The sequence below is a fragment of the Methanorbis rubei genome (genome assembly GCF_032714495.1).
GTDB classification, from domain to species: Archaea; Halobacteriota; Methanomicrobia; order Methanomicrobiales; family Methanocorpusculaceae; genus Methanocorpusculum; species Methanocorpusculum rubei.
The window spans coordinates 172,656-229,084 of record NZ_JAWDKB010000002.1; the positions used below are offsets into that span (position 1 = coordinate 172,656).

The following is a 56,429-nucleotide window of genomic DNA, read 5'->3' on the forward strand; positions in this document are numbered from 1 at the left end:
GCCAGAATCGGACACAGAATAATCGGCACTATCAGCAGAAACATCGCACTTGACAAAGACCCAAGCACATCAGCTGCCCATCCGATCAGTGCGGCCCCAATACCTCCGACCCCCATCGAAAACCCGAGAGTCAGCCCTGACGCGAACCCCACATTGCCGGGCAGCAGATCCTGCGTCATCGTCACCGACATCACATAACAGGACGATGCAAAGAACGCATACATCATCACGCCCAGATACATCAGCACCTCGTTCGTCGAAAATATCAGACAGAAGAACGGAATTGCACACGCAAGACCAAGCACCAGCATCTCCTTTCTCCCAAACCGGTCCGACATATACCCGCCCACAACCTGCCCTGCAACACCGAAGAACAGCATCACCGTAACAATCGCAGACGCAGTAAACATATCCATTCCATGATGACCAAGAATCAGTAGAGTCGGCAGGTACGTAATAACGCCGAGATATGCCCATGCACGAAGCGAACAAATCGAAACAACCAGCCCTGCCGGCACCCACCAGAACCGCTTGCGAAGAACCGTTTCACTCGCATTCGTCTGAGCAATCTTCGCCTTTGCACCGGCATCAGACTTATTGCGGGACCTGCGGTTGTTCCGGTACATCCATGTCGCCCCGAGAATCCCGGGGATCATCAGCCATGCAACCGCCGGAAGACCGCCGACCACAATCAGAATACCTGCAATCAGCGGCCCGACCGCATACCCGATGCTCCCGCTCGTCGTAAATATCGAATTATATAATCCCCGCTTTGCCGGAGGACTCAAGCGGTACATAATATCCATCGCCGCCGGATGAAACAGTGCGTGGCCGATAGCAGCTCCCGCTGCAAGAAACAGTATCAGAACATAATTTCCCGTAATCGCCGTCAGACTGACACCCACACTGCCAATCACCAGACACAGCGGCACACTTGCCCGCCATCCGGTCTTGTCCCCGTACCAGCCTACAAACGGCTGGGACACCGATGACGTCACATTAAACACCGTCACAATCATGCCTGCAAGGAAATAGCTCAGTCCCATCCCTGCAATCAGCAGCGGCAAAATCAGCGCCAGAATCGGTGTGTAAATATCGATCAGAAAATGCCCGAAAATAACTCCCCGGATCTTTTGGCCAGCACTCTCGTCCATAAAGCCTCTTACCAGATCTACATATTGGCTGTCTGAGATTAAAATCAAATCCGCAGAGGATGTTTTTCTGTGACATCTGAAATGTTCCTGACTTCACTGAGACGAAATTTTTCGTGTAAAAATATGATTTTTGTTTTTAGAGATACTTTGTAGGTGGCTTTCCGTGGTTACCCCAAGCGAGATCGCGCTCATCGCTCACCAACTTTCTTCTCTCCAGAAATATTTCCAGAAAACAAATCCGGCTAAATCTATTTGTGGTATCACTCAGCAGAATTTCCAACCTGCCATATCCCAACAAAATATAAATAATCATTCCCAATAGTAGTATGCCTTAATTATAAGGAAGGAAAGTTAAAAATGGACAAATACCGTTGCACAATCTGCGGATATGTATATGACCCGGAAAAAGGAGCAGGCATCATGTACCCTGCCGGAACTTCGTTTGAAAAACTTCCTGACACCTGGAAATGCCCGGTCTGCGGCGCACCCAAAACCCAGTTCAAAAAGGTGTAATACTCGATGGCAACGCGTGAGATTGCTGACCGGATCTACTCGGTTGGAACAATCGACTGGGATCTGCGGTACTTTGACGCAATCATGCCAACTCCACGGGGGAGCAGCTACAACGCCTACCTCGTAAAAGGCAGCGAAAAAACCGCATTGATCGACACCTGCAAACCCAACGACGAGGCAGACTTCATCACCAACCTCATGCGTCTGGACCAGCACTCGCTTGACTACATCGTCATCGACCATGCCGAGCAGGACCACTCAGGTCTCCTGCCTCTGCTGCTTGAAATTTTCCCCAGTGCAAAAGTTGTCACCAACGAAACCTGCAAGGGTCTCCTTTTGGCAATGCATCATCTCGAAGAAGTTGAGGAACGCTTCATCGTCATCGGCGACCGAGATACCCTCTCGCTCGGCGACAAAACCCTGAAGTTCTACCTCGCACCCTGGGTCCACTGGCCCGACACCATGTTCACCGAAGTCGTCGAAGACAAAGTACTCTTCACCACCGACTTCCTCGGCACGCACTATGCAGCGCCAACGCTCTATCAGGACGATGAAAGTCCTGACTATCTTGAAGCAGCAAAGCGCTACTATGCAGCAATCATGATGCCGTTCCGCTCTTCAGTGCAGGAACACCTCAAACTCATCGATGAAATTGCGCCAAAGATCATCGGTCCGAGCCATGGCCCAGTTCTCAGAATGTCGGCGAAAATTATCGACCTCTACCGCAACTGGTCAGGCGACTCCCCGAAGAACCTTGTCATCGTAGCTTACGTCTCCATGCATGGAAGCACCGAGCTCATGACAAAGTTCCTTGTCGACGACCTTGTTCAGCGCGGTATTCCAGTACAGCAGTACAATCTTCTGGAGACCGACACCGGCGTACTTGGCAGCGCCATTGTAGACGCTGCAACAATCGTCATTGCAACGCCCACCGTACTCTTCGGCCCGCACCCGGTAGCGGTCAACGCCGCCTACCTCATCCGTGCCCTCCGGCCCAAAGTACAACAGATCGCGTTCATCGGCTCTTACGGCTGGGGTACCAACGCAGTCAACTACCTTGGAGAGATGCTCTCACCCTTAAGCGCTAAAATGCTTGAGCCGGTATACATCAGAGGTCAGCCCGAGGAGACTGCAATTACCGCGCTCCATGAAATGGCAAATGCCATTCAAGAACACCATAAAACCCTCTAAAATCCCTTTTTTTCGAACATCTTACCCCGATACTCACGTATATATTGTTTTCTCGCAAACATAACAATCATGACAGAAGTAAGTGAGATCTACAAGTGCAACATCTGCGGAAACACCGTGAAAATCATCGGCAAAGGAGCAGGTCAGCTCATCTGCTGCGGTGAAGCAATGCACAAACTCGTTGAGAACACCACCGACGCAGCTCAGGAAAAGCACGTACCGGTCATCACCAAAACCGACGGCGGATACAAAGTAGCAGTAGGTTCTGTCCCCCACCCGATGGACGCAGACCACTACATCACCTGGGTAGCCCTCAAGACCGACGATGGCATCGTTCATGAAAAATTCCTTTTCCCGGGAGAGAACCCCGAGATCACCGTCAAGACCACCGCAAAGGCAGTCAAAGCCTGCGAATACTGCAACAAACACGGCCTCTGGGCAAAAACTGAATAACTTCCTATTTTTTTTGTTGCCTATTACGTCGTAGCTCCGCCCACGGAAAAACGAGACGCATGCCTTACACACGCCGTCCCGTCGTGTTTAACTCCTCCTTTCAGGAGTCGTTTCGGCCTGCTTACCGCTCCGTGTGTTCCGTTTTTCCGTGGGCTGGAACGCGAAACCGAATATATGAAAAAAACCGGAAAAGTACAGGGCACAATACCCTACCATTATATTTCCGCAGATTAGATCATCATATATCACATGGGTCTCATCCGCGAACTTGCCAGCGTCGGGCGCGATCTGGGAGCAGTATTTTTCCTACTGGGTGTTGCAACTCTCCTGCCGATCGTCATCGGAGTTTACTATCAGGAGTGGCATGCCCTTGGTGCAATTCTTCAGGCCACCCTCCTGTTCTTTGCAATAGGAATCTTTCTGCGTTTCCTCCCCAAAGGCAACAAACCCGCACGCAACAGTCTCTCCATTGCAGCGACCGCTCTCATATGGGTCTTTGTCAGTTCGATCGGATGCATACCGTTCATGATCACTGGCATGAGTTTTCTTGACGCCTCCTTTGAGTCCATGTCAGCATGGACCGGCACCGGATTCACCTTCGCCCCCCACATCGAGGAGTGGCCGAGAACACTGCTCGTCTGGCGCTCGTTCATGCAGTGGGTCGGAGGTCTCGGCATCATCGCATTCACCCTCACCGTTGCCAGCCGCTCCGGCCTCATCACCCGCGGCCTCTACCGCTCCGAAGGCCACTCGGAAGCCTTCATGCCGAGTGTAATTGCCACGGCCTTTCAGATGTGGAAGATTTATTTCGTCCTCACCATCATCTCCGTCCTTGCCATCATGGCCACAGGCCTTGATATGTGGGACGCAGTCAATGTAGGATTTTCTGCCATCTCAACCGGAGGTTTATCAATTTACGCGGACGGAATCTCCCACTTCAACAACATCGGTCTTGAGATGGTATTAATTCCGATCATGCTCGCCGGAGCCCTGCCGTTCCGACTTTATTATGTCCTCTACACCCAGGGCTCACTCAAAGACGTCCTTTCCGACCGCATCCTTCATCTCATGATTGCGGTGTTCCTGTTCGTCTCCACCGTCCTCACCCTTGACCTCTACTTCAGCGGATTCTCCCTCACCGAAGCCGCTCGCGAAGGACTCTTCATGGCAGGAAGCGGAATCAGTTCGACCGGATTCCAGAACACCACCATGGCAGGCTGGGGTGCTGCAACGATTCTGTTCTTGGCAGTCTTCGTCGTCATTGAAGGAGGAACCGGCAGTACCTCCGGAGGTATCAAGCTCGACCGCATTCAGGTCATGTTCGAAGCAATGATCTGGTGGTTCAGAAAAACCATCGTCAGCCCCAGGGCGTACATCCCCATGCGTCACAATGGCAGATCGATCGCAAGCAAAGAAGCTGACATGCTGATCGCAAAATCCCTGCTGCTTATTCTCCTCTACATCCTCATGATAGTGGTCGTGCTCATCATCCTTCTGCATGATCCCTACTTCTCTAAAGATGTCATTGGAACCATGTACGATGTGTTCAGCTGCGTCGGCAACAACGGCAGCACCAGCGGCGCTATCGGTCCTGATATGCCTGAGTATGCGAAAGTCATTCTCTATCTTGCGATGTGGATTGGCAGACTGGAAATTATTCCGGTGATCATTCTCATCTGGGGAATATTCCGCGGATTTGAGTGGCACAGCAGAAATGGTCCGTCCCGCAAGTAATCTTCTAAGAAAGGCAGATTGTCACAAGTCAAAATATATGTGGCATGCAGGCCAATAGAGTAACGAATGAGACAGATAGCCCTCTATGGCAAGGGAGGTATCGGAAAATCCACCACATCCGCAAACCTTTCGGCTGCGTTTGCGGAGAAGGGTCTGGACGTCATGCAGATCGGATGCGATCCCAAACATGACAGCACCAGAATGCTGATGCACGGCCGCTGGATTCCTACCGTACTCGAACAGATGTACGAGCGAAAGGATCTTGAGATGGACGACGTCATCTTCACCGGTTTTGGCGGAGTGCGGTGCGTGGAGGCAGGAGGGCCTGAGCCCGGTATCGGCTGTGCCGGCCGCGGCATCATTGCAACGTTTCAGCTGCTCGAAAAAATGAAAGCCCTGCACGGAGACGTGGTGGTCTACGATGTGCTGGGCGATGTCGTCTGCGGAGGATTTGCAATGCCGATGCGTGATGGCTATGCACAGGAGGTCTATCTGGTAACGAGCGGTGAACTAATGAGTCTGTATGCGGCAAACAATATCTGCAAGGCAATTGCCCGCCTTTCACAACGAAGCACCGCAAGATGCCGGCTTGGCGGCGTCATCTGCAACTCGAAAAATATGGATAATGAACGAGAGCTTGTCGCCGAATTTGCGAAGCGGATCGGATCAAAAATGGTTGAGTTTGTTCCCCGCGACAAAGCAGTTCAGGCTGCCGAAGTCAACCAGATGACCGTGATTGAACATGCCCCGACATCGCCGCAGGCAGATGTCTACCGCAGACTTGCCGGAACCATTCTCGCAAACGATGACTTACGTATCCCCACAGCCCTCGATCTTGATGAACTGGAAAAACTTGCCAGGGCATATCTATGAATCACGAATGGCAGGATGCACCTTAACCGGTGCCCTGTCTGTCGCCTGTTTTATTCCGGGAGCAGTAGCTGTCGTCCATGCTCCCGAGGGCTGCGTGCACCAGACCTTTTCGATGCTGCATGCGATGATGAATGACTGCGATGTGTCCCAAATTCCTGAGATCATCGTTTCAGGAATCGGGGACCGTGAGGTGATCTTCGGCGGCGAGGACTGCCTGACCGCAGCCCTCGACCGTGCGGCGGCACTGAACCCTGATCTGATTTTTGTTGTGACCTCCTGCGTGCCGGAGACGATCGGTGATGACTGCGGTGCGGTCTGCAGCCGCCATCCGTCTGCTGACAAAATAATTTATGTGCCGACATCCGGATTTCTTGGAGGAAGTGCCAAGGACGGGGAGAATGCTGTTCTCACTGCTCTTGCATCATGCGTTCCGCTCTCCCAAGCGGTTCCGGGAACGGTTGCCCTTATCGGCGAAAAAAATCTTGAGTCTGAAGCTGATCAGAATTATGCCGAGGTCGAACGCCTGCTTGCCCGTCTCGGCCTTCGGGTGACGGTCAGGTTCTGTCGGGGATGTGATGCTGCGACCCTTATGCATCTTGGAACTGCGGAGTGTTTTATTCTGCGTGATGACCGATGCCGGCCCGCGGCCGAAGCGATTGGTGAGCGGTTCAAACGACCGGTCATCCCTGAGTTTCCCGGCGGACTTTCCGGCTGCATTGATTTTTTGAAAAATGTTGGCCATGCATGCAGCATCCCTGAAGAAAAAATTGCGTCAGCAGTGCAGGATGAACTTCTGTATCAGGATCAGATGCTGAAAAAATTTTCAGGACTCACCAAAAAAACAATCTGTCTTGGTGCGGAACCGTTTGCCGGAACGTCTGCGGTTGCCCGCGAGGCGATGGAGAGGCTCTCGATGCAGGAGAGCGAGTCCGGGTTTCCCGTCAAACTGCCGTTTTATCTTCCGGTTGGTGCTGCTGGTGTTGAGAAGATGCTCTATCTCTGGCGTCGGGCGGTGAACAATGGCTGACGGAGGATGCACCAATCCGGTCTGGCCGTGTGCAATGACCGGTGCTGCGGCAACTCTTGCCGGTTTTCCTGATCTCTGCGTGATCATTCACGGCTCGTCCGGCTGCTACTACTATCCGAAGTCGCTGCTGAAGGTTCCCTTGTTCAGCACCTATCTGCTGGAGTCAGAGATTGTATTCGGCACCATTGACCGGCTGCATGAGGTGGTGTCTGAGGTCGCTGCAACCGGCAGGCCGGTTGCGGTGGTGAACACCTGTGTTCCGGCACTGACCGGTGAAGATCTGAAGACTGCATTCGCCAGCGGCTCGGCAATTTTTGTTGACGCCCCGGGCTTCTCAGGAAATGTTGAAGCAGGAGCTGCAAAAGCGTTCGCCGCTCTTGCTCCCTCCTGCTCTACAGAGCGGCCAGGCGTGAACATCGACGGCATCAATCTGCTGGATATTTTCTGGCGCGGCAATCTGCATGAGACCGAGCGTCTGCTTGGATTGCTGAAAATTCCAGTCACGGTGCGTTTCTGCCGTGACAGTTATGCAAATCTCCGTGCCGGAGCATCCCTCTTCACGGTCTCTGCCAACTCTTCGTACGCTTCCGGTGTCGGGGACAATCTTGGCAGCATGCTGTTTTTAGACATTCCGGATACTGTTGCAAAACTTCAGGAACAGTATCCTGATGCTGACACGGACGCAGTCCTCACTGAGTGGGCACGTGCTGAGGATCAGATATACTACTCCTGTGACAAGTATCTGCGAAAATACAATCCTCCGGTCGTGGCGGTTGCTGCGCAGGAAAGCTACGCGGCCTTTGCCAAGACTATGATGGAGCGCTACTTCGGATCCGACGTCCCGGTCGTGTTTGCACGTGACCAAGGTTTGGGCCGTGTTCCCTGTTCCGTGAACTCTGTAGAGATCAACACCGCTGTTGCGTCAGCTGAGCCTGATCTGATTCTCGGCTCAACGTTTGAAGCAGCCGCCTGCAGGACAGCGGCATTCTTCGGAATCACCCCGCCTGACCGCAGCCGCATCTCAATTGCGGCCCGCCCTCTTGCAGGAGTTGAGGGCGGTCTTAAACTGACGGAAGGGGCACTGAATGCCCTGATGAATATGCATGCGAATTTAAAACGCGAATCCCGCGAATAAAAAAATCGCCAATGGCGATTTTTGAGAAATTACTAAAATTGCTTATTTTTATGCACTCCTCTCAATCCAGAGAAACACTAAATATTTTTTAATTTCGCCATTCGCATTTACGAATATCATTATAAAAATATATTCATGTAATTTCTTATTTGCTCACATTCCGCGCGAAATAAGATCTTTCTATGATCTATATTCTCTATTTATAACGATTCATCATTTTCGACCGCCAGCAATTTATAGCTCTGAAATCAATGCATATTTCGACACATGACTGAAAGTATTTCCACGAATGTCGCAAAGACGATCAACCCGGCACCAATCGGTCTGTTCGGATTTGCATTTACCACGATTATGCTGAGCTTATGCAACATCGGCGTTTTCGAAATGAACACTGTGATCATCGGTCTTGCATTCCTCTTTGGCGGTCTGGCACAGTTTCTCGCAGGCCTTCTGGAATGGCGGGGCGGCAACATCTTCGGCATGGTTGTCTTCACCTCGTTCGGCATGTTCTGGCTGGTGTTCGCACTTTCAGCCGTCCTTCCTGCAATGGGTCTGGGAGAATCCGCGACACCAGTTGCCATGGGATGCCATCTTGTACTCTGGGCAATCTTTACCGCAACCGTTGCCTTGGCCGCAACCGGCAAAGGAATTGTTCTCCCTGTAACACTCTGGCTCGTCTGTGCCGTCTTCATCTGCCTCGCAGCTGCTGACTTCACCGGCCTTATGTCAGTGAAAGTGTTCGGCGGCTTCCTTGGCGTGGTTGCCGGAGCATGTGCCTACTACATCGGCACCGCGGATCTGATCAACGGCATCCATGGATGCAAAAAACTCAAACTCTAACTTTTTTTTGCGTTGTTCGTAGCTCCGCCCACGGAAAATCGGAACACACAGAGTTTCACAGAAAAAAAAACATCACGGAGAAGACGTGAACACCACGGAAATCTATCGAGATAAATCATGGGAGGGCATCTTGTGTTTTAAAAATTCAAAGTTCCGTGTTGTTCACGTCTGCTCCGTGATGTTTTTCTGTGTGCTCCGTTTTTCCGTGGGCGGAGCGATGTCAAACAAAAAAGTCTGCGGCAGTAAAAACCGCCGCGAAAATATCTTACATCACTGACTCGATTCTGTTCATTGCCTCTTCGAGCCGCTCCATCGAAGCTGCATACGAAATGCGGAGCCAGCCCGGAGCACCAAAAGCCGTTCCCGGTGTTGGAGCAACATGCGCCTTGTCAAGCCACAGGTTCGCAGTCGCCACATCATCGCCGCCGACATTGATGAACGCATAGAACGCTCCCTCAGCTGGAGCCGTCCTGAGACCCATTCCTGCAAGTCTGCCGATCACAAACTTCTTGCGGCGTTCAAACTCCTTTCTCATCTCCTCAACACAAGACTGATCGCCTTGCAGTGCGGCAACACCGCCCCACATCGCAAACGTGTTCACGCAGCCGACCGAGTGCTGCATGACCTTGTCCATTGCAGGGATCACATCAAGCGGAGCCGCAAGATAGCCGAGCCGCCATCCGGTCATCGCATAGGCCTTCGAAAATCCGTTGATCGTAATCGTTCTCTCATGCATGTCGCCCACTGTTGCGATCGAAACATGCTCTTTGCCGTAGACGAGTTTCTCATAAATCTCATCAGACAGACAGAACAGATCATGATCCATGCACGCATCTGCAATCAACCTCAGTGATGATCTGCCGAGAACCGATCCGGTCGGATTCGACGGAGAGTTTACAATGATCATCTTGGTCTTATCGGTTATAACCTCGTAGATCGACTCGTCCACCTGAAAATCAGCATTCAGCGAGTAGTGAACAGCGCGTCCGCCTGCAATCTGCACGCACGGCTCATACGAAACCCAGGACGGATCAATAACCACGACCTCGTCCCCTTTGTTCAGCATCGCCATCATCGTGATGCGGATAGCATCCTTTGCTCCCGCAGTCACCATGATCTGCTTCTGGGTTGCAGGGATATGGTTCTCGTTCTTCAGCTTGTCAGCGACTGCATTTGTCAGTTCGGGAATTCCCCGTGACGGCGCATAATGCGTCTCGCCGCGGTTCAGTGCATCAATTGCCGCCTGCGTGATATGTGCCGGCGTTGCAAAGTCAGGTTCTCCCACCGCAAGACCGATCACATCAATGCCTGATGCGATCATCTCCTTTGTCCGGTTGCTCATAGCCATCGTAGCCGACGGCGCAACTCCCGCTATCGTCTCCGAGAGCTGTCTCATTACGCAAGTCTCCGGACCATCTTCACCGCAGACTCAACAGCACGCTTGCCGTACTCAACTCTCTCCGTAGCCTCAAGTCTGGTCATGCCGGGTCCGGAGATTCCGAGGGCGACTGGCTTGTCAAACTCAAGGGAGAGATCGATGATCTTTCGTGCTGCATGCTGAACCACAATCTGATCATGATCGGTTGCGCCTTCAATCACACATCCGATTGTTATCACCGCGTCGATATCGGATTTTTTCAGGAGTTTGCGAATGGCAAGCGGCATGTCGTACACTCCCGGAACATAGAGCCGGTCGCTCACTGTTGCTCCGAGGAATTTTGCGTGTTCCTCTGCTTCCATCTCCATCATATAGGTAAGATCGCGGTTGAATTCTGCGACAACAAATCCGAGTCTGACTGATTGATCGATCATGAGTAATCTCTGTACAATTCTGTCGCAAAAGTATATAGTGGTTCACAAAAAAGTGTCAACCCAAAAATGAGTTGTGGTGATTTATATTTATTTTACTGCTTCTTTGCCACTGCCTGTTTTGATCTCTGGTAGCACCAGGAAAAAATCAGCACTGAGAGAGGAACCAGAATAAGAATACCGATGCCCGTCGGAGTTTCTGAGACAAGATACCAGCCGAAATTGTTTGGGGTGAGGAGGATGAGTAGTACGATGTGAACAATACTCAGCCCAACAGCAATCAGCGTTGCGATTACGACCGTGATCTTTTCACGGTAGAAGTACCAGATAATTCCGCTTACCACACCGGCGATGATAGTTGCGAGACAGCATGGAATAACCGTTGCACCACCGAGGCTGAATCGGTATACCGAGCCAATAATTGCTGCACCAATACCAATGATAGGTCCAAACCAGAGACCGCCATAGATAGGACCGCCGTCACGGACATTCAGCATCGCACCTTCATACTGAATACTCGCAATCGATCCTACGAGTGACATTATACCAAACAGCACAATACCGATCGAGTATCTAATCCAGTCGGTAAAATCCCCTTTCATATTATCCAGAAGTCCGCTTCTTCCAAGGGCAATACCTAATAGTGCTGCAAACCCGAGGTTGAAACCAATCAGAGTCATAAAATCCACCACAACATCCGTCATTGTACTTACTATCTATCCATCTATCAGTATTTGATGATGACGGTTATTTGTGTCATTTTTAGATAATCTAACACTCTCGCTCGAAAAATATCCGAGAACTCATGCGCAAATCGCCGCAAAAAAGAATAATTGTACTTTAATCACTCGCGCTCATGCCCGTGCCGGTGATGCAGGTCTGGTGTGTGGGGATGATCATGACTCTGATCCTCATGCGTGTGCGTGTGCGAATGCTCGTCAGCGACAGGGGGGTCGTGCGTGTGGGTATGATGTTCGTCGTCATGGCTGTGGCGGTGTTCATGCGTGACAACAGCATGTGTATGTCGGTGATGATGGCCGCCGGTCGCAGCAAAGTAGGCTCCAAGGATCATGATTACCGTCGCCACCGCAAACGAGAGTGTGAGATCAGTTCCGAATATGGCAAAGGAGAGGGCAACACCGATGAAGGGGGCGACCGCGTAAAATGCACTGGTCTGTGCAGCGCCGAGAGTTCTCTGGGCAAGAACATAGAAGTAGATCGACAGACCGTAGGCAAAAAATCCAAGCAGCAGTGCGGCAAGCACACTTCCCATGCTGCCAAAGATTGCTTCGCCCGCGAAGAACGCGAGGATCAGTGCTCCGGTTCCGGCACCAAATCCTTTGATAACCACAATCTCTACCGGATCTTTGAGCGAAAGCATTCGTGTGCAGTTGTTCTCAAATCCCCAGGCGACGCAGGCAAGCAGTACAAGAATTGATCCTTGCGAGAATGCAAGGCTTCCCGCATCCTCTACGGTGAGAAGGATGCTTGCAAAGACAATCAGAATGATCGCAATGCCAAGTCTCCGGTCGATAGACTCGCGGAAGACAAAAAATGCAACGAGAGCTGTTGTGACGATCTCAAAGTTGTTGAGAAGCGAGGCGTTTGCAGCAGTCGTCATGGTGAGTCCGAACATCAGAAGAACCGGCGCTGCAATGTCAAGCAGAATCATGCCGATAACATACGGCAGATCTTTTTTTCCGAGCGGTGCCTCCCGACGTGTCTTGTTTCGTGAGGACTGGAGAAGACTTACCGCGAACATGCCGATTCCTGCCCCGAGATACAGCAGTGATGCAAGAAGTGCCGGAGGAATGCTTTCGAGCAGCAGCTTTGCTGCGGGCGAGCTGATGCCGTAGAGCACTGCTGCGAGAACGGCAAAGCCGATCGCCGCATGTCGTGGGTTTATGGAGTTTCGCATATGTTTGAGAGTAGTAGTTTTCTTGGTAGGTCCATATAATTCTGTGTTAGAACCGGAATTTGTATTTTTGTCGTAGCTCCGCCCACGATTAGCATGCCTCCGGCCTGCTCACTGCTTCGCAGGAAAAACGGACCACACGGAACTTTACAAAAAAACATCACGGAGCAGACGTGAACAACACTGAAGGAGAATAATTATTTAGGAGTTACGCGGTATGAACTAGCATAAGGAAAAAGAATTTTTTGTAGGTGGTCTCGTTTGGAGTAACCACGGAACACACTGAACACACGGAATTTCACGGAAAAAACACAGAATACCGCTTCGCTTACGGAAAACACGGAAAGACTAAGGAAGTTGGCATCTCAAAACGGTGACATATACCAATACCCGTACACTTAGGCTTTCCGTGTTTTCCGTAAGCGAAGCGGTATTCTGTGTTTTTTCCGTGAAATTCCGTGTGTTCAGTGTGTTCCGTGGTTACTCCAAACGAGACCACCTACAGAAAAATCCCAAACAATGAAATTCATCACCGCGTAACTCCTATTATTTCAAAAACGATTCATTTCCGTGCTGTTCACGTCTGCTCCGTGATGTTTTTCCGCGATATTTCAGTGTGTTCCGCTTTTCCGTGGACGGAGCTACGACAAAAATACAAAGACCCTGAAAAAGAGAAACTTCTATACCGGTGAGGACTTAGTTAGATACAGCATTATGTCATCAAAGCCCTCGCTGTTGGAGAAGCTGAAGTCAGATGATCCGAAGATCAGTCTCGTTCGCGACATCTTGTCGGTCATCATCATTGTTGCCGTTATTGGCGCAGTATTATTTGGCGTATCAGGAACATGGCCGGCGATCGTTGCTGTTGAGTCAGGCAGCATGGTGCCGAACATGAATGTCGGCGATCTGATATTTGTCGTTGAAGAAAACCGGTTCGGCCCTTTGATGACCTCGGTTGAAGCACAGGCTGCAAATGTCACCTCCTTTGGCGGTTACGGCGACGTCATTATCTATCAGCCGAACGGCAACTCACAGGTGACGCCTATTATTCATCGTGCGCTCGGAGAGATCAATGAGTCAACAGCTCTTGAAGCAGGTCTTGCGAATGGTGGGTACATCACCAAAGGAGATAATAATTCGATAATCGATCAGAATGGAAGCTTTACTACAGTCGGGAGAATGCAGCCGGTGAAGGATGAGTGGGTTGTCGGCAAAGCATTGTTTGCCATTCCGCTGGTGGGATATCTGCCGCTGCACATCTGGGAGTTTGCTGTTGTTGTGATCATTCTTCTGATCGCGTGGGAACTTTACAGCCGCAGAAAAGAAAAAGTAAAGCAAGATGCAAAGAAGCCTCAGAAAAAGAGTAAGAAATGACCGCCTCACGACTGACCAACGCAGATCTGCACAGAATTCTTGACGATGCCAAAGCCGGTAGCCGCATAAGCGAGTCTGATGCCGCCGCTCTCTTCCGGCTTACCGGCCGCGATGTGTGGAAAGTGGCATCAGCCGCTGACGAACGCCGCGAGGAGATGGCCGGCGATGTCGTGACGTACGTCCGCAACATGAATCTGCATGTAACAAACATCTGCAAAAACCGGTGCGGCTTTTGTGCGTTCGGCAGAAAATCAACCGACCCTGATGCATTCTGTTTCACGGACGAAGAGTTCCGCGAGCATGCCCGCGACGCTGCGAGCAAAAATGTCACCGAGGTCTGCTATCTTGCAGGCGTTCATCCCTCGTTCACCATCGAAAGCTACGAGTCGATGATTCGTACGCTGTGCGAAGAGATCAAAGACGTGCATGTACATGGATGCAGTCCTGATGAGATTTCGTTCGCCGCACGGCAGAGCGGGCTTACAACCAAAGAGGCGCTGGCCCGTCTGAAGGCAGCAGGTCTCGGCTCAGTGCAGGGGACTGCTGCTGAAATTCTCGTGGACTCTGTTCGCGAGGTTATCTGTGAGAAAAAAATTTCGTCAGCCGAGTGGGTGAGAATTATTCGCGAGGCACATGATCTCGGCTTTCAGGCAACGTCCACGATCATGTACGGCTCGGTGGAAAACCCCACGGAACGTGCAGCTCATCTTTCGATCATTCGTTCTCTGCAGGATGAGACGAACGTGTTCACCGAACTTGTGCCGCTTTCATTCCTGCATCATAACACACCGCTCGCACGAAACGGCAAAGTTGTCTATGGTGCCACAGGTCGCGAGGACATTCTGCTTGTTGCGGTCTCGCGTCTGTTCCTGGATAATATGAGAAACATTCAGGTGCCCTGGTCAAAGATCGGACAGAAGATGACGCAGGTCGGTCTTATGGCAGGAGGTAATGATGTTGGCGGTACGATGTTTGTGGACTCTTTGTCAAGAACTGCGGGTGCAGGGGAGGAGTCTGATTTCTTTGATCCAAATGATATGCGGTATCTGTGCAGCGACATCGGCAGAACGCTTGCACGAAGGGATACGCTGTATCATATTCTCGAATAATTTTTTTCAAAACGCGAATAACGCGAATAAAAAATCGCCAATGGCGATTTTTCAAAATAAATAAATTATCCACGTTTCTCTGAACGAATAGATCTGTTCAAAAATAAATAACTTTAGTAATCCCTTAAAAATCGCCATTGGCGATTTTTTATTCGCCGTATTCCGCGAAGCGGTGAGCAGGCCGAAGGCATGCGATTCGTGTTTCCTTTTTTTCTGAAAAAATGAAAATTATCGTACGATGCCCACGTACGGCAGGTTCCGGTACTTCTGATCCCAGTCAAGCCCGTATCCCACAACAAAATCATCGCCGATAGTGAATCCGATGTAGTCTCCTTCGAAGGGAACAACCCGGCACTCATGCTTGTCCAAAAGAGAACAGACCGCAAGGGATGCAGGGTGCCGTGAAAGAATCAGCTGCTTTACATGGCTGAGTGTCCTGCCGGTATCAATCACATCCTCAACAATTATCACATGCTTTCCGGCTATTGCCTCTTCTGGCACATCCAGCTTCATCACCAGATTTCCGGTCGAGTTTTTTCCCTCATAACTTTTTGCCTGAATGAACTCCATAAACACCGGAAGAGTCATGCGTTTTGCAAGCTCGCAGGCAAAGAAGCAGGCACCTTTCAGAGTGCAGAGAAATATGATCTCTTTTCCTGCGTAATCGCAGTCGATTCTCTCTGCCAGTTCCTTGATGCGTGCATTGATTTTTTCCTCAGGAATCAAAACGTCGATAGTATCCGCCATACAACTCTGCTAATCTATTGCACAAATCCGCCAATAACTCTGCCGGTGAAAAAAATGTGTGATACCAAAAAAAGATTTAGTGAGTTTCGTCTTGGAAATTTTTTTCAATAGGACTTACGCGGTGATGAGTTTCATCGTTTGAGATTTTTCTGTCCTTGACCTCACTCGGAGTAACCACGGAATGCACGGAAATATCACAGAGTTTCACGGAAAAATAAAAATGCACGGAGAACGCCTGCGGCGCCGGAATGCACGGAATATATTTTTCATATTTTGAGAGAGTAAAAGGGAATAAATTGTCTCGGAAATCTTTCCGTGCATTCCGGCACCGCAGGTGTTCTCCGTGCATTCCCGCGAAGCTGCGAAGCAGTGAGCACGACGGAATGGCGTGCGAAGCGGTGAGTAGACCAAAGGTATGCGATTTTCCGTGAAGCTCCGTGATATTTCCGTGCTTTCCCGCGAAGCGGTGAGCAGGCCAAAGGCATGCGATACGTGGTTGTTCCAAGCAAAACCACACCGCGTAACTCCTATTCAAAAAAAATTGTCGCAGAAATATTTTCTGAGTGTTGCTGAAGTAGATTACACAAATTGCAGGCCGAAGGTATGCGACTCGTGTTTTTTTCTTCATCACGCAATTGATTTTTTTCCAATAGGAGTTCCGCGGTGTAATGCAGCATCCTATTGAAGAATTAGACTTATCACCAATTTCATGTTTCAGCCCTCTCACTACCTTGCAGAATTACACCGCGGAACTCCTATTTACAAAACTCATTTTCCCATTTTACCACTGCCATCGAGCGAAGCGAGTGAGTCCGAGTCGGTTTGATTCTGTGGGCTGTCCCGCCCGGTTTCCGGGTGGAAGCAGCCCACATTAGAATCGAAGCAGGGCGGTCATCACCCACCATTCTTGTCATCAGTATTGCCGCTCAAGGCATTGCCGGAGCCGTTCTCATCCTCGCAGGCCACATTTATGCATGGAATGGCGACTCACGAAGTGAGGAGCCGAGCACGACGGAACGGCGTGCGATGACAGATGGCTCGATCCAATTCATCGGACAACTGCTGATGAAGATAAGGAGTAAGACACCAAACAGGCCAAACGCCGATGAAGATCGGGAGTAAAAAACTCCCGAACTATTTCTTTCGCAAGCTCCGACTCCCATGATGAATAATCCACAACGTCGCCTTTGTTGGATTATTCCTCATCCAGGCATCCACAATAAACTGCGCCTTCTCAGAATCATACTTATACAGATCATTCAGATTATTCGCAACCGTCCGCTGAACATACGTATCCTCATCATAACGCAAATTGCTCAAAATCTCCACATAGAGATCAAACTGCTCCACCGCCGCCGTCATCTTCTTCGCCCACGGCAGACTCACCCGCATACACTCGCTCGATAACCGCCTCACAAACACATTCTTTTCCAGACTCCACCGTCTCAAAACCGTCATACTCTTTTTCGGATACGCCACAATCAGCGGCCGCATCGCAAACTCCCCGGTATGCCTTTTCGTAAGCTCCTTAACAAACATAACCGACGCAGTAAAATGTTCCGGATACTCAACGCAGTGAGCTTCTACATACTTCCCAATCGGAGCAAGCCACATCCCCTCAGAATACATATCTCCAATTGAGGACAGCTTCGGCCCTAACATCTCTCCAAACAATTTGATGGTTTCCGGATACTCAGGCAGGTAGCGGTCAAACACCTCCACAATAGCATACATCCGCTGGGTGTACTCCTTTCCCTCCACCGCCGCCGTAACATCAGCAACAAACCCGTCCCTATCCAGAGCCTCGTACCTTTCGGAGATTCTATCTGCCAGCATTTTGGCATAATCGTGATTATAGTAGTCTTTGATAAGCATAGACAACCTACTTATGAGCAGTCGACTGTTAGAAATACCGCTTCTAACACGAAAAATATAGAGGTTCAAAAATGATAACCAACACCCTGCTCATCAAACTCAAAGACCAGAAAAACATCGACCAGGCAAAATCAACACTTCTCAGCATGAAAGGAAATATCGACGTTCTGCGTGACGTTCAGGTCGAAAAAAACATCCGCCCAGGCCCGTCTGCATATGACATTCTCTTAGTCACGCACTTCTCCTCAATCGAAGACATGAACGCATACCTGATTCACCCTTTCCATGTCGAAGTATCCAAGTACATCGCAGGCGTAGTGGAAACATCAGCATCAGTATGCTATGAAAAATAGATGAAACTCTCTCTATTATACCAACTATTTTTTTATATTTTTTTCAAAATAGGAGTTCCGCGGTGTGAATCTGTGGTTGATTTTTCCAAGTAAAACCCACTTACCACTAACCCGTCTACATTTTTCAGAAAAAAATCACTAAAAATTTTTGTGAGAGTGCAGCCGGTGAAAAAATGTTCAGGCAGAGAGATTTCTGCCGAACTCTTTTGCCTCCGCAATTTTTTCCGGAAACTTTTCCAGATCCGTTATCGCATCAAGCTGATTCTGCCAGACAAGACCGCCATCAGAGCATCCGAAAAATCCGGCTATCATTTTGAGATATGCATTGATAGGGAGAATGGTCTCCTCGCCGCTTCCACGACAGGTCAGCACCAGTGAAATTTTTTTGCCGGAAAGGCAGTCTGTTCCTATTAGTGCGTACAACCGATCCAGCATCAGATATGACTGGGCATTCAACCGACCGAAATAGACGGGGGAACCAAACACAATGGCATCAGCCTTTTGGATTTTTTCATAAATCTCAGTCATTCCATCCTGCTGTACACAGGTTGTGCTGCCGTTCTTACAGCGGTCGCAGGCAAGACATGGACCAATTGTTCGATCACTCAGACAGATCAGCTCCGTATCCGCACCATTCTCCTCTGCGCCGGCAAGAATATACTCGACAAGTTTTTGGCTGTTTCCATTTTTTCGCGGACTCGCCGCAATCCCTATTACATTCATACCACATACTTTGCGAGTATATGAAATAAATTACATACCGCTGAAAATACTATATACTATCTAAAAGAATAGTTATTCCGTCTCTATGAAATCTGAGAAGAAAATCATCCCTTCTGTTACCTGTCCGATATTTCGTGCACAAAAGATCATCAGCGGAAAATGGAAGATATATCTTCTGTATCTGTTGAGCCAAGGCACCAAACGATTCAGCGACCTGTACCGCGAAACTCCCGGCATCACTCAGGCCATGCTCTCAAAACAGCTGCGGGAACTTGAAGCTGCGGGAATTATTTCCCGCTACGTCTATCCGGAAATTCCTCCAAAAGTTGAGTACTCTCTCACCGAACTGGGACAAAATTTCATGCCGGTACTGGATGAACTTGCAAAATGGAGCTGCACTCATCTTCATCCTGAAGAGGGCGAAGAAAAAATATCCGGCAGCGCGTAGCTGCACAAAAAAAATAAAAATAAAAAAAATATTTTTTTCTTACTCAGCGTGGTAGTGGCTGAGCGGTTCGATCGTGATCGTATTCGTCTTCATCGACTCGATCGCAAGTGCTGCTGCCTCTGCCCCGAAGATGGTTGTGATGTAGGGGATGCTGTAATCGATCGTCGCCCGCATGATATGGAAGTGATCAGCCCGTGCAATTTTGTCGCCCGGTGTATTAATGATCAGATCAATATCAGCCGCACGGATCATATCGATGATGTTCGGCGAACCCTCCTGCACTTTTCTGACCAGATTCATCTTGATGCCCTGCTGATCCATGAACTTGACCGTTCCATCAGTTCCGTAGAGCGAGAACCCGAGGTCGGCGAGCTTCTTCACGATCGGCAGAATCTCATTCTTCTGCTGATTGGTTACTGAGATGAACACCTTTCCTTTCAGAGGAAGTTTGTTGTCTGCTGCCTGACTTGCCTTGTAGAAAGCGCGGCCGAAGTCATAATCGATACCGATGACCTCACCCGTACTCTTCATCTCTGGACCGAGAATCGGATCAACACCCGGCAGTCGGGAGAACGGCAGGAGAACTTCTTTGACCGCAACATGCTTGATCTCTTTTTCCTGATACGGCATATCAGCAAGCTTCTTGCCAAGCATCACCTTTGCTGCAATCTTTGCAAGCGGAAGACCGGTTGCCTTTGCCACGAACGGAACCGTTCGGCTGGCACGCGGATTTGCCTCAAGAACATAGATCGTTCCCTTGTGCAGAGCGTACTGGATGTTGATAAGACCAACAACACCAAGCGAGAGTGCGATCTTTCTCGTGTAATCCTTCACGGTATCGATCTGTTCCTGCGTTAAGGTCTGGGTCGGAATCACACAAGCCGAGTCACCTGAGTGAACGCCGGCCTCTTCGATGTGTTCCATCAGCCCTCCAATCAGAACATCTGTTCCGTCACTGACCGCGTCCACATCAAGCTCGGTTGCATTGTCGAGGTATCTGTCGATCAGCACCGGATGGGTGTTTGACACTCTGACCGCTTCCTTGATGTAGGTCTGCAGCTCAAGCTCATCGTGGACGAGCTCCATTGCACGGCCGCCGAGAACATAGCTCGGGCGGACGAGAACCGGGTAGCCGATCCGCTTTGCAATTTCGTACGCTTCTTTCTCCGAGTATGCGGAACCGTTCGCAGGCGATGGGATGCCGTCTTTTTCGAGGAGAACACTGAACCGGTTTCTGTCCTCTGCAACATCCATGTTGTCAGGGCTGGTTCCAAGAATCTTTGTCTTCAGACCGAACAGCTTGATCTCTTCCTGAATCGGAATGGCAAGGTTCACCGAGTTCTGTCCGCCAAACTGCACCATCACGCCGTCGTAGTCTCCTTTCCTGAGAATGTTGACCACGTCTTCAAGCTGCATCGGTTCAAAGTAGAGCCGGTCAGAAGTGTCGAAGTCTGTTGAGACGGTCTCAGGATTATTGTTGAGAATGTGGACCTCGATGCCTTCTTCACGCAGCGACTTGACTGCATGCACTGTACAGTAATCGAACTCAATACCCTGACCGATACGAATCGCACCGGAACCAAGAATGAGCACCTTCTTCTTCGGCGAGTCACGCAGTTCGCACTCCTGCTCCCAGGTGGAGTAGTAGTACGGCGTCTTTGCCGGGAACTCTGCTGCGCAGGTGTCCACCATCTTGTAGGTCGGGAGACCGACGAGGCTTTCGATCTTATAGATGTTCCATCCGGTAAGTTCGCGAAGCTCGGCGTTCGAGAACCCGAATTTTTTCGCGGTCTTGACCAGCTCTTCGGTCGGGTGTTCGCGCAGTTCAAGTTCGATGTCAACGACATGCTGGATTTTTTCAAGGAAGAACGGTTCGATCTGGGTCAGCTGGTGAACCTCATCGATCGTCATGCCAAGCCGGAACGCATCGAACAGTGTCGGGAACCGTTCGTCGGTCGGGCGCGAGAGGATCATTTTGATCTCGTTGATGTCGGTGTGGTGGTAGATGTCGGTGTCAAGTGAGCGAAGCGCCTTCTTGAATCCTTCCTCAACCGTTCTGCCGATTGCCATGACCTCGCCCGTACTTTTCATCGCCGTGGTGAGAGTTCGGTCAGCAGTCTTGAACTTGTCAAACGGCCAGCGTGCAACTTTGACCACGACATAATCGACTGCCGGCTCAAAGCATGCAGGGGTTGTGCCGGTAACGGTGTTGGTGATCTCATCAAGCCGCATACCGATCGCAATTTTTGCGGCAACCCGCGCAATCGGGTAGCCGGTTGCTTTTGATGCGAGTGCTGAGGACCGCGAGACACGCGGGTTTACTTCGATGATCCGGTAGTCGCCGTTTCTGAATGCGAACTGGACGTTGCATCCTCCCTGAATGTTCAGGGATCTGATGATCTTGATCGCAGCTCTGCGCATGATGCCGAACTGATCAGCGGTCAGCGTGAGGATTGGTGCGACTACGACAGACTCGCCGGTGTGTACACCCATCGGGTCAACATTTTCCATTCCGCAGATGATGATACAGGTGTCGGCTGCGTCACGCATGACCTCGAACTCGATCTCGTTCCAGCCTTTGACCGACTCTTCGATCAAAACCTGGTGGACACGGGACTTGGTAAGGCCGTGTTCAACAATTTTTCTGAGCTCCTCTTTGGTCTCGGCAACTCCTCCGCCGCTGCCGCCAAGGGTGTATGCGGGACGGATGATTGCCGGAAGACCGACGACTGCGAATGCTTCTTCGAGCTGTTCCATCTTGGTTAAGATGAAACTTCGCGGGACCGGTTCACCGATCTCGACCATGAGGTTCTTGAACATCTCACGGTCTTCGCCGTGATAAATTGCTTCAAGCGGTGTTCCAAGAATCTGGACACCTTCGAGAGCCCCCATCTCGTAGAGCTCAGCGGTAAGGTTGAGACCGGTCTGGCCACCCATGCCGGAAAGAATTCCGTCCGGCTTTTCCTTCTTGATGATCTCGGCGATGATCTCGGCCTTCAGCGGCTCAACATATACTTTGTCCGCGGTTTCCGGGTCGGTCTGAATTGTTGCCGGGTTGGAGTTGACCAGTACGACCTCGATGCCTTCTTCGCGGACGGCTTTACATGCCTGGCTTCCTGCGTAGTCGAACTCTGCCGCCTGTCCGATCTGAATCGGTCCGGAACCAATTAAGAGGACTTTTTTGAGTGTTGGATTTTTAGGCATCTGGGATTCCTCTGTACATGATGTCGTAGATTGGTTTTTCCGCTCCGTCGTGAACAGCGTCGTGTTCGGGGTGGAACTGCACACAGTAGACGCCGAGGTCATTGTTGACAAAGCCCTCGACTGAGTTATCGTTTAAGTTGACGCAGGATACCTGGCATCCTTCCGGCAGGCTGTCGCCGAGTACTGCGTAGCCATGGCTCTGGAAGGTGACGGCAACTGAGCCGTCAGAAAATTTCACCGGCTGGCTTGCACCGCGGTGGCCGAGCTTGAGTTTCTCCACTTCGCCGCCAAGTGCGCAGGCAATGATCTCGGTTCCCATGCAGACGCCCTGCACCGGAATGGTTCCAAGAATATCTTTCACCGTTGCGATTGCTTTGGGTGCGGCGAACGGATAACCGGGGCCGTTTGTGACAAAGAGTGCCTGCGGTTTTCCGGCAAGGATTACGTCGGCCGGAGTTCCGTACGGGTAGACGGTGAGGTCTGCCCCGCGATTATTCAGGCTCTGGAGGATGGATCTTCTGCAGCCAAGGTCAAGCACAGCAATCTTTTTTCCAGGGCCAGGGATATGATATGTTTCTTTGCAGGTGACGTTTTGGATGAGCTCGCGGGTTTCCTGAACCGGCGCGTGTTGTGCGAGTCGGACCGCTTCGTGTCCGTCGTCAGAGCCGGTAAGGAGTGCGGCACGCATGACACCATGTTCTCTGAGTTTGATGGTGAGCATGCGTGTGTCGACTCCTTCGATTCCAATCAGCCCGTTCTCCTCAAAGTACTGCGCCAGGGTAGGTTCGTGCTTAGGGAACTCGCAAAGTTCGCGGACAACTGCGCCCGCTGCATGTACTTTGCTGCTCTGGAGCTGATCGGGGTTCGCACCATAGTTTCCGACAAGCGGGTAACCGAACATCAGGAGTTGTCCGGCAACGCTTGGGTCACTAAGGGCTTCCATGTATCCGTTGGATACGAGGGTGACTACCATTTCACCGGTTGTAACGCCTTCGACGCCGAATCCGCTGCCGGTAATGATAGTTCCGTCTTCAAGTCCTAAGACCGCCTTCATGATTTTGTACCATCTACATGTCGGTTGCGAGGGATAATAAGATTAATCTATGATTGCTATTGTGAATTTTTCACAATTTCTATTGTATTCTGAAAAATATATGTTTTTGATATTTTTCTCAATATTGATCTCTGAATTAATATATTTTCCCGGGCGCATTCTGCATGTAGTCGATAGATGTTTCTCTTTTGGCAGTCAAAATTACTTACACATGTCTGAATCACTGAAGCGGCGGTGTTGGTTGGTATGATTCCGCTTTCGGATCTGATCGATGACCTTCATGCACGAGATGCGAAGCGGGTAGCTGTTCAGTTACCGGAGGGTCTGAAGCCGGGAACCGCAATGCTTGCGGCAGCCCTCAGGTCCGAAGGGTTTGAGGTTGTTATCTCCGGCGATGCATGTTGGGGCGCGTGCGATCTCGCGCTTGATGCACTTGCCGATGCTGATGTACTGGTGCACATCGGTCACACGCCGGTTACGAATCAGGAAAATGTGATCTATATTCCCTTTCATCAGGACATCGATGTGGAAACTCTCGCCTCCGTAGTTCCGGCTCTCGCAAGTTTTGGAAAAGTTGGTGTCGTGACAACGATTCAGCACGCTCACCAGACCGAGGAGATCGTTCGATGGCTGAACGATCACGGTGTCTGTGCCACAACAGGCGCAGGCTCGTCCCGCACTCCACTCGCAGGACAGGTGCTTGGCTGCACGTATGCATCCGCAAAATCCGCAGACGCTGACGCATATCTGTTCATTGGAACCGGTGTGTTTCATGCAATCGGCGTCTCACTTGCAACCGCAAAGCCGACGTTCGCCCTCGACCCCTACGCTGAAGGCGGCGTGCAGGAGGTCTCTGCCGACAAACTGCTGCGCAAACGGTTTGTGCAGATTGAAAAAGCAAAGTCTGCACAAAACTTCGGCATCCTGCTCTCCGCCAAATCCGGCCAGTGCAGAAAAGATCTGGCAAAGTATCTTGAAAGCCTCACCGACAAAGCCTCGATCATTCTCATCCGCGAGGTCTCGGAGATGCAGCTGCGTAACCTCGGCTTTGACGCCTACGTAAACACGGCATGCCCGCGGCTTGCGCTTGATGATCAGAGCAGGTTTCCGGTACCTGTGCTCTCGCCTGCTGAGTTTGAAATTGTGCTCGGGCTCCGGTCCTGGGATGACTACGCAATTGACGAGATAGAATAAAAATATGAAACTCCGCCAACTTGAGATACAGCTTCAAAAGATCAAAGGCTTCGACCGACCTGACGCATCATTCGAGCAGTACATGACGCCCGCAACGCTTGCGGCACGCATGCTGTTTCATGCAAACATGAACGGCGACATCGACGGTGCCCGCGTCTGCGACCTTGGATGCGGAACCGGCATGCTTGCTGTCGGTGCAGCCCTTCTCGGGGCTGAAGTGACCGCCGTTGATTTTGATCCAGCAGCCCTTGCCATTGCCCGCGAAAATGCCGAGGTGTTCGATGTTGAGATCACATTCATCGAGCACCGTGTTGGGGGAGCCGCTCCGCTTGAAGTCACCGTCGACACTGTCGTGATGAACCCGCCATTTGGCGCACAAAAGGAACATGCCGACCGGCCGTTCATCGACACAGCTCTCGCGATCGCCCCAACCTGCTACGGCATATTCAATGCAGGGAGTATCCCGTTTCTCTCAGCCTACACAAAAGGCCGTGCCAGAATGGTGGAAAAAATTGCTGCAAGTCTTGTAATCCCCAAGCAATTTGCATTCCACACCAAAGACTCTCTGGAGATCCCTGTTGAAATTGTGCATCTGGAAAGGATAGAATGAACGAACTTGCAAAACGTATCTCCGTCCTTGCCGCAGGGCACGGAGCGGTTGACTTCTACCTGCCGGTTATTTCAGCGAGCCTGCCGGTACTGATCCCGATCTTTGCCTCGCAGGGAATCACCTCGTACGCGATGGCAGGATTTCTGGTAACTGTTATCACGCTCACGCTTGCAGTGGTCCAACCACTTGCCGGCTGGCTGCAGGACAACGGGAAGTGGACGATTGGTGCCAGCTGGTCAGTGCTGATGACCGCAGTTGCCATCAGCATGTTTGCATTCATCCAGAACTACTGGATTCTTCTGATTCTTGCGATCGTTGCGGGAGTCGGCAACTCGATGTTTCATCCGAATGCGTACCAGCAGATCTATCAGTTCTCAACCCCCGCAAACCGCGGAACTCTCCTGTCCCTGTTTTCGGTAGGCGGCAGTTTCGGGTACGGGGCAGCCCCGCTTGTTGCCGGAGCACTTCTGGTGTGGGCCGGTCTCCCCGGTCTCATCTATCTGATAATTCCTGGAATTCTTGTGGCAGCCCTCCTCCTCAAATTTCCGCAAAAGCCGGTTTTCGTAAAAAGAGAGATTGATGCAACAGCTTCGGGCACCAAATCAGGATGGAGGCGTGCAGGAATGATGCTTGGAATTAGTTCGATGCGGACATGGGTCTACTACGGTTTTCTGGCATTTGCAACGGTCTACCTCACCACGTATGCAGGCGTCCCCTACTTCTATGCAACGCTGCTCGTTACCGGTATGTTTTACGCAGGAATGATTGCGACTCTTGTCGCAGGATTTTCTTCAGACCGGTTCGGTCGAAAGGAAATTCTTCTGATCTCTTATGCCTGCTCGATCCCCGCCTACCTTGGAATTTTCCTGCTCCCTGCTCCCCTGTCCCTTGTGTCACTCCTCGCCGCAGGATTTTTCCTGATGGCTCCGGCAACGATTGAGATCGCGACCGTGCAGGAGATGATGCCGGGCAGCGTCGGGTTTGCGTCAGGTATTGTGATCGGCATTCCGCAGGCACTGAGTGCGGTGTCGATTGTGGTGATAGGTGCTCTTGCCGACAACGTCGGTATGCCGACCGCTTTGACATGGCAGGTTGCACTGATGGGACTCGCGGTTGTGTGCTGTCTTGCCCTGCCGTATCCGATGAAATATTTCCACAGAAAAGTTCTCTCGAAGTAGAGAATATTTTGTGGAAATTTTTTTTGAAAAATATTTTTTTCTTAATTGGAGTTACGCGGTGTGAAATAGCATAAGAAAAAAGAATTCTTTGACTGTGTTCCGTGTGTTCCGTGGTTACTCCAAACGAGACCACCTACAGAATAATCCTAAACAATGAAACTCATCACCGCGTAACTCCTCATGAGAAAAAATTCTCTTGAAAATATTTTTTGAAAAAAATTAATTTCTTCTCAGAAGAAGAGCAGCTGCCGCAAGACCGATCAGTACTCCTGCAAGCGGTACCGGAGCTTTGGTTGGTGCTGCCGGCGCAAAAGTTGTGGCCACCGTTGTCGGAACTGTTGTGACAACAACAGTCGGCACCTCAGTTGCTGCGGCTTTACCGAGCGTCGCACGAATGGTCTCCGTGTTTCCGGCACTCAGCACATAATTATTTTTCGTCACCGTGTTGTAGCCGCCCTTCTCAAACCTGAACGTATGGGTGCCCGGAGCATAACCGGCAAGCTGCAGTCCTCCGTCCTTGAGCGGCGGAACAGTTCCTGCATACACATCATCCACATACACTCTTGCTCCGTCAGGGTCGCTGTACACAATCACGCCTGCCGCTGAAGTGTTCTTCATCAGATTTGCCGTGACCGAACCAACCCCTGACCCCTGAGGTTTCACGTACAGATCAGGAACAATGTACTCATCGTACCCGGCAAGAACCACGCGAACCTCATAATGTCCCTCATAATAGTCAGGTGCACTCACCGGAGTTTTTCCTTTGTAGGCACCGTCAATATAGACATCCGCATACGGCGGGCTGGACTGCACCGTAATGAAGTTCGTGTTTTCTATTACCGAGGCATTTGCCGCTGCGACCGGAACGATCAGCAGGAAGGCAGCAATCAGACAAAATATACACAGATGTTTCAGCATGAGGCGTCTCCATCTCCCAAAAAGGAGTGATTACAAAAATAGTGGACGTGACCGCATAAGTAGTATTTGATCAAAAAAATTTAGCGCCTGAAAATTATCAGGCAGCAAGCAGCTGCAAGCACACCGGCAAATATCGGCACAACTCCTGTGGGAGACTGGGTCGGCGTTGGTGCAGCAGATGCAGGATTCAGATACGCAGTCTGTATAACCGTCTCTCCTGCTGCAACCGTCATCGTTGACTGCCAGGCCATATACCCGTCATGACTGATCAACACACTGTAGCTTCCGGGTGAAAGTCCTGAGAGCGTGAGCGGTGTGTAGCCGCGGAACTCATTGTTCAGGGAAACCGTTGAGCCGGACGGCGAAGAATCGAGTGACATCGAAGCAGTCGTTGCCGGTCCCGAAGACGTCGGTGTCGGCGTCGGGGTTGCGATGGGAACGAGTTTGACATTGGTCAGGGGAGTTCCGTAACCTGCGGGTGTATTATAATCAGTCACCGTGTAGGGTTTGTATCCGGCAAGCTCAAAGCGTATCGTATGAGTGCCTGGAATCAGATCCGCAATCTGCAGACCACCGTAGTGTGTCGTCCCGCAAAAGACCTCATCCACGTAGACTGAAGCGCCCATTGGAGTACTGTCAACGATGAGCCCTCCCATGTTCACGGACTTCTGCAAGTCTGCCGACATTGGAACCGTATTCGCACTGGACCCTCCGGGAATGTAGACATTTTCCACCACATACACATTATATCCTGCCTTTACCACACGAACCGTGTAGGTTCCCTGCAAAATATTTACAAACGCATTGTTGGTCTGACCAACGTAGGTGTCCCCCACATAGACATCAGCACCGGACGGTGATGATACCACGGAGAGTGCTCCTGTTTCTCCCTCTGCCGCAGACGCGGGGAGGACGAATACGAGGAGGATCAGCAGAAGAGTCAGAGCTGCAATCACGAATTTTCTCATAGCAGTCTATGCAGCGCGGTCACGCATATAAGTTATGCTGATGCCAAAATCAGATGGAAAGAAAATGCTATTTATCTTTGATGTCCTATTGGTATACTATCACTAAAACTGGTGAACATATGGAATTCAACGGTGTAATACTCGAAGACACATATGCAGAAGGCTTCCCGGTGTGGGTTGCCCGTGTCGTAATCACTGCAGTATCGAAGGAATGGGCATACAAGGCAGCAACGGAAGCAACCGGTTTTGCAACCTCCACCATCGGCTGTCCGTGCGAAGCAGGCATTGAGAAGTACCTCTCGGCATCCGAGACTCCGGACCACCGCCCGGGTTACTCAATCCTGATCTGCTGCGGCAAGAAGGCACTCAAGGAACAGGTTCTTGAACGCATCGCAGAGTGTGTCCTGACCGCTCCGACCACTGCAGTCTTCAACGGTAAAGCAGGATCTGAAGAGATCATTCCAGTCAAGCTCCACTTCTTCGGCGACGGCTATGAGTCCAAAGTCGAAGTCGGTGGTATCCAGTGCTGGTCCATTCCAATCATGGGTGGCGACTTCATCATTGAGGAAGAAGTCGGTGCAATCAAAGGTGTCGCAGGCGGCAACTTCCTGATCATGGGCGACTCCCAGATGTCTGCACTTGTTGCAGCAGAAGCAGCAGTCACCGCAATCGCTGACGTCCCCGGCTGTATCACTCCGTTCCCGGGAGGCGTTGTCTCTTCAGGTTCCAAGGTCGGCTCCAAGAAGTACAAGTTTATGGGCGCATCCACCAACGAAAAGTTCTGTCCATCCATCGCATCCAAGGTCGAGGACACCGAGATTCCGGCAGGAGTTAAGGCAGTCTACGAAATTGTCATTGACGGTGTCGATGTGGCAAGCGTAAATGCAGCAATGAAGGCAGGCGTTCAGGCAGCATGCAGAGTTCCGGGTGTCGTTAAGATCACCGCAGGAAACTATGGCGGCAACCTTGGCCCGTTCAAGTTCCAGCTCAAAGACTGCATCTAAATATTTTTTTCATTTTTTTTTGTGTACGGGATTTTCTGTAGGTGGCTTTGTTTGGAGTAACCACGGATCACACGGAAATTTTACAGAGTTTCACGGAAAAATGCACGGAGATTGCCTGCGGCGCCGGAATGCACTGAAAAATTTCCGAGGATGTTTATCTCTTTTTTATGTTCTCCAAAAACGAAATATATTTTCCGTGTGTTCCGTTTTTCCGTGGTTACTTCGAGAAGAAAACCACCCACAGACCAATATTTATCCCTTCTAAGCACCACTAGTACAATCACGTATGACCGCTGAAGTGCTCCTCCTATTAGGGTGCCCGCAGATTCCGGTCCAGTCGCCGATTGCTCTCTATATTGCTGATTTCATAAACGATCTCGGCAAAACTTTGGTACTCGCTGCAAACCCGTCGGCAAAACAGCTGATCGCGGCAAGTGATCCAAAAAAATACTACATCAAAGAGTACCGCGACGTTGACCGGACCATTAGTGATCTCGCGGACGGTAAAGTCAGCTACCCGCTGATAATCTCCCTGATTCACAACGATGCCGGGCTTACCTACACGGCAACCGCCGCAGCTCTTGCGCCAAAATCAGTTATGATAACCATCCTGTTTGGCGAACATGCTTACGATCTCTCTCAGGAGATTGAGTTTCCGGCAGAAAAAGTTGTAGCACCGGTTACACACAACACAAAACCGCTTCTTGCAAAAATCGACGAGGTTCTGGAATGGGCTGCCTTGAAAATATGAACTATGAGATTCTGGCGAAAAACTGCAGTTTCAAAGAAGCCAGAGACATCATCAAAAGCAACAGCACTGAAAAGTATGAAGTCCCGCCCGGATTCAAACTGCTCGAAAAACCCTTGATGGGAATTCCACCGGTCATTGTCGGCGTCAAGGACGAAAAACTGATCTACGGGTACACAAAACCCTGCCACGGAACCTTCGTTGTGGTCGTTGAAGACCCGGAAGGCGTGGACATGGTTCGTAAAAACGGCAAACCGGTCTGGTAAATTCATGCTGGAATATCTCATCCCCACTCTTTTGATCGCAGTCGGCCTTGCGATGGATGCATTTTCCGTCTCGCTTGCCGGTGGTGCCTCGCTGAAAAAAGATGTTGCCAAGACCGCTCTTACCGCAGGTCTTCTGTTTGGATTTTTCCAGTTTGCGATGCCTTTGATCGGCTACGTGATTGGTGTCCCGATCACCAACCTCATCGACCCGTACGGGTACTGGATCGTCTTCTTCCTCTTCTTATTTGTCGGAGGAAAGATGATCTATGACGCACTCTTCGGAGGCGAAGAGGACGGCATTGATCTCACCGGCTGGAAAGTTCTCGCTGTCCTCGCGATTGCGACAAGCATCGATGCACTTGCAGTCGGTGTGAGTTATGCACTGCTTGGCCAGGCAATTTTTCTCGCAGCGGTCATCATCGGCATTGTCACGTTTGTGTTTTCTGTTGTCGGAGTTTTTGTCGGCAGCAGACTTGCAGGAGTTTTCGGCAACAAGATGGAGATCTTCGGCGGAGTCATTCTGATTCTGATCGGCTGTATGTTTTTGCTGGAAAATATTCTGTAACTCAGCGGCGGCAGAGCATCGCCGCGACTCCTGCCGCAGCAAAAATTCCTGCAAACACAAATGATGCGGACTGCTGCGGAGGGGTTGGCACGCTCGCGGTTCTGGTCGGAACGGTTGTCGGCTGTGTGACAACTTCAGCTGTCGCGGTTGGTGTTGGCGTTCCAAAGACCTCACTCGGAAGTTTTGTCACATTCTCTGCAAAACCTACGGCATAATAGGAAAATCCCGGAGACTTTGCCGCATACCAGTCCATTCCCGCCTGCTGTCCTTCCCCTTCCCAGACATAGGAGGTCTCAAGTTTTTCCCATGCATTGGTGTAGCGGAGAAGTTCAATGTCATATCTTGGATCAAAACCTGCGTCAGTTACCACACCGACCGGTACACCGAAGAGGAAATCAACCTCTTCGATCGAAGAGGTTGGAATGTTCTCGACTTTCATGTCGTAGAGCGCGGTGTAGGGCTGGGCCGGAGTCGGTATCGGGTTTGCAGATTTCTGCGGGATCATTACAATTTCCGCGTTCTGGGGAATGACTGCACCGTTTGTGGTCACCGTGATGAGGCGGATGTAGGGTGCGTCGTAAGGATTTCCAAACGTGAACTGTGCTGTGGTTCCCCCATTGAGAATGATTGGATACGCGTCAGAGAAGAGGAGGGTGTACTGGTTTGGATGTTTTGCATAAATTGAGTCCTGATATGAGTCGCCGCCGACATCCCCTACATTCAGCTGGAGAGTGATTGTCTGCGGGGCTCCGTTTGTGTAGTAGACTGATGGAACATGATAGGTTATGCTGAACAGTCCCTGAACGTTACCGAAGTTCAGCTGGACGATCTCTTTTCCTGATGGTTTGATTAAGTAGAGGTTTGGAACGGTGGTGTCCCAGGTTCCTCCCGGGTACTGGATTGCCCCGATCCAGACCGTGCTGCCGTACGGGATGATGACGGTTGAGCCGTTCGGGTAGACCTGCACCGGAGACGAGTCGTCGTAGCCGGAAAAAGATACGGTGAGGGTGTTATCATATACTACTGCCGCCGCAGGACTTGCCAGAAGGAGGAGTATTACACAGAGGAGAGGAAGGTATCGATAATGCATACCAGTCCTTTTTCCGTCTGAGATTATTTAAGTATCTGATAGACCAGATTTGCATTGGTGTTTTTGAGCCGCCCAGGTGTTGTCTATTAATTCTTGCCTCCCACGGAGCAATGAACAATACCGAACACTGTTTGCCAATAAACGAATTTATGGGCAAAACCCGTGGGAGAAATACGAATAAAAAATGCAGTGTGTTACAGACCTAAGAGTGAACTGGTGCGGTTCATCGACTCCTGCATTCGAGCAAACGCCCCGTCCCAGTCGATGTCGTTGATGGTCTGATTTTTGTCCCTGTTGGTTAAGGGCATGTTGAAGATGTTGTCCATGAATGCGGTGAGGTTCTGGCTTTCGTCGTTGATCTCAGGCATTGTAAGTCCGGAGTCATTCACAAATGACATGTTGAGACTGCCTTCAGGATTCAGAATTCCTGCGGCAATGTCATCGGCCTCTGCTTTTGTTACGCCGTCCTTGGAGAACACCATGCCGAACAGTTCGAGCTTAACATTGAATTTATCCTGAATGGAACTGTTGGAAAACATGTTTTCGTAGACCGGCGTTATGGTAATTTTTCCAATCGACTGGTTGCCAAGCGTGATGTCGGTCGTCTGGTCCCCGATGCATCCTGCCGAAAGGACGGTAAGGACGAGGATTGCGATGACTCCTGCGGCAACCGAAATTTTCATAGAAGGATGGTTGCATGTGAGCAGGAATAAAGATTTGCTGGGAATCGGTTTTGTTCCAAAAAAATATCTGGAATAACCACGGAATGCACTGAGTTACACGGAGTTTCACAGAAAAATAAAATCACATGTATTGCAATTTCGCAAAAATGCACGGAGAACGCCTGCGGCGCCGGAATGCACGGGATATTTTTTGAAATAGGACTTACGCGGTGTAATTCTGCGAAGTAGTGAGACTGTCAAAAATGATTTTTCAACACAACTCCCATTATGATTTTTAAACACGAACCACACGAAAAAACACAAAACATAAACTCACAAAATAGTACGAAAAACACGAAATAGGAGTTTAAATACAGCAATTGTTGATTGATTTCAGCAAAAATATTTTCTGATCATCGTCTTTACTTTCAGATCTTAGGAGACATGCAGTGACTGAATCTGCATTCAATATCCTATTTCGTGTTTTTCGAAATATTTCGTGAGGTAAATAATTCGTGTTTTTTCGTGTGGTTCGTGTTTAAAAAATCACACCGCGTAAGTCCTATTGAAATAATGAAATAAATTTTCTCGGAAATCTTTCCGTGCATTCCGGCGCCGCAGGCGTTCTCCGTGCATTTTATTCCGTGAAGCTCTGTGATATTTCCGTGTGATCTGTGGTTATTCCAAGCGAGACCAAAACAAAAAATCTCACAAAAAAGAAAAAAAATATTTTTTTTATTTCGCCATGATATCCATCACAATCTTACCGTACGCCGGTCTTGTGATAAGGACACCGATCAGAATACCAAGGATGCTGATGATGGCAAAACCCTTGAGGGTCGAGAGGTCCATCAGGACAAGCGGGAACATGGCGATGATAACCGTTGCCGCAGACGTCGTGATGATAGTCAGAGCCCGCGTCAGCCGCTTCATGTACAAAGCCTGCGAGGGAACCTTTCCTTCATGCACCACTTCGTCCGTGATGATCACCAGCTGATCGATACCGGTTCCAAGAACCGCGATCAACGCAGCAATCGCCGCAATATCCAGCTGTTGGATGAAGACTGCAATACCGAGCAGGATAATAATCTCTGCCACGTTTGTTGCAATCATCGGCAGAACAATCTCAATGACCCGGTAGCGGAGATAGACCATAATTGCGACGGCCGCAAGGGCTGCAATACCTGCGATCAGACAGACGAGCTTGAAGTAGTCGCCAAGCGTCGCAGACGTTGATCCGGATCCTGCAATCTCCACCTGCACCGGCAGTGCGCCTGCACGTAAGTGAATCTCCAGTTCCTGAGCCTGTTTCTGTCCTGCCTCACCTGCACCGGTTCCGGCATACAGACTGTTTACCGCATGGGTTGCAATCTGCATCGCAAGATCATTCGAGAGCGGGGCACTGTAAACCTCCTCGCCGTCCAGATACATATTCAGATTATGTGCCTGCGGGTTGGTGGTAGCTCCGTACTGAATCGCTGCCTGCTGCAGAGCCTTTGCTCCGTCATTGTTGATGTTGAATCCGACACCCCAGTTGTTGGAACCTGCAGGATTCTGCGTCGGGTTCTGCACAGATGCGACCGCATCGCCGTAGAGAACATGAGCCGTCTCGTTACCAGAGGTAACGATTCTGATCTCAAAGAGACCCTGCTTGCCGACAAGCTGCTGGGCGGTCTGCATGTCAACGCCCGCCATCTCAATGCGGACATACTGGGAGACACCGTTGGTGTTTGCCAGAGTATTGACTTTGACGTCGCTCGTTCCAAGACTGTTGACCTTGGACTCAAGAATTCTCTTCACGGTATCCGCAGTCGCGGAGCTGACACCTTTTTCATAACCGATGAAGGTCGCGCCCGCCGCTTCAACTGCGGCACGAAGCTCTTCTTCGGTTGCTTTCTTCTGGACCTCCAGATGATACTGATCTATTGGTACCACTGTGCAGTCAAGCTCAGCTCCCATCTTTTCAGCAACTGCATTCACGTCTGCTCCCGAGCCGATCGTGACAACTTCTGCCTGGAACTCAAGCTGGATCCATGAACCTCCGTCGAGATCAAGACCGAACTGAAGGTTGGTCATTGCATCGCCGCGGTCGCCGAACGGAACAAAGATTGCAACAAGGGAGATGATGACAAGGATGATGACCAGAAGGACACGCAGATCCTTAACGGTTGAAAGCCATCCTGGAGTTTTCTTTTCGCTCATGATTTCGACCCCTTAATCTTTGGTTTATTATTTGTTTCAGGCTGTTTTTTCTCGTCCTCTTTTTCCAGATAGATGCGGAGAACTCCTGCGTTGAATGCCCAGGTGAAGATCATATCGCAGATCAGACCAATGATTAGAACCGCCGCAATATTGTAGAGCGTCGGGACCTGGCCGATCAGGGCCACAATAAACATGGCAACAATTGCCCCGAGCGTTGTGGTGGTCATGATGAATCCGGTGTGGAACGCGCCTGCCATTTTTTCGGCAAGTTTTCCCTGACGTTTGAGTACTTTACTCGTGAGGAGAATGTTACTGTCGACCGAGTAACCAATCAGCATCAGAAGTGCTGCGGTGGTTGCAAGGGAGAGTTCGATTCCGACAACATTCATGACGCCTGCGGTGATGGTGATGTCGGCGACTCCGGCAAACACGACTGTTGCTGCAGGGATGAGTTTGCGGAATGCAACAAAGACTACAATCGCCATGCCGATGAAGGCAAAGAGGATTGCAATCATTGCCTGAGACTGAAGGGTTGCTCCGAAGTTTGCACCGATCTGATCGATGCTTGCGTCAGGGTATTTGGCGAGTGTGTCTTCGTTGAACTGCATCATCTCTTCGTTGGACATGGGCCCGAACTTGAGATAGTATCCTCCGCTGCCGACTCCTCCGTCAATGGACTTTAAGGGGTAGTCTGCGTAGTATGCGGCGATCTGTTCTTTGGTATCGGTGGTGTGAATTGTCACGGCGGTACCGCCGGCAAAGTCGATGCCGGGGGTGACGGGCATGCCGGTGGTCACGAAGGTGAACCCGACGATGGCCGCGGCAACAAGGAAGATCAAAAGCGGGATGAGCATCATCCGCTTTGGATCATATTTGTTGATATCATACCGGGGTAGTTCCATAGCTTAGTACTATTGATTCTCAAAGGATAAAAGAAAGCCCTACTGTATTCATGATATCAGCAGGAAAAATAGGATGAATTAATGGTTATTGTTTTGATTCGTCGTCTTTCATGCCTTTTTGTGCTTTCATGTCGGCGACGGTTGCGTTGGGGTGGTGATATCTTGGGCGGTCGTCGCTTTTTCCTCCGCAGGAGATGGCTTCAACCGGGCAGAACTGCAGGCAGGCAAGACATCCTTCGCAGTGGTCGAGCCACTGTTTTTTGCCTTTCTGGAGTGCTTCGATGTTGTTGACCGGACAGACATCGCGGCAGATGAGGCAGCCGTTGCAGCTTGGGCTGACGACGAATTTTTTGCCGAATTTGGGAATTCTATTGATGAATGGTTTGTACATCACGAACTTGAGGAGCTTTCCCGGGATGGTGAGATCGATCGGTCTAGGTTGGCGTTTGCTAACTGCGTCGACGAGGACGGCAACTTTTCTGAGTGCGTCTTCGCGGATGGCTTTCTGCTCAGGTTTTGCTGGCGGTGCAGACATGGGGATGTAGTTGTCGGGCATCCGTATCCACCATGCTGCGTTGAGGTCGTGACCGCTTTGTTTGGCGAGGGCTGCTATTTGTTTGGTGGGCGAGCCGAATTTTCCTCCTTCGGTGACGATGGAGAAGACGTAGCCTGCTTCTTTGAGGTCAAGTATTTTGAAGAAGTTTACGACGATGTTCGGCAGGCCAAGTGCGTAGAGGGGATAGACGATGCCGATGTTTGCATCTTTTGGCGCATGTACTGTTTCTCCTTTGAGCATGAGCATAGGGATGGGGACGAGTTCGGTGTCCGCCAGCCGGTCGGCTATGGCTTTTGCAACCGCGAGGCTGTTGCCTGTGCCGGTAAAGTAGTAGAGTATTGTTTTCATGGTGGTGATCGGCCGGTCTTTTTGGTATAGGTATGAGGCCGGCGTTCCTCCTGTGAATATATTTGTCGGATGTGTGGTTATAGATTGTGCTGAGATTTGTGCTATGTTTATTTTATTTAGTTGCTCTCAGCAATCCTCGACGGAAATAGGGTGGTTTTGCGTCGATAGAGAGTAATGTATATCCATGTGATGGTACCGTGGCGAATCCATGGGAGCGTAGCAAAGCTCCTAATGTTTGCTCATCGTCCGCTTTATGATAGGTACAGGTAACAACTTTCTGGAGTTCTTCTGATTCTAATATTTTATCAGCCCCGAGGAGCACGCGTTCCTCATATCCCTCAACATCAAGTTTAAGGAAATTTGGATACTCTTTTTCCGCGAAAAAATCATCTAAGGTGATATTCATATCATCAGTAGTGTCTGATAGATATTTTTTCACGATGCTTACCCTCTCTTTCCAAGGGGCGAAGGTAGCATTAAGAGGTTCCATCCACACTTCATCTGGTTCAAACAGATAGAGTCTCTTACAGTTTTCCACGATGGCCAGACCAAAGTTTCCCTCAGCAACACCACAGTCCACAACGATACTTCCATCATCGATAGTGAACTTCTCGGAAAGGTATCGATGGGGACATAGTGGGTGTTGTTCAATTTCCTGGAGACCAAAGTAGTATTCTCTTATTTTATCAGTAGTCCATGTTTTGGGAAAATATAGGCGTCTATTGTCTAAAATGGTGTATTGAAGATCTAATTTTTCATCAGTGAACACTTGGGTATTTGTGAATTTGTGTTGATATGTCTCACTTCTATTGTCAGCCCATTCGTATGGGTAAATCATGAATCCTCGGTGTTTAATCCCCTCTAATGCTTCCAATAACTCGACATTATCTGGGCTATTGTTTGAATAGTGTCTTCGAATAAGAGACATTTCCTTTCTGTGCAAATAATTGCGAGCTATTGGATATAGTCGATTCGGCAATAATTTTTTAGCGATAGTTATTATTTTATTGTTCACTCATCCTCACCATCATGCGTATTAGGTAACTCAAATTACTGCGAAATGCAATTCATTGAAATACTTAATAGTATTTGGAATTACTATGTTTAATGATTTTCCTCAACCTATATTACATATATGACCTGTTCTCTTCGGTCTGATGAAAACCCGGACAGATCACCATGCGGATGCCTAAAGATCTGGTCACCAAAATCGATATTCTCAAAGAAAAAGAAGAAGTCGACCGCTCAATCATCAGTACTTTGAAGTACATTACATAGTAGTAGTAGTAGAGAAAATAATTTGAAAAAAAATTCGATGCGGCGTTTGATGCCTCGAGAGCATCTCATTCAATTTTTTTCTGAAAAATGTAGATGGTTGAGATATATAAATCGCATCCCTACAATGGCCTTGCACATAAAGTGATCATCCTGCACACAAAGTCAATTGATTGCACATAAAGTGGGGTGTTTGCGAGACTTTATGTGCAAGGCCCCCTACAATCTGCTCACTGATTCGTGGAACAACACAAATAAAATCGCCATTGGCGTTTTTTTTTAATTCGCGCTATTCGCGTTTCATATTCTCATCCTAACACCTTCTCCTTACTCCGGTACGCATACATCTCCCCTGCCATAGCTCCCCCTAAGATCAGAACCACTCCAAAGATCTGAACCGGCAGCATCCCCTCTCCAAGCAGCAGTACTGAGAACACAACAGCCGACAACGGCTCAAGATATCCGCAGATAGACACGGTCTGAATCGGTAGATGACCGATTGAAGAGAAGTACAGATAACAGCAGATGCCGGTATTGAACACACCAAGGATCAGAATCGGCAGCCAGTCACTTGCTGCAATCTCGAACGAAAAGCTCCCGCCGATACATATCATAAACGCAACGGTCGCCAGAAAGCTGAAGATCAGCTGCAATGTTGCGTTCTCCAATCCGCCGATTCGTACTGCTTTTTTTGTACAGATAACCATCGCCGCATGCATCACCGCAGACATCGCCCCGCAGAACAGTCCCCAGCCGTTTCCTCCTGCCAACAAAACATCGCCGTTCACAAAAAATGTTCCAAACAGCACAACAACAAAACTCGCAATGCCCACCCATGTCAGCTTCTCGCGGAACAAAATCGATGCAAACAGCATAACAATAACCGGCCCGCAGTAGTAGGCAAGTGAGGAAACGCTCACGCCAATCAGCTGGTACGCCTCATACAAAAATATCCAGCTTGCCCCCATCGCAACACCGGATGTTGCAATGTAAACAAAATCCCGCTTGTGCTGGAGAAAGGTAAACTTTTTTCGCAGACCAAGAAAGACCGAGAGCAGCACAACACTGCCGATGAGCGTCCGCAAGAATACAATCTGATCACTGGGAAGAGAGACGTAGCTCGCCACAACTCCATTCAACCCGAACAGGATCAGCGAAACGACGTACGCAGCGTAAGCTCCATTCATTCGCTACACATATCTCTCTTTAGCTATTTAAAAATTACAAAAACAAATGTTTTATTAGTTTTAAATTACAAAAACAGATGTATTGGTGGCAAAAACCGCATGGATATGAACATTCAAAAGTATCAGGCATTCATCAAAACCGTGGAGTCGGGCAGCTTCACCAAAGCAGCCGAGGCACTCGGCTGCTCTCAGTCAGGAATCAGCCGAATGATCCATGATCTCGAAACCGAATGGAAGGTGGCACTGCTTGAACGAAGCCGTGCCGGAGTGAAGCTCACCTCCGAAGGAGTCAAACTTCTGCCGCATGCTCAACGCGTCTGCGACGAGTTTCAAAAACTTCAGATGCAGGTGGACGAACTGAATGGATTGGAGACCGGCCTCATTCGGATTGGGACGTTCTCCAGCGTCGCAACCCACTGGCTGCCGAACATCATCAAAGAGTTCCAGAAGGATTACCCGAACATCGATTACGAGCTGCTGCTCGGCGACTACACCGAGATTGAGCGATGGATTCTGGAAGGCCGCGTGGACTGCGGTTTCCTCCGCCTCCCCACTCATCCTGACTTAGAAACAATTTTTCTCGAACAGGATCAGTTACGTGTGATCCTGCCTGAAAATCATCGTCTCGCCGACTGCGAAAAATTTCCGGTTCAGTCGCTCTGTGATGATCCGTTCATGCTTCTGGAAAAAGGAGCGAAGGCAGAGATCTCCGAGATCTTTGAGAGAAATCATCTGACGCCAAAAGTGCACTTCACGACATGGGATGACTATGCGATCATGTCGATGGTTGAGAGCGGGCTTGGCATCAGCATCCTACCGCAGCTGATTCTCCGGCGTGTCCCCTATAAAATTGTGGCAAAGGAGCTGGATGTTCCTGCGTTCCGCAACATCGGCATCGCCTTGCGGGATACCAAAACCGCATCGCTTGCGGTCAAGCGGTTTTTAGAGTACCTGAAGTATCGGTGATGTTCACTCATCGCTGAACTTCAGCAGTTCAAACAGTCTGGTGTTCACATAAATCCGTTCCTTTCCGATCCGTATTGATGCAAGAATGCCTATCTCCTCCAGAGCCTTGAGATATTTCATCGCCGTCTGCCGGTTTCCGATTCCTCTCTCAACCAGATAGGCAGGCTTGCAGTACGGCTGAAGAAATATTTCTTCAACCAAATCATACGAATAAATTTTCGGCAGCCGCTCTTTGCATGCCGTAATCGTTTCATCCATCAGGGATTTGATCGCCTGAATCCGGTCATAGGTCCAGTCAGCGGTTTCTCTGACTGCGTTCAACATGAAAATAATCCACTCTTCCCACTCTTCGTTCTCGGTAACTCTCCGAAGCCGCAGGTAATATTCGGATTTGTGCTGGATGATGTACCGACTGAGGTAGAGTGTCGGGATGTCAAGGAGATTTTGATTGATCAGATATAATATATTCAGAATTCGTCCGGTTCTTCCGTTTGCATCCCCGAATGGATGTATTGCTTCAAACTGATAATGAATCAGCGCAAGACGAATCAGCGGGTCGGGTTCTCTGCCTCCGTTCATGTAGTCTTCCAGCTGATGTATCAGTTCTTCAAGAATCATCGGATCATCCGGCGGGGTATACACGCGTCCTTCCGGGCCTTTGATGTAGGTGCCAGCACCCGCTCCCCTTCGGTCAACTTCATGATCCAACAGAACGGAACAGACACGGGTAAGCAGTATTTCTCCGAGTTTTTTTCCGGACTTCAACTCACCAACACCGACAGAGAGCGCTTCCCGGTACCGGAGAACTTCCTTTGTTGCCGGATCGATCTTCTCCTCGGGAGCCGAGAGTGCGGTATAGAGGGCGTTGCTGGTGGTGAAAATATTTTCAATTCTGGAGCTCGCAGTTGCTTCCAGCAGCGGAATGGAACTGATCAGAATCCTCTGGTTCGGAATGAGTCTGCCTGCCTCCCGCATCCGTGCGAGGGATGTTTTTGCTTCAGCGCAGGCTCTCCATATCCGAATCGTCTCAATGTCTGCTTTTGGGGGAAGGTGAGGCATCGTATTGTAGGGGATGTTTGGATCAGTATGAGCCATTCTCTTTTTGAGTAATTTGTTTACCATCCATATCTACCTGTCGAAGAAATTGAAAATTTTCGACACGAGTTGTCGGACGTGTTCACCGCGTATACAGATGTGTTTGCATCTGTCGAAAAAATTGAATATTTTCGACACGAGTTATTGGACGTGTTCACCACGTATACAGATGTGCGCACACGAAAAAGTGTACTGCCGCAGAAAAAAAGTGAACTATTTTTTTTAATAGGAGTTACGCGGTGATGAGTTTCATTGTTTGGGATTTTTCCGTGGAATTCCGTGTGTTCAGTGTGTTCCGTGGTTGCCCCAAATAAAATCAAGGACAAAGAATCCCTTTTCCTTATGCTATTTCGTACCACGTAAGTCCTATTAGAAAAAAAAGAACGAAAATGTTTCATGATATCGCCCACATACGATGAATGAGAAAAAATGGCGCATAAAGAAAAAATACAAAAAAACAATCGCATGAGAAAACCGGTAAACATCACATTGCCGGAGGAGTGCATTGCATTTGTTCGAGAAAATGGAATTAATCTTTCTCAATTCGTAGAAATGGCGGTCAAAAATTTCATCTCCGAGATTGGAATTCACTCAGAGAGAAATAACTGGCTTTGTATTGTTCTCACAAAAAAAATCACAAAATCGTTTGAAAAGTGCTGCGAGAGGGATCCGAACCCCCGACCTCGGGATTATGAGTCCCGCGCCCTAACCAGCTAGGCCACCGCAGCAAGAAGTGCATTACAAGAAGGATGTTTCCAAATATATACGTTACTGATTTTATTCCAAAAAAGAAGGGTTACTGTTTCCCCTTCGCATTCTTTGCGGCTGCTGCAGCCATATAGGCATTCACCGCAGCGGTCACGGCAATCGTCTTCTCCTTTCCGTGGCCGAGCGAGTCTGCAAGTTGGTGCATACGCGTCTCGCTTTCCCGCATATAGCGCGGCAGATACTTCTTCACCGCAGGCTCTTCAAGGAAGTTCGTGTGCGTATCTCCGGCAACGAACTGCGGATTATTCATAATCGCATAATGCAGGGGCAGTGTTGTCTTCACGCCAAGGATAACATACTCCATCAACGCGCGGCGCATTCTGGCAATTGTCTCCTCGCGGGTCATTGCGCGGGCACAGAGTTTTGCAATCATCGAATCGTACAGCGGGGGGATTGAGTATCCCACGTGAATGCAGCTGTCGATACGAATGCCAGGTCCTCCGGGGGAGCGGTAGCGGGTAATCTTTCCCGCGTCAGCCGCAAAATTGTTCGCAGGATCTTCGGCATTGATACGGCACTCGATCGCATGACCGCGGCAGATGATCTGATCCTGCGAGTACGGCAGAGGCTCTCCTGCCGCAACCTTGATCTGCATCCGCACCATGTCAAGACCGGTGATGAGTTCTGTCACCGTGTGTTCCACCTGCAGACGGGTGTTCATCTCCATGAAGTAGTAGTTCCCGTTATCATACAGGAACTCAACCGTTCCGGCATTCTCATAGTTGCAGGTCCTTGCGACCGTCATTGCCGACTGCGTCATCTTCTCGCGCAGCTCAGGCGTCATGATCGGACACGGTGCTTCTTCCACCAGTTTTTGGTGACGGCGCTGGATCGAACAGTCACGCTCGAACATGTGAACAACATCGCCCTTCGAATCTGCGAAAATCTGTACCTCAATGTGGCGAGGATTTTCCAGATACTTCTCGATGAACACGGTCGGGTCACCGAATGCGGACGCTGCGGTGCGCATCGACTTCTCGATCGCCTCATCCATCTCAGCAGCGCTGCGAACAATCGTCATACCGATACCGCCGCCGCCAGCAGATGCCTTCACAATTACCGGGTACCCGATCGAGTCTGCGAACGCCTTTGCTTCGTCATGCTCGGTACTCCGCGTCCACGGAAGTACAGGGACACCCGCATCAGCCATCGCCTGCTTTGATCCGATCTTTGATCCCATCATTGAGATCGTCTTTTCCGACGGACCGATAAAGGTCAGACCGGCTTTTTTCACCGCAGCGGAGAATGCAGCTTTTTCCGCAAGAAATCCGTATCCCGGATGAATCGCATCGGCTCCCGCCATCTGTGCGACCTCTAAGATGCGATCCATATTCAGGTAGCTCTTCGTTGGATGCGCAGACCCGATCATGAACGCCTCGTCCGCATACTTCACATGCAGGGCATTTGCATCCGCGTCCGAGTAGACGGCCACGGTCTCAATGCCCATCTCCCGGCATGCACGCATCACGCGAATTGCTATCTCGCCGCGGTTTGCGACCAGAACTTTGTCAAAGTACCGGTCTTTGTTCATTTCACCACCACGAGAACGTCGCCGCTCTGTACAACCGCACCGTTCTCCACGAAGATCTCCGTAACCGTTCCGTCAACCGGACTGACCACCGGGTTTTCCATCTTCATGGCTTCCAGCACAAGAAGGGTGTCGCCTGCCGAGACCTTCTGACCCATCTGCACTTTGATGTCGAGCACCATTCCCTGAATGCTGCTCTTCACGCCGCCGGGTAAGTCGCCGCGTGAGGTCTTGCGTTTCCCAGGCTCCGAGCTTCCGGCAGAGACCGACTCGCCTTCGACCGAGAGAATTCTGACCATGAACACCTCGCCGTCAACCTCAACCTCCATCGAGCGCGGGATGTCGATATCAACAGGCACTGCTGCGTCGCCTGCCGATGCTGCCGGGAGTACCTCTGCAGTCTTCTCACCTTTCAGGAACGCAGGGGCAATTGCCGGGTAGAGTATGTAGGTTAAAACATCCTCATCCTTTTTGATCAGACCCTGCGACTCGGTGTCGGCCCGCATCTTATCATAGATCGGACTGAGCATGTCTGCCGGACGGCAGCATACCCGCTCCTCCTCACCGATAATCGATGCGACCAGCGCATCATCGAGTGGAGCCGGAGATTTTCCGTACATTCCTTTCAGATAATCGCGGACTTCGTTTGTCACCGTCTTGTATCGGCCGCCCATCAGAACGTTGAGAACTGCCTGGGTTCCGACAATCTGTGAGGTCGGGGTAACCAGCGGAGGGTATCCGAGATCTTTTCTGACCACCGGAATCTCGAGCAGCACATCATCCATCCGGTCAAGTGCTCCCTGCTCTTTGAGCTGGGAAACAAGGTTTGAGATCATACCGCCCGGCAGCTGATAGATCAGAACATCGCTGTCGATTCTGACTGAGATCGGATTAATGAGGCAGTCGTATTTACCGCGAACAGCTGCTGCTGCATTTTTGACGTCGCGAAGTACGGCAAGGGAGATGCCGGTGTCGCGTTCTGTACCGGTCAGGGACGCAACGATACTTTCGGTTGCAGGCTGGGAGGTTCCGCCGGCGAACGGGGACATGGCGGTGTCAAGGATATCTACTCCTGCTTCGATTGCTGCCTGATAACTCATCGGAGCAATGCCGCTGGTGGAGTGAGTGTGCAGACAGACCGGAATATCGATTCTTTTCTTGATGCCAGTGATGAGGTCGCGTGCCGCATCCGGCATAATGAGTCCTGCCATATCTTTGATGCAGATGGAGTTGCAGCCAAGGCTGTACAGCTCCTCGGCCATATCGATGAACTTCTCGGTGCTGTGAACAGGACTTGTGGTATAACTGATAGTTCCCTGCAGATGCTTTCCTTCGTTCAGGACCGCAGTCATTGAGCGCGTCATATTGCGGATATCGTTGAGCGCGTCAAATACTCGGAAGACGTCAATACCATTGGATGCTGCAGCAGAAATGAACTTGTCAACTACGTCATCAGGGTAATGACGGTAGCCGACGAGGTTCTGGCCGCGAAGCAGCATCTGTATTGGTGTCTTCACGAAGATCTGTTTCAGATCCTGCAGCCGTTTCCATGGATCGTCATTCAGATATCTGATGCAGGTATCAAAGGTTGCCCCTCCCCATGCTTCAACTGACCAGAAGCCCGCCTTCTCCATCGCCTTTGCGAGATCGATCATGTCTTCGGTACGCATCCTCGTTGCAGCGAGCGATTGGTGTGCGTCCCGAAGGGTTGTGTCCGTAATGTAAAGCTTTGTCATGGTTGTCTCCCTTCTGCATCATGAGTGCAGCTTATCTAAACCTATACTGTTTTGGAATGAAAAGATAAAAAAGTAGTCCTGCTTGATTCGGTCTATTCTGCCTGTTGCCAAAGAGTATTATAGGTAGAATTACCACACCGGGATAATTTCTGCGAAGAAAACGATCAGGCCAATACCTGCGGCAAAGAGTATTCCTGCAATATCTGCGGTTGTTGTGACAAACACCGGAGTGTACGTGCCTCCCGAGGTGTATCCTCTTCGTGCGAGAAGAGATCCGACATTTTTTGCACGCGCAAGAGATAACAGAAGAAGTCCCAAGGCAAGCGAGGGAGCTGTCTTTCGGTTGAGCTTTTGTTCTTTGATCGCAAGAGCGGTTTTCATGTGAGAGAGATCGTCTGCGATGCCTGCAAGAAACTGCATGGAGAGTTCTGCGACGAGTCCGAGATCAAATCCGATTTTGTTGCCGAGGCTCCAGACTCCGAGGTCCAGAAACTCGCCGGACTTTCGTGCGGCCCCGAACCAGAATGCCAGAAGAAGGATCACGAGAATTTTTGCGGCGTACGTGACTCCGTCACTACTCCCCGTAAGCATCAGGACGAGTCCGGGAAATCCTGCGGCAATGATGCTTACCGGCAGTACAATTTTCCAGGATACTTTTGCAAATGTTTCGCGGGAACAGAAGATGAGCCACCAGAGAAATGCAAGAGCCGCACCAAAGATGCCGGAAAATGCGGCAAGTGAGAGGATGATGACTGATGCGAGACGAAGTCTTGCGTCACTCATGATGCACGCTCCCCAAAGAGAGTCTCCAGCGTTCGGCATTGGCTGGCAGATGATCCAACTCGTGGGAGAACACGAGCGTGATACCACTCCGCTCCTCCAGAAGTTTGGTGAGAACCGGTTTTGCAAACTGGTCCAAGGACGCGTAAGGTTCGTCGAGGATCAAAAGATCCGGATTCCGTGAAAGAACACAGGCAAGCTCAAGCCTTCGTAACTCTCCGCGGGAGAGTGTGATCGGGTCGCGGTCTGATGTTTCGACGCCGAGCAAGGCGAACGGTTCTTCGATGCCTGAGACTTTCCATGATGCTATCTCTTCCGAAACCGTTGCGCCAGTTACATGATACTCAGGAAACTGCATGAGAAAGATTGGTTTCCCCTCATACCGAACGACTCCGGCGTCGGGGGACAGAAGTCCTGCTGCTGCAAGGGCGAGTGTGGTTTTTCCTGAACCTATCCTTCCCGAAAAAAGATGCAGTCCTTCCTGAAAGGTTTCGTTCACAAAAAGTGTGAACGTTCCCCGCGATATCTGCACCGAGTCAAAAAAAAATTTCACGACTCATTCACCCTGCCCTGAGTGAGTTCGATGATCTGATCAGCATGCTGAATAATTTTTTTCGCATGCGTGCTCCAGAGTACGTGCGGGCAGCCTGATTCTCTGATGATTGTGAAAAGTTCTGCGGAAGTTTCCGGATCAAGATGCGAGTCAGGTTCATCCATCACTAAGAGAACCGGCTTTGCAACAAGTGCGGTCGCAACACCGATGAGCATTTTTTCTCCGCCGGAAAGTGTTTTGCAGTCGCGGTCCAGAAGGTGAGTGATGTTGAGTTTTTCGGCAACCGCAAGGACCGATGCAGAAACTTCATCAGAATTTTTTCGGCTAAATCTCAGGGGCGATGCAATTTCATCCTGCACAACAGAAAATATCATGTGCCGATCCGGGAACTCTGAGACGTAGCCGACTTCACACTCCCTTGGAGTCACTCCGTTGATTGTAACCGTTCCCGTCGGAAGATCCATTCCTGCACAGATGCGAAGAAACGTCGTCTTTCCTGCTCCGTTATCTCCGATGACTGCTGTTATTCCCGAAGGGATGGAGAGTTTTTCGATCTCAAGTATTCGGTATCTGATATTTTCGAGAATGATCATAGTAATTCGATCTCTGATTTTCGCAGTCGAAGTACGATCACTTCAATGACTACGGATTTGATCACGTCCCCGATTACAAACGGCAGAACACAGGCAACAACCGCCGCGATTACAGACGCACCGGTTGAGATCATGAACCATCCTGCACCAAAGATATAACTTCCAACTCCGAACACCACGAGTGCGAGAATGTCAAACCGGATGGATTTTTTCTCAAACAACAGTCCCGCAACTCCTGACATCAGGAAAAATCCAATGAGAAATCCTCCGGTTGGCCCGAACAAAACACCAATTCCCGCGGTACCGTTGTGAAAAATCGGCAGCCCGAGTGTTCCAAGCAAAACATACAGTCCGACAGGAATCATCGCGTACCGTTTCATGACGGCTGCTGCAAGCAGCATGAAAAAATTTTGCATCGTAAAAGGAATCATCATGATCGGAATGGATATCCATCCTCCTACCGCAATCAAAGCGACAAAGACCGCCGAGAAGGCGATCAGCTGTGCACGTTTTTCATTCCCGTACATTATTGTAAACTATTTATTTATTCTCGGTTTACAATAAAGATAGAGGTTGGCAGATGGGCATCATTGATGGGATGAAGGAAAAAGTTCTGAACGGCGGAGAGCTGACAAAAGAGGAGGCACTGCTTCTTGCAGAAGAGGATCATGCTCCTCTTGCGGCCGCGGCGAATGAGATACGCACTCATTTCTGCGGACAATCATTTGATCTCTGTGTCATCATCAATGCAAAAACCGGAGGGTGCAGTGAGGACTGTATCTACTGTGCCCAGTCAGCACATCATTCTGCGAACGCTTCGCCTTCTCACATCGAAGACATCGCGTCGTATCTTTCCAGGATTGCTGAAAATTATTCTCTGGGTACCCATCGCTGTGGGTTTGTCACCGCAGGAAAAACATTGAGTGATGATGAGCTGAATATTTTTCTGGACAATTACAGATATGTCCGCAGGACCTGCGGGATTTCTCTCTGTGCTTCGCATGGTCTTCTGACTGCGTCACAACTGCGGCTACTGAAAGAGGCCGGCGTCGTCAGGTATCATGCAAATCTTGAGACATCCAGAAATTATTTTCCAAAAATCTGTACGACGCATTCGTACGATGATAAGATAGCCGTGATCAAAGCAGCACAAGAGGCAGGCCTTGAGGTATGCAGCGGTGGCATCTTCGGGATCGGTGAAACCATGATTGATCGCATCGATATGGCGCTGGAGCTTCGGGGACTTGGCATAAAATCTGTTCCGATCAATATTCTGCATCCGATTCCGGGAACCCCGCTCGAACATGCGAAGTCTCTCGAACTTTCCGAAGTGAGAAAAATTGTTTCCCTCTACCGTTTCCTGATGCCTGATGCAAAAATCCGCATCGCGGGCGGTCGCGGACTTCTGCCGGATTCCGGGAGGGAATTGTTTACTGCCGGCGCAAATGCTGCAATCTCCGGAGACATGCTGACAATAGCGGGTGTTGGGCTTACCGAGGATGTGAAAATGATTGCTGAGCTCGGGTTTACTGCGGACGGTATGTGAATCTGTGAAACGCGAATCGCATGCCTTCCACACGCCGTTCCGTCGTGTTCAACTCCTCCTTTAAGGAGTCGTTTCGGCCTGCTCACCGCTTCGCGGAATAGCGCAAATAGCGCGAATAAAAAATCGCCAATGGCGATTTCCCAGAATTTATTGAAATTATTTATTTTTAGACAACTCTTTTTAATTTTGGGAAGTATTGTAATTTTTTCATCAAAAATCGTCATTGGCGATTTTTATTCGCGCTATTCGCGTTTAAAAAATCACTAAAAAAATAGTTAGAGCATGAAGCAGTCGCCCGCGATAACGCGTTCGACCTCGCCCCCGTCACGGTGGACAATCAAAGCTCCGTGCTCATCAATATCGATAGCCTCTCCATCAAAGCTCTCCCTCACCGTCCGGATGCGGACGCGACGATGCAGAGTGCAGGACAGACTCCGCCACTCGCGGTAGAGCGGCTCGGTCTCGCCCTTCAGCACCATATGATAGCGGCGCTCAAACTCCTTGAGGAATCTTGCAAAGAACTGTGCCCGTTCAACTTCGTGACCGAGTTCGTCAGAGATGGAAGTGACCAGATTGGAAATGTTCGGCATCGTCTTCTCTATCGAGACGTTTACATCGATGCCGACACCGACCAGACAGTACCGGAGAATATCATCGTTCGCGGTAAGTTCAATCGTCATGCCGGCGACTTTTTTGTCGCCGATAAACACATCGTTCGGCCACTTGATCAGTGCAGAAAGCCCGAACTCCTGACGAATCGCCCGCGCCAGTGCAAGGGAACCCGCCATCATAATCGTGAACGTCTGATCGACATTGAGTTTGGGCATCAGCACAATTGTTGCCCAGATGCCGCCCTCCGGACTCATCCAGACGCGGTTCATGCGTCCGATGCCGCCGGTCTGCTGTTCTGCGACGAGCACCGTTCCAGGGGCAACCTCGTCACCGACCTCGTGCAGCAGCTGGCGTGCAAGTGCGTCGGTGGATGGGACCTGTTCGAAATGGTGCATTTCCTGACCAATGACCTGGGTCTTGAGGTAGCGCTTGACCTCATAAGGAAGCAGAAGCCATGACCGTTTCTCCAGCGAGTAACCTGTCTTCGGCTGCGCATCTATCCGGTATCCGATCTCGCGAAGAAGATTCACATATTTCCACACGGCGGTACGGGTAATCCCAAGGCGTTCGCTGATAACCTCTCCCGGCACCGGCTGGCCAATACCGGCCTCATCAAGGATCCGCAGAACATCAAATAGTGTCTGTGTCATAACCGCTCCGCTCCGGGTTTTTGATCCGGAACATCTATAGTATCATTCTACGGGCTAGATCATGAAGAAGATTTCGCTCAGAACGCTGTTTCTTTCCGGTCTCTTGCGCATTTTCTCTCAAAAAAGTATGAGGATGTTTTTATCAGAATCTGACTGTCTGATCTCCTGCGCCGAATGTTTTGAGAAATGCGTCAGAAGGATACTCATGTGCGGTTGCGAGCAGCAGGGTTCCTTTGCCTACTTTGCACTCAACAAAGACCGGATGTCCGTTCTCGGCAACAGCGATCGGTTTGCCCGGGTATGTGGTAAACCAGCCGTCGGTTGGAAATGCATTTATGTCGTAGCCCTCGAAGAGAGATTTCCATGGCGATGACTCGTCGATGGTGAGCTGATGCTCGGCAAACTCGAAGTGATACTCCACTTCGACCGGCAGCCAGTTGTAGGGATTGCCGGTCTTTGCCGGGTCTGCCGCTCCGTAGACAAACAGGCGTCCGCCCTCTTCGAGATACTCCTCGACGCGGTCAGAGACCGCACGAAGGGCAGGAAGGAGTTTTGAGTACTGGAGATTGCCAAAGCCGGTCGGAATTATTACGCCGGTGTAGCCTCCTTTATAAAAAGGGGCCGCAAGCATCAGAGGAGTTACCGGCTCGCAGTATCCGCAGGCATCCTCGACAAGCCGGTGGAACATCATTTTACTGTCCCAGAATACGGCAACGTGATTGGAATCGGTCATCCTTTGATCACTCCAAGAGGCCGGAACCGTGCGACGATGCGGGAGATTCCTGCATCATGCACGACCTGTACGACCTCACTGCTTGGTTTGTAGACATCAGGCGCTTCTTCGGCAATAGTTGCTGCGTTTGGGGCCCGCACAATAATTCCGCGTCTGGCAAGATCACTTGCAACCATCTCTCCGGTGAGTTGTTTTTTGGCTGATGATCTGCTCTGGACGCGTCCTGCGCCATGGCAGGTACTGCCGAATGTTTTCTCCATTGCTCCAGCCGTTCCTGCAAGAAGATAGGAAGAGGTCCCCATGCTTCCCGGGATGATCACCGGCTGGCCGGCGTCGCGGAACTCCTGTACGATCTCTTTTCTTCCGGGGCCAAAGGCACGGGTCGCGCCTTTGCGGTGGACGCAGACACGGCGGCGTTGCCCGCCGTTGTGGCCGCAGGCAACATCATGCTCCTCCCACTTTGCTACATTGTGGGCAACATCATAGACGAGCGGCATCTCTTCATACGCGATTTTGAATTTTTTCACGAAAAGTTCGCGAACCAGATGCGTTATCACCTGACGGTTTGCCCATGCATAGTTTGCGGACGCTGCCATTGCGCCAAAGTATGCCTCGCCTTCGGGTGAGTGAAGCGGGGCGCAGGCAAGCTGGCGGTCCGGAAGAGTGATCCTGTATTTTTTCGTTGCCTCTTCGAGAACCTGCAGATGATCGGTGCAGACCTGATGGCCAAGACCGCGGGACCCGCAGTGAATCATCACACATATCTGGCCTTCGGCAACACCGAAAGTTTTCGCGGTTGCGGCATCCTCGATCTCATCAATAACCTGCACCTCGAGGAAGTGGTTGCCGGACCCAAGCGTTCCGCACTGGGGAACTCCTCGCTGCCGTGCCTTCTTGCTGACGAACTCGATATCAGCTCCCGGCATTGCCCCGTTTTCTTCACATCTGCTGATGTCGCTCTTCATGCCGTAGCCAAGCTCAACCGCATTTTTTGCGCCGTCGAGAAGCATTGAAGAGAGATCATTCTGCGAAAGCCGCACCGGACTCTTCGAGCCGACTCCTGTAGGCACCGTCTCGAAGAGGTCCTCTATGAGACCTTTCATATCAGGAATATCTGCAAGCGTCAGGGGCGTTGTGATCATCCGAACGCCGCAGTTGATGTCAAACCCGACGCCGCCCGGAGAGATGATGCCGGTCTTCTCATCAAATGCCGCGACCCCGCCGATGGGAAATCCGTATCCCCAGTGAATGTCAGGCATGCCGAGCGAGTTGCAGAGAATGCCAGGCAGTGTCGCAACGTTTGCAAGCTGGGTTAGCGCCCCTTCCTCAAGACCCTTCGCAAGGCTCTCGGACAGGAAAAATCTGCCCGGTACCCGCATGCCGGGAACAAAACCGGTGGGAATTTCCCACTCGGTTGCTGCGATGTGCTGAATTTTTTCGTTCATGGTTCAGATGTCAAAGATGATGATGAGTTCATAGCCGTGCGCGTTTTTTTCAAACGAGATGCCTGAGTAGGAGATGCCTTTTACCCCGATACCGCCTGCATGTTTTTTCCGGTCAAAGAGAATTCCCGAAACATTTCCACTGACCGTTGTGTTGCAAACGACGAGATCAAAGGATGTCGGCACCAGATACTCGACCTCGGTAAGAAACAAAAGTTCTGAGAGGAAATTGACGAATGTTTCCTCTGCATCTTTTCCTTCTGCCTCGATCGGGAAGGAAACCTCTGCCTTCTCGCGGGAGTACTCTCCGTAGAGTGTTGCCGCAAGAGCAAATCCGCTCTCTGCATACAGCTCTGCAAGTGTTGGTGCAGTGATTTTCATCCGCACGTCTGCGGTGTGTTCGAGCTCCTCAAAGGTCATCGTTTTCTGTGTAGAGAATGCGGGGCACGAGTCGCATGTTGATCTCACTAATCCACTGCACCTGATAGCGCGAGATATAGATCAGATGGTCTCCTGCTTTGATCGGAATATCACTGGGTTTTACCGGAGTAATTTTGATCGGCATGAGGGTAGGCCCGCTGCATGAGGTGCTGATGCGGAAATCGCCGCCGCGTTTGTCCATATAGGCGATCACCTCGTCGGTGACCGTGATATGGGAGAGTGGACGGGGTCCGTCCTGTTGTATATCCATTCTGTATTTATTGGGGTTTGCCCCACAAAAAAGTTGAGGGAGGCTAGACCGCGGTTGCGATCGCCTGCTCAATTACATCAACATACTGTTCTTTGACTTCGTAGACCCCGACGGTTCCGTCTGGGCCGCGGCGTGTAGAGAGAATTCCGAGTTTCGCGGCGATTGTGCCAACCATCGATGCGATCGAGTGGTAACTGACACTGAATCTTTCTGCCAGCGTCTCGTGAATCTGTGCGACCGTGAGCGATCGTGCGCGGATAAACAGGCTCAGCAACTCTTTTCTGATGCCGGATTTGTCGCGTGCAAGATATTTTCGAAGCCGTGTCTCTATCTCCTTTCGCAGGTCTGAACGAGATAGCATATTTCTTAATTTATTTTAAATATATAAATAAGTATCGTCAAAGGTGTTTTTCTGATAATGTTCGGTAAATGATTTCCGTTTTTTTTGGGATTTTTGTATGTGACTTCGCTTGGGGTAACCACGGAATGCACAGAAAAATATCGGAAGAAGAACGTATTCATATTCTTCCAAGTGCAAAAGATCTACTGAATGGTCTATCCGTTCTATGAATACCTCATCGAGAGAAAACTGGATGAGCATATGTTTCCCGGAGAAATCTGCTTCATGCTCAGCGAAGCGGATTTTCTTGCAAATCCCGGGCGGGTAGAAACGGTCTCTCGGTGGTGCATGGACTTCCCCAAAATCGAAAAAATTATTTTTCATATCAGCTCCAAAAATCCCGACTCCCTCAAAGAGATGGTCCCGTCTCTCGAAAATCTCGCGAAAGACGCAACGGTCCGCCTCAGCACACCGTCCGGCGAGGAGGTCTGCGGTTCAGGAAAACCGGAGATTCTTCTCGTGATCGGACGAAGCGGTCGAGAAGAGATAGCAGAAGCAATCGCCTGGATTGCGAGGGAAGACATCGGCCCTGAAAAGATCACCGAAGAGATGATCGAGTCGCATCTCCGGTATCAGGTGAATCCTGACTTTGTGATAAAAACCGGCGGGAGTCATCTGACGGACTTTCTGATCTGGCAGTCCGTCTACTCGGAACTGTTTTTTACTGACGTCAACTGGAACAGATTCCGGCGCATGGATTTCCTCAGAGCACTTCGCGACTATCAAACAAGAGTACGGCGATACGGCCAGTAGATATGATCATTTCCGCAAGCAGACGAACCGACATCCCTACCTGTTTTCCGGAATGGTTTTGCAGACGACTTTCCGAAGGATTCTGTTATGTGCGCAACCCGTACTCACAAAAAATCACGCATGTTTCTTTGAAGGCGGAACATGTTGACGCGATTGTTTTCTGGACAAAAAATGCCGGACCTCTGTTGCCGCATCTTTCCCGTCTCGACGCAACTGGAATTCCATACTACTTTCAGTACACCATAACGCCATACGGCCCTGACATCGAAACGAATCTGAACAAGGATCACTGCATCGAAAATTTTCTTGAGTTGTCTGACCGCATTGGAAAGGATCGCGTGTTGTGGCGGTATGATCCGATCCTTGTCACGAAAAAATATTCGACAGAGTTTCACGAGGAAGCGTTTGCAAAATTTTGCGAAAAATTTTCCAATGCAACCACTCGCTGCACGATAAGTTTCGTTGACGCATACTTTTCCTCGCCGTTTCGTGAATGTACTGTCTCTGAGATGAACACACTCGCAGAAAAATTTTCTGCGATAGCAGAAAATTTTGGGCTGCCGTTTTTCTCCTGTGCGGAGAGACACTGCCTCTCCGCCTTCGGTATAACCCCTTCATCCTGCACCGACAAAAATTTGTGTGAGGATATGTGCGGCCATACACTTTCCCTCAAAAAAGATCTCAACCAACGCCCCTCATGTAACTGCGTGGAAAGTGTTGACATTGGCGGCTATCATACCTGCCGGAACGGATGTCTCTACTGTTATGCCTCAGGAGGTAGCGTGCCCAAAGAACACGATTCGCTCTCGCCGCTTATCTTTGGAATTCCCGGTGAGAATGAAAAGATATATGATCAAAATACACTGAAATCGCATGATTATCAGACAAATCTGTTTTTTACATGATCAAAAACAATTGTGCTCAGAATTGATAATAATAAAAAATATTTTGTGACAATGTATTTAAATTATCGGTTTAAATCATAAAGTACTATGAATAAACAATGGTTACTCCTGTCTGGTATTCTTGCAGTAGGCATTGTTGCTTTAGGTGTTTTTGCAGCATACCACTGGTCAGACAGTCCTGCTCCGATAACGAACGTCTCTGATGAGATGAGGGAGGTGGCGAACACCCTTCATAACTTTATGGTGAACCGGACGGAAGGGTACAACTCTGATATGCACCGCACCGCATCAGCACTTACCGGCGTTACAGATAAAAAAAATATCACCGATATTTTGTACGAACTCTACTGGGAGCATCCTGACGGCCCCGGAGTTTATTTGGTGAACGCCTCAGGCGGAGTCGTCGCAACTGTACCGTACGCGAGCATGAATGATGTTCTTAATAATCCCGAGATTCAGGCGATCACAGAAAAGTCGTTTTCCAATGCCACTGATCTGAGACTTGAAGGACCTATCTACACCCAGTCTTACGGTGAGGTGCTCTGCTTCGTTCTTCCGGTATATACTGCGGACGGCGTCTACGACGGATACATCTGTCTTGGTCAAACCCCGGGAATTTTGGCTGATTATGTGTTCCCGTACTCAACAGGTTCCAACGAACGCTACGATGTATGGATAACCCGTCCTGACGGCACAATCCTCTGGCATCCCAACTCGGATCTTATCGGAAAAAACATCCGGACATCCCGTCTGTTTGATGAGTTCAGAAAAGAGATGCTGCCAATTCTGGAAAATCCCGAGGGAGAAACCTCATACAGGTACCGGGTGCTTGGCTATGACACCACCATTCTTGAAAAACAGGCTGTGTGGAAGACCGTGATGGTCAGTGACATGCCGTCCTGTGTGGTTCTGGTGAACTATCAGTATGCCGAACCAGACATTGTGTTTCCGGAAAATATGACGACTGTGTATCTGCAGAATGTTGTGAGGTCCATGTATCAGTATGCCGGATCCCACTCAAAAGAGCAGACCTTTGCCGCAATCAACGATCCGAACGGTCCGTTCACGGAGAAAGGAGTTCTCACGTTTGCCTATGACATGAATGGAACAGTGCTTGCCCACTCCACCCTTCCGCATATGATAGGTGAACAGCGGCTGAATTATCTGGGGGCATACGGCGCAACCCATCCGGTTGTCGGCATGATCAGCCGTGCGTCGCAGGGAGGCGGGTTTACGCATTACTATGCGTCTCTTCCGTACTCAGATAACATGGCAACCTTTGATCTCAGTTATGTTCTGCCGGTGGATGACACCTGGTTTGTCGGCGCCTCCATTCCGGTAACCGATACCCTGTTCACGTATAATTCTGAATTCAGAGCCGAACTGCATAAAAATTTGGAGTATGCGAGAAAGTATCTGAACGAGCATGGAAAGGAGCAGACACTTGAGGAGCTGATGGCCCCGTCCGGTGTCT

At 50.1% G+C, this 56,429-nt stretch carries 57 protein-coding genes, 1 tRNA gene and 1 pseudogene (2 of these 59 cut by a window edge); 26 read left to right on the plus strand and 33 right to left on the minus strand.

Features of this window, described 5'->3' with window-relative positions; translation table 11 throughout:
- Positions 1–1,154: the 5' portion of an MFS transporter gene (locus tag McpCs1_RS02800; protein WP_338095739.1), read on the minus strand. The gene continues 70 nt to the left of window position 1, outside the view; 1,154 of the gene's 1,224 nt are visible here — the first part of the coding sequence; it begins with the start codon at positions 1,152–1,154; its stop codon lies off the left edge, out of view.
- A gap of 357 nt (positions 1,155–1,511) precedes the next feature.
- On the opposite strand from McpCs1_RS02800, the gene McpCs1_RS02805 reads away from it, so the two are divergent.
- The 8 genes from McpCs1_RS02805 (at position 1,512) to McpCs1_RS02840 (ending at position 8,920) form a co-directional block, all read left to right on the plus strand.
- A complete protein-coding gene (locus McpCs1_RS02805) occupies positions 1,512–1,667 on the plus strand; it encodes a rubredoxin (protein WP_338093410.1) in 156 nt (51 codons plus the stop codon).
- 6 nt (positions 1,668–1,673) lie between these two features.
- Positions 1,674–2,858 carry an FprA family A-type flavoprotein gene (locus tag McpCs1_RS02810; RefSeq protein WP_338095740.1) on the plus strand — a complete coding sequence of 395 codons (1,185 nt, stop codon included), beginning with the start codon at positions 1,674–1,676 and terminating at the stop codon, positions 2,856–2,858.
- A gap of 69 nt (positions 2,859–2,927) precedes the next feature.
- The gene (locus McpCs1_RS02815; protein WP_338095741.1) at positions 2,928–3,311 is read left to right on the plus strand and encodes a desulfoferrodoxin; all 384 of its coding nucleotides are present in this window, start codon (positions 2,928–2,930) and stop codon (positions 3,309–3,311) included.
- Between the two features lie 249 nt (positions 3,312–3,560).
- Positions 3,561–5,045, plus strand: coding sequence for a TrkH family potassium uptake protein (locus tag McpCs1_RS02820; RefSeq protein WP_338095742.1), 1,485 nt, complete (start codon positions 3,561–3,563; stop codon positions 5,043–5,045).
- 66 nt (positions 5,046–5,111) lie between these two features.
- Entirely contained in the window at positions 5,112–5,918 is an 807-nt protein-coding gene (gene cfbC, locus McpCs1_RS02825) for a Ni-sirohydrochlorin a,c-diamide reductive cyclase ATP-dependent reductase subunit (protein WP_338095743.1), read from the plus strand.
- On the plus strand, positions 5,884–6,945 hold the full coding sequence (locus McpCs1_RS02830; protein WP_338095744.1) for a nitrogenase component 1: 1,062 nt from the start codon (positions 5,884–5,886) through the stop codon (positions 6,943–6,945). The genes cfbC and McpCs1_RS02830 overlap by 35 nt, the downstream gene beginning before the upstream one ends.
- A complete protein-coding gene (locus McpCs1_RS02835; protein WP_338095745.1) occupies positions 6,938–8,080 on the plus strand; it encodes a nitrogenase component 1 in 1,143 nt (380 codons plus the stop codon). The genes McpCs1_RS02830 and McpCs1_RS02835 overlap by 8 nt, the downstream gene beginning before the upstream one ends.
- 267 nt (positions 8,081–8,347) lie before the next feature.
- Positions 8,348–8,920: an acetate uptake transporter gene (locus tag McpCs1_RS02840; RefSeq protein WP_338095746.1), complete on the plus strand. Its 573-nt coding sequence runs from the start codon at positions 8,348–8,350 to the stop codon at positions 8,918–8,920.
- A gap of 265 nt (positions 8,921–9,185) precedes the next feature.
- Here McpCs1_RS02840 and McpCs1_RS02845 read toward each other — a convergent pair whose 3' ends face one another.
- The 4 genes from McpCs1_RS02845 to McpCs1_RS02860 form a co-directional block, all read right to left on the minus strand.
- A complete protein-coding gene (locus McpCs1_RS02845; protein WP_338095747.1) occupies positions 9,186–10,316 on the minus strand; it encodes a pyridoxal phosphate-dependent aminotransferase in 1,131 nt (376 codons plus the stop codon).
- Complete coding sequence (gene ribH, locus McpCs1_RS02850; RefSeq protein WP_338095748.1) at positions 10,316–10,732, minus strand: 6,7-dimethyl-8-ribityllumazine synthase; 417 nt, start codon at positions 10,730–10,732, stop codon at positions 10,316–10,318. Before ribH ends, McpCs1_RS02845 begins: the two co-directional genes overlap by 1 nt.
- Before the next feature lie 92 nt (positions 10,733–10,824).
- Entirely contained in the window at positions 10,825–11,409 is a 585-nt protein-coding gene (locus tag McpCs1_RS02855; RefSeq protein ID WP_338095749.1) for a LytS/YhcK type 5TM receptor domain-containing protein, read from the minus strand.
- 164 nt (positions 11,410–11,573) lie between these two features.
- Positions 11,574–12,647, minus strand: coding sequence for a DMT family transporter (locus tag McpCs1_RS02860; protein ID WP_338095750.1), 1,074 nt, complete (start codon positions 12,645–12,647; stop codon positions 11,574–11,576).
- A gap of 711 nt (positions 12,648–13,358) precedes the next feature.
- Between McpCs1_RS02860 and McpCs1_RS02865 the strand changes: the two genes are divergently transcribed.
- Both McpCs1_RS02865 and cofH read left to right on the plus strand, forming a co-directional pair.
- Positions 13,359–14,018 (plus strand): signal peptidase I, encoded by a 660-nt coding sequence (locus McpCs1_RS02865; RefSeq protein ID WP_338095751.1) that lies wholly within the window; start codon positions 13,359–13,361, stop codon positions 14,016–14,018.
- A complete protein-coding gene (gene cofH / locus McpCs1_RS02870; RefSeq protein WP_338095752.1) occupies positions 14,015–15,127 on the plus strand; it encodes a 5-amino-6-(D-ribitylamino)uracil--L-tyrosine 4-hydroxyphenyl transferase CofH in 1,113 nt (370 codons plus the stop codon). Before McpCs1_RS02865 ends, cofH begins: the two co-directional genes overlap by 4 nt.
- 228 nt (positions 15,128–15,355) lie before the next feature.
- Here the strand turns inward: cofH and hpt are convergent, their stop codons facing one another.
- Positions 15,356–15,874 (minus strand): hypoxanthine phosphoribosyltransferase, encoded by a 519-nt coding sequence (gene hpt / locus McpCs1_RS02875; protein ID WP_338095753.1) that lies wholly within the window; start codon positions 15,872–15,874, stop codon positions 15,356–15,358.
- An 822-nt stretch (positions 15,875–16,696) separates the two neighbouring features.
- Between hpt and McpCs1_RS02880 the strand changes: the two genes are divergently transcribed.
- Positions 16,697–16,996: a hypothetical protein gene (locus McpCs1_RS02880; RefSeq protein WP_338095754.1), complete on the plus strand. Its 300-nt coding sequence runs from the start codon at positions 16,697–16,699 to the stop codon at positions 16,994–16,996.
- Positions 16,997–17,008: 12 nt separating this feature from the next.
- Here McpCs1_RS02880 and McpCs1_RS02885 read toward each other — a convergent pair whose 3' ends face one another.
- Positions 17,009–17,749, minus strand: a complete 741-nt coding sequence (locus tag McpCs1_RS02885) for a hypothetical protein (RefSeq protein WP_338094657.1) — start codon at positions 17,747–17,749, stop codon at positions 17,009–17,011.
- Between the two features lie 71 nt (positions 17,750–17,820).
- Between McpCs1_RS02885 and McpCs1_RS02890 the strand changes: the two genes are divergently transcribed.
- Entirely contained in the window at positions 17,821–18,102 is a 282-nt protein-coding gene (locus McpCs1_RS02890; protein WP_338094658.1) for a Dabb family protein, read from the plus strand.
- Between the two features lie 177 nt (positions 18,103–18,279).
- Here the strand turns inward: McpCs1_RS02890 and McpCs1_RS02895 are convergent, their stop codons facing one another.
- On the minus strand, positions 18,280–18,825 hold the full coding sequence (locus McpCs1_RS02895; RefSeq protein ID WP_338095755.1) for a flavodoxin family protein: 546 nt from the start codon (positions 18,823–18,825) through the stop codon (positions 18,280–18,282).
- Between the two features lie 85 nt (positions 18,826–18,910).
- On the opposite strand from McpCs1_RS02895, the gene McpCs1_RS02900 reads away from it, so the two are divergent.
- On the plus strand, positions 18,911–19,273 hold the full coding sequence (locus McpCs1_RS02900) for a winged helix-turn-helix transcriptional regulator (RefSeq protein WP_338095756.1): 363 nt from the start codon (positions 18,911–18,913) through the stop codon (positions 19,271–19,273).
- Between the two features lie 39 nt (positions 19,274–19,312).
- Here the strand turns inward: McpCs1_RS02900 and carB are convergent, their stop codons facing one another.
- The gene (gene carB / locus McpCs1_RS02905; RefSeq protein ID WP_338095757.1) at positions 19,313–22,477 is read right to left on the minus strand and encodes a carbamoyl-phosphate synthase large subunit; all 3,165 of its coding nucleotides are present in this window, start codon (positions 22,475–22,477) and stop codon (positions 19,313–19,315) included.
- The gene (carA, locus tag McpCs1_RS02910) at positions 22,470–23,531 is read right to left on the minus strand and encodes a glutamine-hydrolyzing carbamoyl-phosphate synthase small subunit (RefSeq protein ID WP_338095758.1); all 1,062 of its coding nucleotides are present in this window, start codon (positions 23,529–23,531) and stop codon (positions 22,470–22,472) included. Before carA ends, carB begins: the two co-directional genes overlap by 8 nt.
- A 246-nt stretch (positions 23,532–23,777) precedes the next feature.
- Here carA and dph2 point away from each other — a divergent pair, with 246 nt between their 5' ends.
- Genes dph2 through McpCs1_RS02925 form a run of 3 tightly spaced genes read left to right on the plus strand, consistent with a single transcriptional unit; the run spans position 23,778 to position 26,513 of the window.
- Positions 23,778–24,725, plus strand: a complete 948-nt coding sequence (gene dph2 / locus McpCs1_RS02915; RefSeq protein WP_338095759.1) for a diphthamide biosynthesis enzyme Dph2 — start codon at positions 23,778–23,780, stop codon at positions 24,723–24,725.
- 4 nt (positions 24,726–24,729) lie between these two features.
- Positions 24,730–25,335: an METTL5 family protein gene (locus tag McpCs1_RS02920; protein ID WP_338095760.1), complete on the plus strand. Its 606-nt coding sequence runs from the start codon at positions 24,730–24,732 to the stop codon at positions 25,333–25,335.
- The gene (locus McpCs1_RS02925) at positions 25,332–26,513 is read left to right on the plus strand and encodes an MFS transporter (RefSeq protein WP_338095761.1); all 1,182 of its coding nucleotides are present in this window, start codon (positions 25,332–25,334) and stop codon (positions 26,511–26,513) included. Before McpCs1_RS02920 ends, McpCs1_RS02925 begins: the two co-directional genes overlap by 4 nt.
- A gap of 219 nt (positions 26,514–26,732) precedes the next feature.
- Here the strand turns inward: McpCs1_RS02925 and McpCs1_RS02930 are convergent, their stop codons facing one another.
- On the minus strand, positions 26,733–27,431 hold the full coding sequence (locus tag McpCs1_RS02930; protein WP_338095762.1) for a PEGA domain-containing protein: 699 nt from the start codon (positions 27,429–27,431) through the stop codon (positions 26,733–26,735).
- 80 nt (positions 27,432–27,511) lie between these two features.
- Positions 27,512–28,399, minus strand: coding sequence for a PEGA domain-containing protein (locus McpCs1_RS02935; RefSeq protein ID WP_338095763.1), 888 nt, complete (start codon positions 28,397–28,399; stop codon positions 27,512–27,514).
- A gap of 119 nt (positions 28,400–28,518) precedes the next feature.
- Between McpCs1_RS02935 and fhcD the strand changes: the two genes are divergently transcribed.
- The 4 genes from fhcD (at position 28,519) to McpCs1_RS02955 (ending at position 30,982) form a co-directional block, all read left to right on the plus strand.
- Positions 28,519–29,403 (plus strand): formylmethanofuran--tetrahydromethanopterin N-formyltransferase, encoded by an 885-nt coding sequence (gene fhcD, locus McpCs1_RS02940; protein WP_338095764.1) that lies wholly within the window; start codon positions 28,519–28,521, stop codon positions 29,401–29,403.
- 286 nt (positions 29,404–29,689) lie between these two features.
- Positions 29,690–30,154, plus strand: coding sequence for a DUF1890 family protein (locus McpCs1_RS02945; protein WP_338095765.1), 465 nt, complete (start codon positions 29,690–29,692; stop codon positions 30,152–30,154).
- Positions 30,133–30,417, plus strand: coding sequence for a DUF1894 domain-containing protein (locus McpCs1_RS02950; protein ID WP_338095766.1), 285 nt, complete (start codon positions 30,133–30,135; stop codon positions 30,415–30,417). The genes McpCs1_RS02945 and McpCs1_RS02950 overlap by 22 nt, the downstream gene beginning before the upstream one ends.
- A 4-nt stretch (positions 30,418–30,421) precedes the next feature.
- Positions 30,422–30,982, plus strand: coding sequence for a manganese efflux pump MntP (locus tag McpCs1_RS02955; RefSeq protein WP_338095767.1), 561 nt, complete (start codon positions 30,422–30,424; stop codon positions 30,980–30,982).
- Position 30,983: 1 nt separating this feature from the next.
- Here the strand turns inward: McpCs1_RS02955 and McpCs1_RS02960 are convergent, their stop codons facing one another.
- The 7 genes from McpCs1_RS02960 to McpCs1_RS02990 all read right to left on the minus strand — a co-directional run bounded on the left by McpCs1_RS02960 (position 30,984) and on the right by McpCs1_RS02990 (position 39,204).
- Positions 30,984–32,072 carry a hypothetical protein gene (locus McpCs1_RS02960; protein ID WP_338095768.1) on the minus strand — a complete coding sequence of 363 codons (1,089 nt, stop codon included), beginning with the start codon at positions 32,070–32,072 and terminating at the stop codon, positions 30,984–30,986.
- 194 nt (positions 32,073–32,266) lie between these two features.
- Positions 32,267–32,755 carry a hypothetical protein gene (locus tag McpCs1_RS02965; protein ID WP_338095769.1) on the minus strand — a complete coding sequence of 163 codons (489 nt, stop codon included), beginning with the start codon at positions 32,753–32,755 and terminating at the stop codon, positions 32,267–32,269.
- Between the two features lie 714 nt (positions 32,756–33,469).
- Positions 33,470–34,936 carry a preprotein translocase subunit SecD gene (locus McpCs1_RS02970; RefSeq protein ID WP_338095770.1) on the minus strand — a complete coding sequence of 489 codons (1,467 nt, stop codon included), beginning with the start codon at positions 34,934–34,936 and terminating at the stop codon, positions 33,470–33,472.
- Positions 34,933–35,838 carry a protein translocase subunit SecF gene (locus McpCs1_RS02975; RefSeq protein WP_338095771.1) on the minus strand — a complete coding sequence of 302 codons (906 nt, stop codon included), beginning with the start codon at positions 35,836–35,838 and terminating at the stop codon, positions 34,933–34,935. Before McpCs1_RS02975 ends, McpCs1_RS02970 begins: the two co-directional genes overlap by 4 nt.
- A gap of 85 nt (positions 35,839–35,923) precedes the next feature.
- On the minus strand, positions 35,924–36,742 hold the full coding sequence (locus tag McpCs1_RS02980; protein ID WP_338095772.1) for an EFR1 family ferrodoxin: 819 nt from the start codon (positions 36,740–36,742) through the stop codon (positions 35,924–35,926).
- A 112-nt stretch (positions 36,743–36,854) separates the two neighbouring features.
- A complete protein-coding gene (locus tag McpCs1_RS02985) occupies positions 36,855–37,580 on the minus strand; it encodes an FkbM family methyltransferase (protein WP_338095773.1) in 726 nt (241 codons plus the stop codon).
- 745 nt (positions 37,581–38,325) lie between these two features.
- Positions 38,326–39,204, minus strand: coding sequence for a DMT family transporter (locus McpCs1_RS02990; RefSeq protein ID WP_338095774.1), 879 nt, complete (start codon positions 39,202–39,204; stop codon positions 38,326–38,328).
- Positions 39,205–39,303: 99 nt separating this feature from the next.
- On the opposite strand from McpCs1_RS02990, the gene McpCs1_RS02995 reads away from it, so the two are divergent.
- Positions 39,304–40,170 (plus strand): LysR family transcriptional regulator, encoded by an 867-nt coding sequence (locus tag McpCs1_RS02995; protein ID WP_338095775.1) that lies wholly within the window; start codon positions 39,304–39,306, stop codon positions 40,168–40,170.
- 3 nt (positions 40,171–40,173) lie between these two features.
- On the opposite strand, the gene McpCs1_RS03000 is transcribed toward McpCs1_RS02995, so the two are convergent.
- The gene (locus McpCs1_RS03000; protein WP_338095776.1) at positions 40,174–41,292 is read right to left on the minus strand and encodes a Fic family protein; all 1,119 of its coding nucleotides are present in this window, start codon (positions 41,290–41,292) and stop codon (positions 40,174–40,176) included.
- 438 nt (positions 41,293–41,730) lie between these two features.
- Here McpCs1_RS03000 and McpCs1_RS09305 point away from each other — a divergent pair.
- Positions 41,731–41,832 (plus strand): annotated as a pseudogene (locus McpCs1_RS09305) (type II toxin-antitoxin system CcdA family antitoxin); the annotation flags it as partial.
- Positions 41,833–41,919: 87 nt separating this feature from the next.
- Here McpCs1_RS09305 and McpCs1_RS03005 read toward each other — a convergent pair.
- The 7 genes from McpCs1_RS03005 to McpCs1_RS03035 all read right to left on the minus strand — a co-directional run bounded on the left by McpCs1_RS03005 (position 41,920) and on the right by McpCs1_RS03035 (position 47,750).
- Positions 41,920–41,993 (minus strand) — tRNA-Met (locus McpCs1_RS03005).
- Positions 41,994–42,061: 68 nt separating this feature from the next.
- The gene (locus tag McpCs1_RS03010; RefSeq protein WP_338095778.1) at positions 42,062–43,564 is read right to left on the minus strand and encodes an acetyl-CoA carboxylase biotin carboxylase subunit; all 1,503 of its coding nucleotides are present in this window, start codon (positions 43,562–43,564) and stop codon (positions 42,062–42,064) included.
- A complete protein-coding gene (locus McpCs1_RS03015) occupies positions 43,561–45,297 on the minus strand; it encodes a pyruvate/oxaloacetate carboxyltransferase (protein WP_338095779.1) in 1,737 nt (578 codons plus the stop codon). Before McpCs1_RS03015 ends, McpCs1_RS03010 begins: the two co-directional genes overlap by 4 nt.
- A 129-nt stretch (positions 45,298–45,426) precedes the next feature.
- Positions 45,427–46,080, minus strand: coding sequence for a hypothetical protein (locus tag McpCs1_RS03020; protein WP_338095780.1), 654 nt, complete (start codon positions 46,078–46,080; stop codon positions 45,427–45,429).
- A complete protein-coding gene (locus McpCs1_RS03025) occupies positions 46,073–46,576 on the minus strand; it encodes an ATP-binding cassette domain-containing protein (protein WP_338095781.1) in 504 nt (167 codons plus the stop codon). The genes McpCs1_RS03020 and McpCs1_RS03025 overlap by 8 nt, the downstream gene beginning before the upstream one ends.
- A 50-nt stretch (positions 46,577–46,626) precedes the next feature.
- Positions 46,627–47,223, minus strand: coding sequence for an ABC transporter ATP-binding protein (locus McpCs1_RS03030; protein ID WP_338095782.1), 597 nt, complete (start codon positions 47,221–47,223; stop codon positions 46,627–46,629).
- Positions 47,220–47,750, minus strand: a complete 531-nt coding sequence (locus McpCs1_RS03035; RefSeq protein WP_338095783.1) for a biotin transporter BioY — start codon at positions 47,748–47,750, stop codon at positions 47,220–47,222. The genes McpCs1_RS03030 and McpCs1_RS03035 overlap by 4 nt, the downstream gene beginning before the upstream one ends.
- Positions 47,751–47,803: 53 nt before the next feature.
- Here McpCs1_RS03035 and bioB point away from each other — a divergent pair, with 53 nt between their 5' ends.
- Positions 47,804–48,769, plus strand: a complete 966-nt coding sequence (gene bioB, locus McpCs1_RS03040) for a biotin synthase BioB (RefSeq protein ID WP_338095784.1) — start codon at positions 47,804–47,806, stop codon at positions 48,767–48,769.
- 275 nt (positions 48,770–49,044) lie between these two features.
- Here the strand turns inward: bioB and McpCs1_RS03045 are convergent, their stop codons facing one another.
- The 6 genes from McpCs1_RS03045 to McpCs1_RS03070 all read right to left on the minus strand — a co-directional run bounded on the left by McpCs1_RS03045 (position 49,045) and on the right by McpCs1_RS03070 (position 53,258).
- A complete protein-coding gene (locus McpCs1_RS03045) occupies positions 49,045–50,031 on the minus strand; it encodes a biotin--[acetyl-CoA-carboxylase] ligase (RefSeq protein WP_338095785.1) in 987 nt (328 codons plus the stop codon).
- Between the two features lie 142 nt (positions 50,032–50,173).
- Entirely contained in the window at positions 50,174–50,764 is a 591-nt protein-coding gene (locus tag McpCs1_RS03050; RefSeq protein ID WP_338095786.1) for a hypothetical protein, read from the minus strand.
- Positions 50,761–52,209, minus strand: a complete 1,449-nt coding sequence (locus tag McpCs1_RS03055) for an RtcB family protein (RefSeq protein ID WP_338095787.1) — start codon at positions 52,207–52,209, stop codon at positions 50,761–50,763. The genes McpCs1_RS03050 and McpCs1_RS03055 overlap by 4 nt, the downstream gene beginning before the upstream one ends.
- Before the next feature lie 3 nt (positions 52,210–52,212).
- Positions 52,213–52,626, minus strand: a complete 414-nt coding sequence (locus McpCs1_RS03060; protein WP_338095788.1) for an archease — start codon at positions 52,624–52,626, stop codon at positions 52,213–52,215.
- Entirely contained in the window at positions 52,616–52,897 is a 282-nt protein-coding gene (locus McpCs1_RS03065; RefSeq protein WP_338093264.1) for a hypothetical protein, read from the minus strand. The genes McpCs1_RS03060 and McpCs1_RS03065 overlap by 11 nt, the downstream gene beginning before the upstream one ends.
- Positions 52,898–52,940: 43 nt before the next feature.
- On the minus strand, positions 52,941–53,258 hold the full coding sequence (locus tag McpCs1_RS03070) for a DUF2551 domain-containing protein (protein WP_338095789.1): 318 nt from the start codon (positions 53,256–53,258) through the stop codon (positions 52,941–52,943).
- Between the two features lie 189 nt (positions 53,259–53,447).
- Here McpCs1_RS03070 and McpCs1_RS03075 point away from each other — a divergent pair, with 189 nt between their 5' ends.
- From McpCs1_RS03075 to McpCs1_RS03085, 3 genes are all read left to right on the plus strand, one after another.
- The gene (locus McpCs1_RS03075) at positions 53,448–54,050 is read left to right on the plus strand and encodes an undecaprenyl diphosphate synthase family protein (protein ID WP_338095790.1); all 603 of its coding nucleotides are present in this window, start codon (positions 53,448–53,450) and stop codon (positions 54,048–54,050) included.
- A 2-nt stretch (positions 54,051–54,052) separates the two neighbouring features.
- The gene (locus McpCs1_RS03080; protein WP_338095791.1) at positions 54,053–54,955 is read left to right on the plus strand and encodes a DUF1848 domain-containing protein; all 903 of its coding nucleotides are present in this window, start codon (positions 54,053–54,055) and stop codon (positions 54,953–54,955) included.
- Between the two features lie 87 nt (positions 54,956–55,042).
- Positions 55,043–56,429 carry the 5' portion of a hypothetical protein gene (locus tag McpCs1_RS03085; protein WP_338095792.1) on the plus strand. It continues 281 nt past the right edge of the window, so only the first 1,387 of its 1,668 coding nucleotides appear in the window; the start codon lies at positions 55,043–55,045; its stop codon lies beyond the right edge, outside the window.

Coding starts and splice junctions, on each gene's coding strand:
- McpCs1_RS02990 (WP_338095774.1), bottom strand. CDS start 39,204: ATGAATGGAGCTTACGCTGCGTACGTCGTTTCGCTGATCCTGTTCGGG.
- McpCs1_RS02950 (WP_338095766.1), top strand. CDS start 30,133: ATGGGCTGCCTTGAAAATATGAACTATGAGATTCTGGCGAAAAACTGC.
- McpCs1_RS02900 (WP_338095756.1), top strand. CDS start 18,911: ATGAAATCTGAGAAGAAAATCATCCCTTCTGTTACCTGTCCGATATTT.
- McpCs1_RS02840 (WP_338095746.1), top strand. CDS start 8,348: ATGACTGAAAGTATTTCCACGAATGTCGCAAAGACGATCAACCCGGCA.
- McpCs1_RS02855 (WP_338095749.1), bottom strand. CDS start 11,409: ATGACTCTGATTGGTTTCAACCTCGGGTTTGCAGCACTATTAGGTATT.
- McpCs1_RS03035 (WP_338095783.1), bottom strand. CDS start 47,750: ATGTACGGGAATGAAAAACGTGCACAGCTGATCGCCTTCTCGGCGGTC.
- ribH (WP_338095748.1), bottom strand. CDS start 10,732: ATGATCGATCAATCAGTCAGACTCGGATTTGTTGTCGCAGAATTCAAC.
- McpCs1_RS02985 (WP_338095773.1), bottom strand. CDS start 37,580: ATGATTTACCCATACGAATGGGCTGACAATAGAAGTGAGACATATCAA.
- McpCs1_RS03050 (WP_338095786.1), bottom strand. CDS start 50,764: ATGACCGATTCCAATCACGTTGCCGTATTCTGGGACAGTAAAATGATG.
- McpCs1_RS02925 (WP_338095761.1), top strand. CDS start 25,332: ATGAACGAACTTGCAAAACGTATCTCCGTCCTTGCCGCAGGGCACGGA.
- McpCs1_RS03030 (WP_338095782.1), bottom strand. CDS start 47,223: ATGATCATTCTCGAAAATATCAGATACCGAATACTTGAGATCGAAAAA.
- McpCs1_RS02805 (WP_338093410.1), top strand. CDS start 1,512: ATGGACAAATACCGTTGCACAATCTGCGGATATGTATATGACCCGGAA.
- cofH (WP_338095752.1), top strand. CDS start 14,015: ATGACCGCCTCACGACTGACCAACGCAGATCTGCACAGAATTCTTGAC.
- carA (WP_338095758.1), bottom strand. CDS start 23,531: ATGAAGGCGGTCTTAGGACTTGAAGACGGAACTATCATTACCGGCAGC.
- McpCs1_RS02995 (WP_338095775.1), top strand. CDS start 39,304: ATGGATATGAACATTCAAAAGTATCAGGCATTCATCAAAACCGTGGAG.
- dph2 (WP_338095759.1), top strand. CDS start 23,778: ATGATTCCGCTTTCGGATCTGATCGATGACCTTCATGCACGAGATGCG.
- McpCs1_RS02815 (WP_338095741.1), top strand. CDS start 2,928: ATGACAGAAGTAAGTGAGATCTACAAGTGCAACATCTGCGGAAACACC.
- McpCs1_RS02830 (WP_338095744.1), top strand. CDS start 5,884: ATGAACTGGAAAAACTTGCCAGGGCATATCTATGAATCACGAATGGCA.
- McpCs1_RS02970 (WP_338095770.1), bottom strand. CDS start 34,936: ATGAGCGAAAAGAAAACTCCAGGATGGCTTTCAACCGTTAAGGATCTG.
- bioB (WP_338095784.1), top strand. CDS start 47,804: ATGGGCATCATTGATGGGATGAAGGAAAAAGTTCTGAACGGCGGAGAG.
- McpCs1_RS02955 (WP_338095767.1), top strand. CDS start 30,422: ATGCTGGAATATCTCATCCCCACTCTTTTGATCGCAGTCGGCCTTGCG.
- McpCs1_RS03055 (WP_338095787.1), bottom strand. CDS start 52,209: ATGAACGAAAAAATTCAGCACATCGCAGCAACCGAGTGGGAAATTCCC.
- McpCs1_RS02980 (WP_338095772.1), bottom strand. CDS start 36,742: ATGAAAACAATACTCTACTACTTTACCGGCACAGGCAACAGCCTCGCG.
- McpCs1_RS03070 (WP_338095789.1), bottom strand. CDS start 53,258: ATGCTATCTCGTTCAGACCTGCGAAAGGAGATAGAGACACGGCTTCGA.
- McpCs1_RS02835 (WP_338095745.1), top strand. CDS start 6,938: ATGGCTGACGGAGGATGCACCAATCCGGTCTGGCCGTGTGCAATGACC.
- McpCs1_RS02935 (WP_338095763.1), bottom strand. CDS start 28,399: ATGAGAAAATTCGTGATTGCAGCTCTGACTCTTCTGCTGATCCTCCTC.
- McpCs1_RS03020 (WP_338095780.1), bottom strand. CDS start 46,080: ATGAGTGACGCAAGACTTCGTCTCGCATCAGTCATCATCCTCTCACTT.
- McpCs1_RS02965 (WP_338095769.1), bottom strand. CDS start 32,755: ATGAAAATTTCGGTTGCCGCAGGAGTCATCGCAATCCTCGTCCTTACC.
- McpCs1_RS03080 (WP_338095791.1), top strand. CDS start 54,053: ATGATCATTTCCGCAAGCAGACGAACCGACATCCCTACCTGTTTTCCG.
- McpCs1_RS02920 (WP_338095760.1), top strand. CDS start 24,730: ATGAAACTCCGCCAACTTGAGATACAGCTTCAAAAGATCAAAGGCTTC.
- McpCs1_RS02810 (WP_338095740.1), top strand. CDS start 1,674: ATGGCAACGCGTGAGATTGCTGACCGGATCTACTCGGTTGGAACAATC.
- McpCs1_RS02975 (WP_338095771.1), bottom strand. CDS start 35,838: ATGGAACTACCCCGGTATGATATCAACAAATATGATCCAAAGCGGATG.
- McpCs1_RS03075 (WP_338095790.1), top strand. CDS start 53,448: ATGGTCTATCCGTTCTATGAATACCTCATCGAGAGAAAACTGGATGAG.
- McpCs1_RS02930 (WP_338095762.1), bottom strand. CDS start 27,431: ATGCTGAAACATCTGTGTATATTTTGTCTGATTGCTGCCTTCCTGCTG.
- hpt (WP_338095753.1), bottom strand. CDS start 15,874: ATGGCGGATACTATCGACGTTTTGATTCCTGAGGAAAAAATCAATGCA.
- McpCs1_RS03045 (WP_338095785.1), bottom strand. CDS start 50,031: ATGACACAGACACTATTTGATGTTCTGCGGATCCTTGATGAGGCCGGT.
- McpCs1_RS02845 (WP_338095747.1), bottom strand. CDS start 10,316: ATGAGACAGCTCTCGGAGACGATAGCGGGAGTTGCGCCGTCGGCTACG.
- McpCs1_RS02945 (WP_338095765.1), top strand. CDS start 29,690: ATGACCGCTGAAGTGCTCCTCCTATTAGGGTGCCCGCAGATTCCGGTC.
- McpCs1_RS02860 (WP_338095750.1), bottom strand. CDS start 12,647: ATGCGAAACTCCATAAACCCACGACATGCGGCGATCGGCTTTGCCGTT.
- McpCs1_RS03010 (WP_338095778.1), bottom strand. CDS start 43,564: ATGAACAAAGACCGGTACTTTGACAAAGTTCTGGTCGCAAACCGCGGC.
- McpCs1_RS02885 (WP_338094657.1), bottom strand. CDS start 17,749: ATGCTTATCAAAGACTACTATAATCACGATTATGCCAAAATGCTGGCA.
- McpCs1_RS02865 (WP_338095751.1), top strand. CDS start 13,359: ATGTCATCAAAGCCCTCGCTGTTGGAGAAGCTGAAGTCAGATGATCCG.
- McpCs1_RS02820 (WP_338095742.1), top strand. CDS start 3,561: ATGGGTCTCATCCGCGAACTTGCCAGCGTCGGGCGCGATCTGGGAGCA.
- McpCs1_RS02895 (WP_338095755.1), bottom strand. CDS start 18,825: ATGAATGTAATAGGGATTGCGGCGAGTCCGCGAAAAAATGGAAACAGC.
- McpCs1_RS02960 (WP_338095768.1), bottom strand. CDS start 32,072: ATGCATTATCGATACCTTCCTCTCCTCTGTGTAATACTCCTCCTTCTG.
- fhcD (WP_338095764.1), top strand. CDS start 28,519: ATGGAATTCAACGGTGTAATACTCGAAGACACATATGCAGAAGGCTTC.
- McpCs1_RS02890 (WP_338094658.1), top strand. CDS start 17,821: ATGATAACCAACACCCTGCTCATCAAACTCAAAGACCAGAAAAACATC.
- McpCs1_RS03060 (WP_338095788.1), bottom strand. CDS start 52,626: ATGACCTTTGAGGAGCTCGAACACACCGCAGACGTGCGGATGAAAATC.
- cfbC (WP_338095743.1), top strand. CDS start 5,112: ATGAGACAGATAGCCCTCTATGGCAAGGGAGGTATCGGAAAATCCACC.
- carB (WP_338095757.1), bottom strand. CDS start 22,477: ATGCCTAAAAATCCAACACTCAAAAAAGTCCTCTTAATTGGTTCCGGA.
- McpCs1_RS03065 (WP_338093264.1), bottom strand. CDS start 52,897: ATGGATATACAACAGGACGGACCCCGTCCACTCTCCCATATCACGGTC.
- McpCs1_RS03015 (WP_338095779.1), bottom strand. CDS start 45,297: ATGACAAAGCTTTACATTACGGACACAACCCTTCGGGACGCACACCAA.
- McpCs1_RS03000 (WP_338095776.1), bottom strand. CDS start 41,292: ATGGTAAACAAATTACTCAAAAAGAGAATGGCTCATACTGATCCAAAC.